Annotated in this window: 42 protein-coding genes; 24 read left to right on the top strand and 18 right to left on the bottom strand. The window is 60.1% G+C overall.

What is annotated here, in order from left to right; translation table 11 throughout:
• Positions 1-107: 107 nt before the first annotated feature.
• The 7 genes from ACYASU_RS18855 (at position 108) to ACYASU_RS18825 (ending at position 8,900) form a co-directional block, all read left to right on the top strand.
• Positions 108-1,709 carry an ABC transporter substrate-binding protein gene (locus ACYASU_RS18855; protein WP_463583691.1) on the top strand — a complete coding sequence of 534 codons (1,602 nt, stop codon included), beginning with the start codon at positions 108-110 and terminating at the stop codon, positions 1,707-1,709.
• Positions 1,710-1,866: 157 nt separating this feature from the next.
• Positions 1,867-3,246 carry an OprD family outer membrane porin gene (locus tag ACYASU_RS18850; protein ID WP_192170677.1) on the top strand — a complete coding sequence of 460 codons (1,380 nt, stop codon included), beginning with the start codon at positions 1,867-1,869 and terminating at the stop codon, positions 3,244-3,246.
• A 95-nt stretch (positions 3,247-3,341) separates the two neighbouring features.
• Positions 3,342-4,949: an ABC transporter substrate-binding protein gene (locus ACYASU_RS18845; protein ID WP_463583690.1), complete on the top strand. Its 1,608-nt coding sequence runs from the start codon at positions 3,342-3,344 to the stop codon at positions 4,947-4,949.
• A 64-nt stretch (positions 4,950-5,013) separates the two neighbouring features.
• Positions 5,014-6,024, top strand: a complete 1,011-nt coding sequence (locus tag ACYASU_RS18840; RefSeq protein ID WP_037012635.1) for an ABC transporter permease subunit — start codon at positions 5,014-5,016, stop codon at positions 6,022-6,024.
• Positions 6,025-6,035: 11 nt separating this feature from the next.
• Positions 6,036-6,947, top strand: a complete 912-nt coding sequence (locus tag ACYASU_RS18835; RefSeq protein ID WP_192170675.1) for an ABC transporter permease subunit — start codon at positions 6,036-6,038, stop codon at positions 6,945-6,947.
• A gap of 10 nt (positions 6,948-6,957) precedes the next feature.
• Positions 6,958-7,926, top strand: coding sequence for an ABC transporter ATP-binding protein (locus ACYASU_RS18830; RefSeq protein WP_065990186.1), 969 nt, complete (start codon positions 6,958-6,960; stop codon positions 7,924-7,926).
• On the top strand, positions 7,926-8,900 hold the full coding sequence (locus ACYASU_RS18825; protein ID WP_108120822.1) for a peptide ABC transporter ATP-binding protein: 975 nt from the start codon (positions 7,926-7,928) through the stop codon (positions 8,898-8,900). Before ACYASU_RS18830 ends, ACYASU_RS18825 begins: the two co-directional genes overlap by 1 nt.
• A 144-nt stretch (positions 8,901-9,044) precedes the next feature.
• Here the strand turns inward: ACYASU_RS18825 and ACYASU_RS18820 are convergent, their stop codons facing one another.
• Positions 9,045-11,597 carry a PepSY domain-containing protein gene (locus ACYASU_RS18820; RefSeq protein ID WP_463583814.1) on the bottom strand — a complete coding sequence of 851 codons (2,553 nt, stop codon included), beginning with the start codon at positions 11,595-11,597 and terminating at the stop codon, positions 9,045-9,047.
• Between the two features lie 445 nt (positions 11,598-12,042).
• Positions 12,043-14,292: a TonB-dependent receptor gene (locus ACYASU_RS18815; RefSeq protein WP_463583689.1), complete on the bottom strand. Its 2,250-nt coding sequence runs from the start codon at positions 14,290-14,292 to the stop codon at positions 12,043-12,045.
• Positions 14,293-14,487: 195 nt separating this feature from the next.
• Here ACYASU_RS18815 and ACYASU_RS18810 point away from each other — a divergent pair, with 195 nt between their 5' ends.
• From ACYASU_RS18810 to ACYASU_RS18790, 5 genes are all read left to right on the top strand, one after another.
• Positions 14,488-15,168 (top strand): Fe2+-dependent dioxygenase, encoded by a 681-nt coding sequence (locus ACYASU_RS18810; RefSeq protein WP_463583688.1) that lies wholly within the window; start codon positions 14,488-14,490, stop codon positions 15,166-15,168.
• Between the two features lie 3 nt (positions 15,169-15,171).
• Positions 15,172-15,966 carry a tetratricopeptide repeat protein gene (locus ACYASU_RS18805; RefSeq protein ID WP_463583687.1) on the top strand — a complete coding sequence of 265 codons (795 nt, stop codon included), beginning with the start codon at positions 15,172-15,174 and terminating at the stop codon, positions 15,964-15,966.
• A 229-nt stretch (positions 15,967-16,195) separates the two neighbouring features.
• On the top strand, positions 16,196-17,431 hold the full coding sequence (locus ACYASU_RS18800; RefSeq protein ID WP_463583686.1) for an alpha-xenorhabdolysin family binary toxin subunit A: 1,236 nt from the start codon (positions 16,196-16,198) through the stop codon (positions 17,429-17,431).
• Between the two features lie 21 nt (positions 17,432-17,452).
• Positions 17,453-18,439 carry an alpha-xenorhabdolysin family binary toxin subunit B gene (locus tag ACYASU_RS18795; RefSeq protein ID WP_463583685.1) on the top strand — a complete coding sequence of 329 codons (987 nt, stop codon included), beginning with the start codon at positions 17,453-17,455 and terminating at the stop codon, positions 18,437-18,439.
• 78 nt (positions 18,440-18,517) lie between these two features.
• On the top strand, positions 18,518-19,342 hold the full coding sequence (locus tag ACYASU_RS18790; protein ID WP_463583684.1) for a hypothetical protein: 825 nt from the start codon (positions 18,518-18,520) through the stop codon (positions 19,340-19,342).
• 57 nt (positions 19,343-19,399) lie between these two features.
• On the opposite strand, the gene ACYASU_RS18785 is transcribed toward ACYASU_RS18790, so the two are convergent.
• Positions 19,400-20,563 (bottom strand): type III PLP-dependent enzyme, encoded by a 1,164-nt coding sequence (locus ACYASU_RS18785; protein ID WP_463583683.1) that lies wholly within the window; start codon positions 20,561-20,563, stop codon positions 19,400-19,402.
• Between the two features lie 531 nt (positions 20,564-21,094).
• Between ACYASU_RS18785 and ACYASU_RS18780 the strand changes: the two genes are divergently transcribed.
• The 4 genes from ACYASU_RS18780 (at position 21,095) to ACYASU_RS18765 (ending at position 24,219) form a co-directional block, all read left to right on the top strand.
• Positions 21,095-21,583, top strand: a complete 489-nt coding sequence (locus tag ACYASU_RS18780; RefSeq protein WP_463583682.1) for a hypothetical protein — start codon at positions 21,095-21,097, stop codon at positions 21,581-21,583.
• Positions 21,584-21,586: 3 nt separating this feature from the next.
• Positions 21,587-22,918 (top strand): N-acetylmuramoyl-L-alanine amidase, encoded by a 1,332-nt coding sequence (locus tag ACYASU_RS18775; protein ID WP_463583681.1) that lies wholly within the window; start codon positions 21,587-21,589, stop codon positions 22,916-22,918.
• Positions 22,915-23,199 carry a hypothetical protein gene (locus tag ACYASU_RS18770; protein ID WP_463583680.1) on the top strand — a complete coding sequence of 95 codons (285 nt, stop codon included), beginning with the start codon at positions 22,915-22,917 and terminating at the stop codon, positions 23,197-23,199. Before ACYASU_RS18775 ends, ACYASU_RS18770 begins: the two co-directional genes overlap by 4 nt.
• Before the next feature lie 102 nt (positions 23,200-23,301).
• A complete protein-coding gene (locus tag ACYASU_RS18765; protein WP_463583679.1) occupies positions 23,302-24,219 on the top strand; it encodes a hypothetical protein in 918 nt (305 codons plus the stop codon).
• Positions 24,220-24,279: 60 nt separating this feature from the next.
• Here ACYASU_RS18765 and ACYASU_RS18760 read toward each other — a convergent pair whose 3' ends face one another.
• Genes ACYASU_RS18760 through ACYASU_RS18745 form a run of 4 tightly spaced genes read right to left on the bottom strand, consistent with a single transcriptional unit; the run spans position 24,280 to position 27,821 of the window.
• Positions 24,280-25,449 (bottom strand): osmoprotectant ABC transporter ATP-binding protein OsmV, encoded by a 1,170-nt coding sequence (locus tag ACYASU_RS18760; RefSeq protein ID WP_423571863.1) that lies wholly within the window; start codon positions 25,447-25,449, stop codon positions 24,280-24,282.
• Between the two features lie 11 nt (positions 25,450-25,460).
• On the bottom strand, positions 25,461-26,114 hold the full coding sequence (locus ACYASU_RS18755) for an ABC transporter permease (RefSeq protein WP_065990219.1): 654 nt from the start codon (positions 26,112-26,114) through the stop codon (positions 25,461-25,463).
• A complete protein-coding gene (locus ACYASU_RS18750; protein ID WP_463583678.1) occupies positions 26,111-27,079 on the bottom strand; it encodes a glycine betaine ABC transporter substrate-binding protein in 969 nt (322 codons plus the stop codon). The genes ACYASU_RS18755 and ACYASU_RS18750 overlap by 4 nt, the downstream gene beginning before the upstream one ends.
• Before the next feature lie 28 nt (positions 27,080-27,107).
• The gene (locus ACYASU_RS18745; RefSeq protein WP_074886589.1) at positions 27,108-27,821 is read right to left on the bottom strand and encodes an ABC transporter permease; all 714 of its coding nucleotides are present in this window, start codon (positions 27,819-27,821) and stop codon (positions 27,108-27,110) included.
• Positions 27,822-28,155: 334 nt separating this feature from the next.
• On the opposite strand from ACYASU_RS18745, the gene ACYASU_RS18740 reads away from it, so the two are divergent.
• On the top strand, positions 28,156-29,739 hold the full coding sequence (locus ACYASU_RS18740) for a peptide chain release factor 3 (protein WP_282372734.1): 1,584 nt from the start codon (positions 28,156-28,158) through the stop codon (positions 29,737-29,739).
• Between the two features lie 144 nt (positions 29,740-29,883).
• Here ACYASU_RS18740 and ggt read toward each other — a convergent pair whose 3' ends face one another.
• Positions 29,884-31,551 (bottom strand): gamma-glutamyltransferase, encoded by a 1,668-nt coding sequence (gene ggt / locus ACYASU_RS18735; RefSeq protein WP_463583677.1) that lies wholly within the window; start codon positions 31,549-31,551, stop codon positions 29,884-29,886.
• 122 nt (positions 31,552-31,673) lie between these two features.
• Positions 31,674-32,573 (bottom strand): DMT family transporter, encoded by a 900-nt coding sequence (locus tag ACYASU_RS18730; RefSeq protein WP_463583813.1) that lies wholly within the window; start codon positions 32,571-32,573, stop codon positions 31,674-31,676.
• Positions 32,574-32,754: 181 nt separating this feature from the next.
• Between ACYASU_RS18730 and ACYASU_RS18725 the strand changes: the two genes are divergently transcribed.
• Positions 32,755-33,633, top strand: a complete 879-nt coding sequence (locus ACYASU_RS18725; RefSeq protein WP_463583676.1) for a LysR family transcriptional regulator — start codon at positions 32,755-32,757, stop codon at positions 33,631-33,633.
• Positions 33,634-33,637: 4 nt separating this feature from the next.
• Here ACYASU_RS18725 and ACYASU_RS18720 read toward each other — a convergent pair whose 3' ends face one another.
• From ACYASU_RS18720 to ACYASU_RS18710, 3 genes are all read right to left on the bottom strand, one after another.
• The gene (locus ACYASU_RS18720; protein ID WP_463583675.1) at positions 33,638-34,534 is read right to left on the bottom strand and encodes a LysR substrate-binding domain-containing protein; all 897 of its coding nucleotides are present in this window, start codon (positions 34,532-34,534) and stop codon (positions 33,638-33,640) included.
• A gap of 125 nt (positions 34,535-34,659) precedes the next feature.
• The gene (gene mdaB / locus ACYASU_RS18715) at positions 34,660-35,244 is read right to left on the bottom strand and encodes an NADPH:quinone oxidoreductase MdaB (RefSeq protein ID WP_463583674.1); all 585 of its coding nucleotides are present in this window, start codon (positions 35,242-35,244) and stop codon (positions 34,660-34,662) included.
• Positions 35,245-35,457: 213 nt separating this feature from the next.
• A complete protein-coding gene (locus tag ACYASU_RS18710) occupies positions 35,458-36,222 on the bottom strand; it encodes a sulfite exporter TauE/SafE family protein (protein WP_463583673.1) in 765 nt (254 codons plus the stop codon).
• Between the two features lie 260 nt (positions 36,223-36,482).
• Between ACYASU_RS18710 and argH the strand changes: the two genes are divergently transcribed.
• The gene (argH, locus tag ACYASU_RS18705) at positions 36,483-37,910 is read left to right on the top strand and encodes an argininosuccinate lyase (RefSeq protein WP_463583672.1); all 1,428 of its coding nucleotides are present in this window, start codon (positions 36,483-36,485) and stop codon (positions 37,908-37,910) included.
• 199 nt (positions 37,911-38,109) lie between these two features.
• Here argH and mmsB read toward each other — a convergent pair whose 3' ends face one another.
• From mmsB to ACYASU_RS18690, 3 genes are all read right to left on the bottom strand, one after another.
• A complete protein-coding gene (gene mmsB / locus ACYASU_RS18700; protein WP_192170653.1) occupies positions 38,110-39,000 on the bottom strand; it encodes a 3-hydroxyisobutyrate dehydrogenase in 891 nt (296 codons plus the stop codon).
• 150 nt (positions 39,001-39,150) lie between these two features.
• Complete coding sequence (locus tag ACYASU_RS18695; protein ID WP_463583671.1) at positions 39,151-40,677, bottom strand: CoA-acylating methylmalonate-semialdehyde dehydrogenase; 1,527 nt, start codon at positions 40,675-40,677, stop codon at positions 39,151-39,153.
• Between the two features lie 57 nt (positions 40,678-40,734).
• Positions 40,735-42,063: an MFS transporter gene (locus ACYASU_RS18690; RefSeq protein ID WP_463583670.1), complete on the bottom strand. Its 1,329-nt coding sequence runs from the start codon at positions 42,061-42,063 to the stop codon at positions 40,735-40,737.
• A 186-nt stretch (positions 42,064-42,249) separates the two neighbouring features.
• Here ACYASU_RS18690 and ACYASU_RS18685 point away from each other — a divergent pair, with 186 nt between their 5' ends.
• The 5 genes from ACYASU_RS18685 (at position 42,250) to ACYASU_RS18665 (ending at position 48,150) form a co-directional block, all read left to right on the top strand.
• Positions 42,250-43,197: a LysR family transcriptional regulator gene (locus tag ACYASU_RS18685; protein WP_463583669.1), complete on the top strand. Its 948-nt coding sequence runs from the start codon at positions 42,250-42,252 to the stop codon at positions 43,195-43,197.
• 413 nt (positions 43,198-43,610) lie between these two features.
• A complete protein-coding gene (locus tag ACYASU_RS18680) occupies positions 43,611-44,462 on the top strand; it encodes a sugar phosphate isomerase/epimerase family protein (protein WP_463583668.1) in 852 nt (283 codons plus the stop codon).
• A gap of 13 nt (positions 44,463-44,475) precedes the next feature.
• The gene (locus ACYASU_RS18675; RefSeq protein ID WP_463583667.1) at positions 44,476-45,540 is read left to right on the top strand and encodes an isopenicillin N synthase family dioxygenase; all 1,065 of its coding nucleotides are present in this window, start codon (positions 44,476-44,478) and stop codon (positions 45,538-45,540) included.
• 74 nt (positions 45,541-45,614) lie between these two features.
• Positions 45,615-46,433 carry an ABC transporter substrate-binding protein gene (locus tag ACYASU_RS18670; RefSeq protein ID WP_463583666.1) on the top strand — a complete coding sequence of 273 codons (819 nt, stop codon included), beginning with the start codon at positions 45,615-45,617 and terminating at the stop codon, positions 46,431-46,433.
• Positions 46,434-46,599: 166 nt separating this feature from the next.
• Positions 46,600-48,150: an amino acid ABC transporter permease/ATP-binding protein gene (locus ACYASU_RS18665; protein WP_463583665.1), complete on the top strand. Its 1,551-nt coding sequence runs from the start codon at positions 46,600-46,602 to the stop codon at positions 48,148-48,150.
• 3 nt (positions 48,151-48,153) lie between these two features.
• On the opposite strand, the gene recD is transcribed toward ACYASU_RS18665, so the two are convergent.
• The 3 genes from recD to recC are packed head-to-tail and all read right to left on the bottom strand — an operon-like array spanning position 48,154 to position 57,418.
• On the bottom strand, positions 48,154-50,241 hold the full coding sequence (recD, locus tag ACYASU_RS18660) for an exodeoxyribonuclease V subunit alpha (protein ID WP_463583664.1): 2,088 nt from the start codon (positions 50,239-50,241) through the stop codon (positions 48,154-48,156).
• A complete protein-coding gene (recB, locus tag ACYASU_RS18655) occupies positions 50,238-53,936 on the bottom strand; it encodes an exodeoxyribonuclease V subunit beta (RefSeq protein ID WP_463583663.1) in 3,699 nt (1,232 codons plus the stop codon). The genes recD and recB overlap by 4 nt, the downstream gene beginning before the upstream one ends.
• Positions 53,933-57,418 (bottom strand): exodeoxyribonuclease V subunit gamma, encoded by a 3,486-nt coding sequence (recC, locus tag ACYASU_RS18650; RefSeq protein WP_463583662.1) that lies wholly within the window; start codon positions 57,416-57,418, stop codon positions 53,933-53,935. Before recC ends, recB begins: the two co-directional genes overlap by 4 nt.
• Positions 57,419-57,671: the final 253 nt, after the last annotated feature.

Below are 57,671 nucleotides of genomic sequence, written 5' to 3'. Positions count from 1 at the left end.
CTTGAACAGTGAGATGTATCCGGGCGTTGACTCTCCATTTGCGCAAACGATTGCCATGGATCGCGCAGGCATTCGCATTTAATGCGCTTCTTACGATAAGGAATATCATGCGTTCGAATATCGTTATGCCATCACTTATTGCCGCAGGGCTTCTGGCTATGACGCCTGGCGTTCAGGCCGCCAGCAAAAGCCTGGTCTTCTGTTCGGAAGGCAGCCCCGCCGGGTTTGATATCGGTCAGTACACCTCCGGCACTGACAACGATGCCGCCGAGCCGATCTACAACCGTCTTGCCGAGTTCGCCAGAGGCGAGACCACCGTCGTACCCGCTCTCGCAACGAGCTGGGACATCTCCCCTGACAACCTGACCTACACGTTTCATCTGCGCGAAGGCGTCAAATTCCACAGCAACAAGACCTTCACGCCCACGCGCGATTTCAATGCCGACGACGTCTTGTTCACGTTCAATCGCATGCTGCACAAAGACCATCCGTTCCGCGTTGCTTATCCGACGGAGTTTCCGTTCTTCACCAGCATGGGCCTGGACAAGAACATCAAGTCGGTGGAAAAGACCGATCCGATGACCGTCGTGTTCACACTCAACAAAGTCGACGCGGCGTTCATCCAGAACGTATCCATGAACTTCGCGTCAATCCTGTCTGCTGAATATGCAGACAAACTGATGGCGACGGGTGATGTGCACGATATTAACCAGGCGCCTATTGGCACTGGCCCGTTTGTGTTTCAGCGCTATCAAAAAGATTCGCAGATTCGCTACGTGAAAAACAATGCGTTCTGGGACCCGAGTCGGGTCAAGATTGATCAGTTGATCTTTGCGATCAATACAGATGCGTCGGTGCGCATTCAAAAACTCAAGAAGAATGAATGTCAGGTCACGCTGAATCCGCGCCCGGCAGACGTTGAGTCGATCGAAGCAGACAAAAACCTGCAGGTCATTAAAAAGCCCGGTTTCAACCTCGGCTACATCTCGTACAACGTACGCCACGCCCCGCTGGACAACTTGCAGGTCCGCCAGGCGCTGGACATGGCGGTGGATAAACAAGCGATCATCGCTGCGGTGTATCAGGGCGCCGGGCAACTGGCCCAGAACTCCATGCCACCGACGCAGTGGTCTTACGACGACACGGTCAAGGACGCGCCCTACAACCCGGAAAAAGCCCGCGAGTTGCTGCGCGCCGCCGGCGTCAAGGAAGGCACCGAACTGACCCTCTGGGCCATGCCGGTTCAGCGACCCTACAACCCCAACGCCAAGCTCATGGCCCAGATGCTTCAGGCCGACTGGGCCAAGGTGGGCATCAAGGCGACCATCGTCAGTTACGAGTGGGGCGAATACCTCAAGCGCAGCAAGAACGGCGAGCACGACATTTCGCTGATCGGCTGGACCGGTGACAACGGCGACCCCGACAACTGGATGGGCACGCTGTACAGCTGCGCGTCCATCGGCGGCAACAATTACTCGATGTGGTGCGACGAAAAATACGACGCGCTGGTCAAGGCCGCTGTCTCGAACACCAACAAGGATCAGCGCATTACGCTGTACAAACAGGCGCAGCATTACCTGAAAGAACAGGTCCCCATTACGCCGATTGCCCACTCGACGGTGATCCAGCCGCTGCGTAAGGAAGTGCAGGGTTTTCTGGTGAGCCCGTTCAACCGCAACAACTTCTCGGGCGTCAGCATCGCCGACTGATTCAAAAACATGCCTGGGGGCGCAACCACGCCCTTTGGCATTGCTTTATCCGCGTTTAGCCGGATAGGCAGGAAAATGGCCATGAGGCCGCACCACCGAGCGGGCTACACCATAAAAAGCCCGCCTCTAAAAAAGCAGCAATCGGGAGCTTCAAAACGTGAAAAAAGCCAGCACCGCTGTATTCGCCTTATCCGTCCTCGCCCTCAGCGTCGCGGCCCAGGCAGAGCCGACCAGTCAGGAATTCGTTCCGACCACACTGGCCACCAGCAACCTCCAGGGCGAAGCCAAGGGATTCCTGGAAGACTCGAAACTGACCGGTTCGACCAAGAACTGGTACGCCAACGAACTGTTGCGTCGTGGTGGCGAGTTCCGTCGCAGCGAGAACGGCGTCGTCGTCGACAGCGACCCGCGCCGGATCAACTGGGTTCAGGGCACCATCGTTGACTACAGCTCGGGCTTCACCCAGGGCACTGTCGGCTTCGCCACGCAAATGGCGGTCTACAACGCCGTTGCGCTGGACCGTGACAAAGACGACCTGATGGGCGGCGCCAACCGTACGCTGACCGAGAACAACGGCGACCCTGTTGGACAGTGGAGCAAGTTGGGCCTGGGCAACATCAAGGCGCGCGTTTCCAACACGACCCTGACCGCCGGCCGTCAGTCGATGAACACCCCGGTGCTGGCTTACATCGGCAACCGTGCGCTGCCTTCGAGCTTCGAAGGTGTGAGCATTCTGAGCGAAGAGTTCAACAACATCTCGATCCAGGCCGGCAGCTTCGACCGCGTGTCGCCACGTACCGAGCAGAGCCTGACCAAGTTCCGTTCCGAGTACACCAACAACACCGCCACCGCCGATCGCGTTGACATGGCGGGCGTGGATTACAAACCGTTCAAGAGCCTGACCACCAGCTTCTACGCCTCCAACGTCGAAGACTTCTGGCATCAGTACTACTTCGCTTTCACCCACGAACTGGGTGACCCTGATGTACTGGGCCTGAGCACCAACCTGAACTACTACAAGACCAAGGATTCCGGTCAGAAAAAGATGGGCGAGATCGACAACGACACGTACAGCCTGTCGTTGACCGCCACTCACAAGGCGCACAGCTTCAGCGTTGCGTACCAGGAAGTCGAAGGCGACACCTACTTCGACTACGTCCACGACACCAACGCCATCTTCCTGGCCAACTCCCTGCTCTCGGACTTCAACGGCCCGAACGAGAAGTCGGTTCAGCTGAGCTACCTGCTGAACATGGCCGACTACGGCGTGCCAGGCCTGAAGTTCAACATCTATCAGGCGCGCGGTTTCGACATCGACGGTACCCATTACAAAGGCACCGCTTACGATGTCCGCGGCATGGACGGCGAAACTCACTACGAATACGGTGTTGGCTCGTCGTACACCCTGCAGTCCGGCCCACTCAAGGCCTCGACCATGCGTGCGACCTACACCACTCACCGCGCGAGCGCCAACCAGGCTGACGGCAACATCAACGAGTTCCGTCTGGTGACCACGATTCCATTCAACATTATGTAATCAGCACGATCGATCGGGCCTCAAGGTGCGGTTTACCGAACTTCGTGGCCCGATACCGACTCACTTATGGCTTCATCACTTGCGGAGTGCGTTACTTGAAATCGACATTCAAACTCGCAACATTGCGCAGCGCGATCGCACTGGCGGTATTCAGCGTCGCGGTCGGCGTATCGGCCAAGCCTCTGGTGGTCTGCACCGAAGCCAGCCCGGAAGGTTTCGACACGGCGCTCTACACCACGGCCGTGACCGCCGATGCGTCGGCGGAAACCATTTACAACCGTCTGGTGGATTTCAAGCCAGGCACCACGGAAATCGTCCCGGCATTGGCCGACACGTGGGAGATCAGCGATGACGGCCTGACCTACACGTTTCACCTGCGCAAGGGCGTCAAGTTTCACACCACCGACTACTTCAAACCGACCCGCGACATGAACGCCGATGACGTGGTCTGGAGCTTCCAGCGTCAACTGGACCCCAACCATCCGTGGCACAAACAGTCGCAGGTCGGCTACCCGTACTTCGAGAGCATGGGTTTCAAAGAGCTGCTGAAGAACGTCGAGAAAGTGGACGACAGCACCGTCAAGTTCACCCTGACCCGCCGCGAAGCGCCGTTCCTGGCTGACGTCGCCATGGCCTTTGCTTCGGTGTACTCGGCGGAATACGCCGATCAGCTGCTCAAAGCGAACAAGACCGACAACCTCAACAGCCAGCCCATCGGCACCGGTCCGTTCATCTTCCAGCGCTATGCCAAGGATGCTCAGGTTCGCTTCAAGGCCAACCCGGATTATTTCCGTGGCAAGCCGCCAGCTGACACCCTGATCTTCGCCATCGCCACCGACAACAACGTGCGCCTGCAGAAGCTCAAGGCAAATGAGTGCCAGATCGCCCTGTATCCTAAGCCGGACGACATCCCGAGCATCAAGAAAGACACCAACCTCAAGGTTGATGAGCTGAACGCGATGACCACCGCGTACATCGCCATGAACACCACGCACAAATACATGAGCGACGTGCGCGTGCGTAAAGCGATCGAGATCGCGTTTGATAAAGAAGCCTACGTCAACGCGCTGTTCGGCAAAGGCAACGCCACCGTCGCCGTGAACCCGTATCCGGACACGCTGCTGGGCTACAACAAAGACCTGAAAAACCCTGCCCACGATCTGGACAAGGCTCGCGCCCTGCTCAAGGAAGCGGATGTTCCGGAAGGCACCGTGCTGACCCTGTTCACGCGCAACGGCGGCGGTCCGACCAACCCGAACCCAATGCTCGGCGCACAAATGATGCAGGCCGACCTGGCCAAAGTCGGCATTAAGTTAGATATACGCGTCATGGAATGGGGCGAAATGCTCAAACGTGCCAAAAACGGCGAACACGACATGGTGTCGGCCGGCTGGGCAGGTGACAATGGCGACCCTGATAACTTCCTGACCCCGAACCTCAGTTGCGAGGCCGCCAAAAACGGCGAAAACTACGCGCGCTGGTGTAATCAGAAGTTCCAGACGTTGATCGATCAGGCACGGGAAAAAACCGACCCGGCCGAACGCGCTTCGCTCTACGAGCAGGCTCAGGCGATCTTCAATCAGGACCTGCCGTGGATCAGCATGGCCCACACCAAAATGTTCACTGCAATGCGCAATAACGTGGAGGGTTACCACATCAGCCCTCTCACCACTAATAACTTCGCTACCACCCAAGTGAAGTAGAAGAAGAATCCGGCGGGCTCTGCTACCCAGAGACCCGCCGGTACCTGATGAGGTACACGAGAAGATGTTTAGTTTTATCGCTCGCCGAGTGGGGTTGCTCATACCCACCTTCTTCGGCATCACCTTGCTGACCTTCGCCCTGATTCGCCTGATTCCTGGCGACCCTGTCGAAGTCATGATGGGTGAACGCCGGGTCGATCCGGAAATGCACGCCCAAGCCATGGAACGTCTTGGCCTGAACAAACCCCTTTATGCGCAATACATCGATTACGTCGGCAAGCTCGCCCATGGCGACCTGGGCGAATCGCTGCGTACGCGCACGAGCGTGTGGTCCGAATTCACTTCGCTGTTCCCGGCAACACTGGAACTGTCGATTGCGGCGCTGATCTTCGCAGGCATTCTCGGTCTGCTGGCCGGTGTCATTGCGGCACTGAAGCGAGGGTCCCTGTTCGACCATGGGGTCATGGGTATCTCCCTGGCGGGGTACTCGATGCCGATCTTCTGGTGGGGCCTGATCCTCATCATGTTCTTCTCGGTATCGCTGGGCTGGACCCCGGTATCGGGCCGTATCGACCTTCTGTACGACATTCCCCCCAGAACCGGTTTCATGCTGATCGACACCCTGCTCAGCGACGAAGAAGGTTCATTCATGGACGCTCTGCGTCACCTGATTCTGCCGGCCATCGTGCTGGGCACCATTCCGCTGGCGGTCATCGCCCGGATGACGCGCTCCTCGATGCTCGAAGTCTTGCGTGAAGACTACGTGCGCACTGCGCGCGCCAAGGGTCTGTCGCCGGCTCGCGTGGTGTTCGTTCACGGCCTGCGCAACGCGCTGATCCCGGTGCTGACCGTATTCGGTCTGCAAGTGGGCACGCTGCTGGCCGGTGCGGTGCTGACCGAAACGATCTTCTCCTGGCCGGGCATCGGCAAGTGGCTGATCGAAGCCATCGGCGCCCGTGACTACCCTGTCGTGCAAAACGGCATCCTGCTAATCGCCTGCCTGGTGATTCTGGTCAACTTCGTGGTGGACATCCTCTACGGCTTTGCCAACCCACGCATTCGTCATCAGCGCTGAGATCCCTTTTTATGAGCACACCTACTCCCGTAGCAGCAGTCGATCAAAGCCTGCTCTACCCGTCCGTTTACAAAGAGTTCTGGCAGCACTTTTCCAAGAACAAAGGCGCCGTCGCCGGTCTGGTGTTCATGCTGGTGATCGTGTTCTGCGCCCTGTTCGCGCCGTGGGTTGCCCCCCATGACCCGAGCGAGCAATACCGCGATTTCCTGCTGACCCCGCCGGTCTGGCTGGAAGGCGGCCAATGGCAGTTCCTGCTGGGGACCGATGAACTGGGCCGCGACCTGCTGTCGCGTCTGATCCAGGGTTCGCGCCTGTCGCTGCTGATCGGTCTGTCGTCGGTGGTGATGTCGCTGATTCCGGGGATTCTCATGGGTCTGCTGGCCGGTTTCTTCCCGAAAATCCTCGGCCCGACCATCATGCGTCTGATGGACATCATGCTGGCGCTGCCATCGCTGCTGCTGGCTGTGGCCATCGTCGCGATCCTCGGCCCTGGCCTGATCAACACCGTCATCGCCATTGCCATCGTTTCGCTGCCGTCCTACGTACGTCTGACCCGTGCAGCCGTCATGGGCGAGCTGAACCGTGACTACGTGACCGCCGCGCGTCTGGCCGGCGCAACGCTGCCGCGCCTGATGTTCATCACCGTGCTGCCCAACTGCATGGCGCCGCTGATCGTTCAGGCCACTTTGAGTTTCTCCTCGGCGATCCTCGACGCTGCGGCGCTGGGCTTCCTGGGTCTGGGTGTACAACCGCCGACGCCAGAGTGGGGCACCATGCTCGCTTCGGCCCGCGACTACATCGAACGCGCCTGGTGGGTGGTAAGCCTCCCGGGTCTGACCATTTTGCTCAGCGTGCTGGCAATCAACCTGATGGGCGACGGTCTGCGCGATGCGCTGGACCCGAAACTCAAGAACGCCGCCTGAGGACGTCCGAATGTCTCTTTTAAACATCAAGAACCTCAACGTGCGCTTTGGCGATGCCACGGCCACCCCGGTGGTCGACGGCCTGGATCTGGCCGTCGACAAGGGCGAAGTACTGGCAATCGTGGGCGAATCGGGTTCGGGTAAATCCGTGACCATGATGGCGCTCATGGGCCTGATCGAGCACCCCGGCATCGTCACCGCCGACGCCCTGGTCTTCGACGGCAAGGACATGCTCACACTCAATGCCCGCCAGCGTCGCAAGATCGTCGGCAAAGACATGTCGATGGTCTTCCAGGACCCGATGACCGCGCTGAACCCGAGCTACACCGTGGGCTTCCAGATCAAGGAAGTGCTCAAGCAGCATTTGGGTCTGTCGGGGCGTGCGGCCCATCAGCGCGCACTGGAGCTGTTGCAGAAGGTGGAAATCCCGGGCGCCGCACAGCGTCTGGACGCCTACCCGCACCAACTGTCGGGCGGCATGAGCCAGCGTGTTGCGATCGCCATGGCCATCGCCGGCGAGCCGAAGCTGCTGATCGCCGACGAACCGACCACCGCGCTGGACGTGACCATTCAGGCGCAGATCATGGACCTGCTACTGGCCCTGCAAAAAGAGCAGGACATGGCGCTGGTGCTCATTACGCACGACCTCGCCGTGGTAGCTGAAACCGCTCAGCGGGTTTGCGTGATGTATGCCGGTCAAGCCGTGGAAGTGGGTCAGGTGCCGGGGCTGTTCGACGTCCCTGCGCACCCGTACAGCGAAGCACTGCTGGCGGCGATTCCCGAGCACAGCATGGGCGCCGCGCGCCTGTCGACGCTGCCCGGTATTGTCCCGGGTCGCTACGACCGTCCAAGTGGCTGCCTGCTCTCGCCGCGCTGCCCTTACGTCCAGGACAAATGCCGCCAGCAACGCCCGGGCCTAGACCCGAAAGCCCATAGCCTGGCGCGTTGCTTCTTTCCGCTGAATCAGGAGGTGGCGTGATGAGCGAAATCGTACTGACCGCTCGTGACCTTACTCGTCACTACGATGTGTCCCGTGGGCTGTTCAAGCCCCATGCAACCGTGCGCGCGCTCAACGGCGTGTCGTTCGAACTCGAAGCCGGCAAGACCCTGGCGGTGGTCGGCGAGTCCGGCTGCGGCAAGTCGACACTGGCCCGCGCGCTGACGCTGATCGAAGAGCCCTCTTCGGGTTCGCTGAAAATCGCCGGCCAGGAAGTCACCGGCGCGACCAAGGCGCAGCGCAAACAGCTGCGCAAAGACGTGCAGATGGTGTTCCAGAGCCCGTATGCATCGCTCAATCCGCGGCAGAAAGTCGGTGATCAACTGGGCGAGCCGCTGCTGATCAACACCAGTCTTTCCGCCGCCGAACGCCGCGAGAAAGTGCAGGCGATGATGGCTCAGGTCGGTCTGCGTCCCGAGCACTATCAGCGCTACCCGCACATGTTCTCCGGCGGTCAGCGTCAACGTATCGCGCTGGCGCGGGCGATGATGCTGCAGCCTAAAGTGCTGGTGGCGGACGAACCGACTTCCGCGCTCGACGTGTCGATTCAGGCCCAGGTGCTGAACCTGTTCATGGATCTGCAGCAAGAGTTCAACACCGGTTACGTGTTCATCTCCCACAACCTGGCGGTGGTGCGTCACGTCGCCGACACGGTGTTGGTGATGTACCTCGGTCGCCCGGCCGAGATGGGTCCCAAGGACGAGATCTATAACCGTCCACTGCACCCGTACACCCAGGCGCTGCTGTCTGCGACGCCGACGATCCACCCGGACCCGTCGAAGCCGAAGATCAAAATCGTCGGCGAGCTGCCCAACCCGCTGAACCCGCCGTCAGGCTGCGCGTTCCACAAGCGCTGCCCGTACGCGACCGAGCGTTGCGCCGTCGAAGTGCCGGAGCTGCGTTGGGTCGACAACCGTCAGGTTGCCTGCCATTACGCGGAACAGTTTGTGGCGTGATGGTTTAGTCATAAAAAAGGCCGTTGCGTGTGAGCGCAACGGCCTTTTTTTGTGGCTGGCGTAGGACCGGCTTTAGCCGGGAATTGCTTTTAGTAGGACCGGCTTTAGCCGGGAATGACTCGACAGGCTCACAAGCAGATCCGATCAATACACATCCCGCCGATACCGCCCCTGCTCGATCAACTCCCGCACCGCGTCCTCACCCAGCAGAGCGTTCAACGTTTCATCCACGCCAGCCGCCATGCCTTCCAAACTGCCGCAGATGTAAATCACAGCGCCCTCGGCCAGCCAGCGCCGCAGCTCATCAGCCGCCTCACGCAGCCGATGCTGCACATAGATTTTTTCAGCCTGATCCCGGGAAAACGCCAGGTCCATACGCGCCAGATCGCCACTCGCCAGCCAGCCGTTAAGTTCGTACGCGCAGTGGAAATCGTGCGCCCTGTTTCGCTCGCCAAACAGCAGCCAGTTGCGTTGCTCACCCGAAACGACGCGCGCCTTGAGCAAGCTGCGCAGGCCTGCCAGTCCGGTGCCGTTACCAATCAGAATCATCGGCGCAGGCTCGGCAGGCAGATGGAAACCGCTGTTACGACGCATCCGCACGCTGACAGCGCCGCCCACGGCGACATGCTCGGTCAACCAGCCCGAACACAGCCCAAGGCTGCCATCGGGGTGCAGTTCCTGACGCACGACCAGCTGCAACAGACCGTCCTCGGGAATCGAGGCGATCGAATACTCGCGCATGGCCAACGGCACCAGTGCATCGACCAACGCCTGGGCGTGCAAGCCCACTAGATGACTGCGGTTGATCGGCAGCTGTCGCGAGCACAAGGCCTGGCCGAGGGTTTCGCTCAAGCCGTCGACGGTGACCTGGGTGTCAGCAGCGATGCCCAACCCGGACAGGAACTGCTCGACCGCTGACGCCGGGTTACGCGGCAATATCTCAACCAGATCGCCGGCCTCCCAATCAGCCGCCGACTCACACGTCAGTCCCAGCAAGAACACTTTCGAACCCACGCTTCCGGGGTTCAGCCATTCCCGAGCCACCAGCGTCCAGTTCCGATACTCCGGCGCTTGCCAGACGGTCGTCGGCGTCGAGCCCGTCAGCTGGCCCAACTGCTGTTGCCAGTGTTGCAGCGCTGCACCGTCGCCGCTGTCCACTTCAACCGGCGCAAACAGCGTGCGTCCGCCGCGTTCGGCCAGCCAGCCGTGCAGCCGCTGAGCGAAACCGCAGAACTGTTGATACTGGCGATCGCCAAGCCCAAGCACCGCGTAGTTGAGATTGTCCAGCGCCAGCGGCCGGCCCAGCACCTTGCGCTCGAAGCCACGGGCGCTGTCCGGTGCCTCGCCGTCGCCGAAGGTGCTGACCACGAACAGTGCGTTGCGGCTCTGGTGCAGGTCCTGCTCGGTGATGTCGGCCAGCCGCTGCACCTTCACCGGCACCCCGGCGGTTTGCAGCTGGCCAGCCGTCTGCCAGGCGAGTTGCTCGGCGAACCCGCTCTGGCTGGCAAAGCCGATCAGCCACGCCGCGCCCTGCTCGCCCATCGTCGTCGACACTTCACCGCGCGCATTGCGGATCTCGCGCTTCTTGCGTCGGCGGTCGAGGTAGAGCAGCCAGCCGGTGATGAAAAACAGCGGCATCAACAACGCGGCCACGGTCACCACGATGCGCCCGACCAGGCCGAAGTAGCTGCCGGTGTGCAGGGCGTAGTTGCTGATTAACAGCTGCGCGCCGAGGCTTTTCTCTGTGTAACGCGACACCGCCTTGAGGGAGCCATCGGCCGGGTCGAGGCTGATCTGGTTCAAGGCACGAGGGTGCGGCGCTGTTTTGAGGAGGTAAAACACCGTCGCCATCTGGCCCGGTGCCTGGGGCATGCGCAGGTTGTAGGTCTTGAGGTCCGGGCCGGCAGCGCTCTGGATGGTCTGCCAGATGGCGTCATAATCCGGGGCCGAAGCCGTGAGTTCCTTGGGCGCCTCTTTCACGACCGGGCCAGGACGCGGGCCGCCGCCACGGCGCTGTTCGCCCGCCACGGGAGGATCGCCAATCAGCTTGGTCATGCCGTTGCTGAACCAGTCGTAAGACCACATCAGCCCGGTGATCGCCAGCAGCAAATAGATGATCAGGCACCAGGTGCCGAACACCGAATGCAGGTCCCAATTGAAACTGCGTCCCTTCTTCGCCCAGTCCATGGTGAGCCAGACGCGCCAGTTCAGCGGCTTGCGCGGCCAGCGCAGATACAGCCCGGACAGACAGAAGAACACGAGGATCAGTGTGCACGCCGCGGTGACTTGCTTGCCGTACTCCCCCGCGGCGAGGAACCGGTGCAGGTTGAGGATGAAGCCGAAGAAATCCTGGCCTACAGCGTCCTCGGTGAACGCGCCGGTGTAGGGGTTGAAGTTGTGCATCTCGCCGCGACGCTGTCCTGGCGGGGGTTTGAACCAGACCTGAGCGACCTTGTCGCCGTCGACGTCAATGCGGAACATCGCCGCCGTGTCGTTGCCCTGGGCTTCGACCTTGCTGACCATTTCCGCCAGTGACAGTTGACGACCCTGGGGCTGCACGAACAAAACATCGGGGTTGAGCACGTCGAGTATTTCGTCCTCGAAGGAATACAGCGCGCCGGTGATCCCCATCAGGGCGAGCACCAGACCGGCCGTGATTCCAAAGAACCAGTGCACTTGAAACAGGACTTTCTTCAACACCCTCGACACCTCACTCACCCGCTACGGCGCGCATTATGCGCACAAACGGCATACATTCTCATCTGTGGCTGATTCTTGATGCAAAACCTGGGGGACCGGGCTTGCCCTGCCACCCCGCGCTCACCCGGCCAACATAAATCCTGTAGGAGTGAGCTTGCTCGCGAAGAGGCCGGCACATCCGCTGGATACCCAGCGGTAGATAGTCCGCCTTTGCGAGCAAGCTCGCACACAGGTCCAGCGCGGTGATAGCCCGGACATTCCATCCCACGATCGCCCGGCCAACATAAATCCTGTAGGAGTGAGCTTGCTCGCGAAGAGGCCGGCACAGTCGCTGAAATCTTAAGCGACTGAACTCAGGTCTTCGCGAGCAAGCTCGCTCCCACGAGACAGTGGACTGACTCGATATTTCGGATCGTTCGCCGGACTTGTGGGAGTGACCGGATCAGAAGTGGAAGCTGGCACTCATCAACGCGGTACGCCCGGCTGCCATGTGGGCGTAGTGGGTGGTGAATACCTGGTCGTAATAACGCTTGTCGGTCAGGTTCTGCACGTTTAGTTGCAGGTCGACGTTCTTGGTCAGCTCGTACGTGGCCATGGCGTCGTAGCGCCAGTAGGAAGGCACTTCCACCGAGTTGGCTTCGTTGCCGAAACGGGAATCGACGAATGTCGCGCCGCCGCCCACGGTCAGCTTCGGCATCAGTTCGTAGGTCGACCAGAAATTGAAGCTGTTGCGCGGCGTGCTCGGCATGTGATTGCCCTCATCCGCCTTGCTGGTCGCACTGACGATCTCACTCTCCATGTAGGTGTAGCCGCCGTAGACTTTCCATTTGCCGGTGATGTTGCCGCTGTAGGTCAGCTCCAGACCATCGACACGCTGCTCGCCGTCCAGCACCTGGAACGTCGCGTTGTCAGGGTCAGTGACCCGCGCGTTGGTCTTCTCGGTGCGGAACAGCGCGGCGGTCAGCGACAGGTTATCGTCGAAGAAATCCCACTTGGTGCCCAGTTCATAATTGCGGTTCTTTTCCGGATCAAGGTTGGCGTTGTTCGCCGCAATTTCCAGACCGCCATTGCCGCTGGTCTCACCCGACGGGTTGCTGGACGTCGACCAAGCCGCGTAGACGCTGCCGTTCGGCAGTGGCTTGTAGGTCACGCCGACCTGGTAATTCCACAGTTGGCTGGTGTTCTCGCGTTTGAAGCTGCCCGCCACCGAGCCCCGGCCACCGGTGCTGTAACCACTGGAGCGCACGTCGTAATCGTCATAACGCAGGCCGAGGTTCAACGACCACTGCTCGTTGAATTTCAGCGTGTCGAACACATACGCAGCACTGGTTTTGGTGTCGGTATCGGTGTACGCCTGGCTGTCGGTGATGGTGCCGTTCCAGTCGTCTTTCGGTGATGGGTTGGACAGGCTGGTGCAGTCGCCGGACGCCAAGAGCGCTGCGTTACACGTCGAGCCGATGGTCCCGCCACTGGCACTGAGCACGTTGTAGCCACGGTTGTGGGTGTCCTGATACGAAAACTCGAGGCCGGTCACCAAGCTGTGCTGAATGAAACCGGTGTCGAATTTCGCTTGCAGGTCGGTCTGGTTGACGAAGCCGCTGGAGGTGGAATTGCGGCTCTTAGCCGAGCGCGAGACGAGGCCTCTGGCAACGTTGCCGCGGCTGTCGTCCGGGTTAGTGACGATGTAGTCCAGCGTCGAGCGCGACATGCGGAAGCTGTTGGAGATCGTGAGGTTGTCGTTGAGGTCGTGTTCGAGGCGGATCGTGCCGCTGTCGTTGACGCTCTTGCGGTAATCGCGGTCGGTCAGGCCGTAGAAGTTGTTTTCGTTGACGTGGGCCGGCTTGTCCACCACGTACTTGCTGCGGCCGGTGGTGTTGGTCAGCGGGATGCCGTAGTCGGGCATGTCGTCGGTGGACAGGTGGTAATAGTCGACCTTGACCCGCGTGTCGGTGCCCAGACCGAACGCGAACGAAGGCGCAACACCCCAACGGCTGTTGTCGACATCATTGCGGCCGGCGACGTTGGAATCATGCTTCATCAGGTTCAGGCGGAAGGCCGAGGTGTCGGTCATCTGCTTGTTGACGTCCAGGGTGTAGCGCTGGGTCTGGTCCGAACCGAAGGTGTAGCCGCCGTTGAAGGCATCGCCCAGATGAGCGCCCTTGGTGATGAGGTTCAGGCTGCCACCCGTGGAGCCTGCGCCGGTGAACGCCGAGCCCGGGCCTTTGCTGACCTCGACTGATTCGACGTTGAAAATCTCCCGGCTCTGCGCCGCTACGTCGCGCATGCCGTCGACGAATACGTCGCTCTCTGCGTTGAAGCCGCGAATGATCGGGCGATCCGCATTCGGGTTGCCGCCCTCGCCCGCACCAAAGGTAATGCCGGGGGTGGTGCGCAATGCGTCAGCCAGGCTCGTTGCTGCGGTATCGCGGATGACTTGCTGCGGGATCACCGTGACGCTCTTCGGCGTTTCGCGCAGGGGTGCGGTGTACTTTTTCGAGGCCGATTCTTCGGTCTTGTAAGCCGTGTCGGCGCGCTCGCCGTCAATATTGGTGGCCCCGAGATTCAGAGCATCCGATGCAGGTTCCGCAGCCTGCGCCATATGGGCGGCTGACATCGCCGCAAGGGCGACGCCCACGGCGCTGACAATGGAACGCTGCGAATGGGCGGTAACCGGTTGTGCTTGGCGCGACATTTTCCTTCCCCAAGGAAACAATAAGGCGGCGGAATATAGTTGAGACTGCTTCGCATTCGCAGAAAACTTACATTCTTTACACTTTCCCATTACTCAATTTTCACATCTGCCCATTCACGCGCGCGGGTGACGTTTTACACGATCAATAAGAATCACTATCATCCGCCGCTTCATTCTTCTCGCAGGTCGCGATTCATGCTCCTACATATCCCCGGTCTGTTTTCACCCGAGGAGGTGCGTCGCATCCGACACGCGCTGGAGGAAACCCAATGGGCGGACGGCAAGATCACCGCCGGGCACCAGTCGGCGAAAGCCAAGCACAACCTGCAGTTGCCGGAGGGCCATCCACTTGCCGTGGAGATTGGCGCGGCGATGCTTGAACGCCTCTGGCAGAACCCGCTGTTCATGTCCGCCGCCCTGCCCCACAAAGTCTTCCCGCCATTGGTGAATTGCTACACCGGCGGCGGCAGTTTCGATTTCCACATCGACAACGCCGTGCGTCAGGCCAAGGGCAGCACTGAGCGTGTGCGCACGGATTTGTCATCGACGCTGTTCTTCAGCGATCCCGATGATTACGACGGCGGCGAGCTGGTGATTCAGGACACCTTCGGCACCCGTCAGGTCAAGCTGCCGGCGGGTGACCTGCTGCTTTATCCGGCCAGCAGTCTGCACAAAGTCAATGCTGTGACGCGGGGCTCGCGGTACGCCTCGTTCTTCTGGACCCAGAGCCTGGTGCGGGACGATGGCCACCGCACGCTGCTGTTCGAAATGGACGCAGCCATTCAGCAATTGAGCCGCGACGTGCCCGATCATCCTTCACTGCTGCAACTCACCGGCACCTATCACAACCTGCTGCGGCAGTGGGTCGAGGTCTGAGTCATGACCTGGAATCTGCGACGTGAAGAGGTGCTCGACGGCGACCAACTGCGCGCCATGCTTGAAGACAGCCCGGCCAGTGCCGCACGGGCGATTCTGATCGCGGCGCAGGCCAACATCGTCGACGCCCAGGCGCTGCTCGGGCAGATATTGCTCGACGGCACCGGCATAGAACGCGACCCGGCGCTGGCGTTGGTCTGGTTCCAGATTGCGGCCCGTCGCGGCCACGCGATGGCGCAGAACATGGCTGGCCGCTGCCACGAGCATGGGTGGGGCTGCGAGCCGGACGCGGCAAAGGCTGCCGAGCATTATCGTCTCGCCGCCGAGGCCGGTCTGGACTGGGGCTTTTATAACTACGGCAACCTGCTCGCCACCGGGCGCGGGGTGAACAAAGATCAGGCCCGCGCGCTGGCCTGCTATCGCAAGGCGGCAGAGCTGGGCCACGCGAAGTCGATGAATCTGCTGGGGCGTTATCTGGAAGAGGGTCTGTGCTGCGAGCAGGATCTCGCTGCAGCCCATGAGTGGTATCAACGGTCGGCGCAGGCAGGTGATTTCCGTGGGCAGTTCAGTCATGCCGCAGTGCTGGCGGACCAGGGGCGCATCGAGGAAGCCGTCGGCTGGCTGAAAACTGCCATGCAGAATGGCAATCTCAACTTCCTGCGGGTCAGCAGAGCCTCCCTGCTTTCATCACCCTATGCAGAGGTTCGCGCGTTGGCCGGAGATTACTTCCTTAAGGCTTCAACGATGGGAACAGCAGTGGATCAAGAGGCATTATCCGAGTACTTAACGCACTTTTGACCCGCGTAACTTTTGTTACACATCAAACTCGTCGCTTCCATCAACCCGCCACTGACAAGATTTAAAGCACTTAGCGTCAGGGCCAGTAACATCTATATAAATCTTATCCGCCCGCCAACTTTGACAATGCGCAGACTTAACGCCTAATCTCGAATTGCAGCTAATTCAGGCCGCGTTGCAACATAAAGACACCAGGACGGTGTCATTACTTTAAAGAAAGGAGTCATTTATGAATTACCTATTGAACGACACGCCTGCCTCACTCGACAATTTGGCAGATGCCGCAGCACAAGCCCCCAAACTTCTTATTGATGCCTCCTTGGGCCAAGTCGATGGCGCCCTACGCGAGAAGGGGCTTTATTTAACCAAGGAGGAAATTATTGACCTCCATCGGTATGAACAAAAAGCGCTCTCGCTGCCCATCCTGTCTGAAGGCGTTAGTGCTTATCTGGGGTATGAGGAAGGCAGCGCTCCAGGGCGCGGTCTCGAAGTGAGCGACTTCACCAAGACCTTCCGGCTTATCAACACCCACGCAAGAAAATGGGATGGTTTACGCACGCGTATTAAACTCATCAGCAGTGAGCTGACCGTCTTTGCGAACAACTTGATCAATGCCGACGAAACATTGGCCGACGTACTGAGCACCACTACCGCAGGCAAGTCCCTGCGGGAGCAGGGAATCAGGACGGTGAAAGATCTGAACAAACTCAAACTGGATGATCCCTCCCGCTTTCCAGGCTTCGAGCTGAACGCTGACGATACGGCGGCGGCTGGCGATGTGGGCTACTTTCTGAAGCAGGTACTTAACAAGGTTGAAGAACAGCGCGTTCGAACCGAGCAGTTGAAGCGTGACCTTGAACAGTTCTCCCTTGAACTGGCCACTGACGTGCGCCCTGCCATTACCCGAAAGCTGACCGCGATCGATAAGAACAGCTTCCAGCGGGATGTCTTGGTTCTTCAGGAAGAGATAGAGCAGCTCGCTAAAGAAATCGATGAAAAAACGGCCAGTTACAAAAAACTAGTGAATGACTCGCTGTCTTCGGCAAGCAGCATGAACCTCGTCGGCCTGGGGATGGCGATTTATCAGGGCGTGGAGGCAGAGAAAGTTCGCAAGGAAAGAAACCAGCGCAAGAAGGAACGGGACGAAAAGAATGCCGTGATGCATAGAAAAAGTACTGTTCTGGCGCGGCTCAACGAAATCAAGGCAGACTTTCAGGAGCTTGAGCAATTAACCATTCAGGCCGATGCTGCTGCCAAAAACGTGGTCCTGGCCTGGTTGTCGCTTCATTACTTTATTAATGCGTCCAGCAAGGAGGCGGAATTCATCAACGACGGGTTAAGCATTGCACGGCTGGTCTTCCACTTCAAAGACGTCGTTACCCCATGGCACGACATCCGTACGAAAGCAGATGAGCTCAACCGTGTCTTTGTTCAAGCCGAACAAGAAATCTTAAATAAAAAATAAGCCATTCAGGATAAATATGCCATGAACGTTTCAACTCTTAATACCGCAGTCATCTACGAAACACTCGACACTGTGCAAATCCGACGCAGCCTCGAAGAAATGCTTAAACATGATGCAGAAGCCGACTATGCGTTCCAGCAAACCAACTACCTGCCGTCTGTGCGTGACAAAGCCAAAGGGCTGTATGCAGCAACGATAGACACCCGGCAGGCAGTAGACAAAGTGTCGCTGATACTAAGAAATGATACGGCGACAGCGCTGAAGAAATTGAATGAACTAAGAGCGGCAGCACCCGAGATGGAAGCAGAAGACGAGCGCGAGGACAACCTGTACTTTCGCCATACCACCCTGACCAGCTTTCGGAAAAACCTCCAGGCTGCGATGGACACCCTGCAAGAGCCATTCAGTGTTCTCACGGGCGTGAAGTTCGATCCTTCTTCCACCACGACGTACAAAACCCAGCTCGATGCGGCGCTGGTCGAGCTGAACACATCGCTGGCTACCTCCGAAGAGAAAATGAAAGCGTTGGAAAATTCACGTACGATTCTCTCTGAGGCAATGGCTGTTTTCGAAAAAAAGAATCTTGCTGACGTTGCAAAGGAAACCCTGCTAACAGCAGAAAATATTTCTGCGCTCGGCGTTGCCGCGCCTGAAGTGGAGCTCATCAAGTTCGCCATTGATCACATGAAAAAAACCATGGAGAACATCAGCGAATCCTTGAATTACTACAGCATGTACGAGCAGCGTGAGCGCCTGATCACTGACATCAAAAAGCTGACGACTCAGATTAAAAGCAAAAATGCCGAAGTGGAAAATACGACCGCAAAGTCCCAGCTGATTGCCAGCGTGCACCGTGTTTACGAGCAGTTCTTCATGGCGCGTGCCGAGTACGTAAAATTCGAGCGATCGATCAACGCGTTTAACCGACATGTCGGAACGGGAGATCCAACCGCGTACGAGGACCGGTTCGTCGCGGCGGCACCCTATTTGATCGACTATTTAAAATAAGTCAGTGTTCTGAATCAACACGCAGGGCAGTGGGCGCAGTGCAGCGTTCACTGTCCTTACTCGACAAGGATGTCGATCATGTATTCCAAATCTTTTCCCCTGGCCCACTACGACACACTCAACCGCTACCGACTCACGTTGCAAAATGCGGAAGAGATGACCAAAGGCATAAAAGCCGACCTGGGCTTGAAGTCCGACCCTGTATTCATCAGGCTTCACCAACCAAGCCTGGATCACACCTTGATTCAGGCAAGAGGGCAGCTCACCAACTGGACCGATCTGTTGAACTGGCCTTACAGAATTTTTTATCAGCAGTCCGACCTGGTCGCTGACATCAAGCGGTTAAATAGCGATCTCAATGCCGTGGTAGCCGCCATGCGACCGAATGAGCGGAGAGGATCTCTCTCGACGTTCGATTTCTCCCAGCCGCCTTTTGCGCTTGCCGGACAGTTGAAGTTATTCACGCCGACTCTTGGACTTCCGTTCGCCCAGCAGGTAAAGCAGTCCGTGGAGCAGTTATGGCGGGAATACGACCGTGCTGCTTTTAACCTTGATGATCTTGATCTGCGCGTCTCGCTGGTACTTCCGCCCCTCATGAGATTCATGGAAGCCGCGATCAAAGCGTACGCCGCCGCCAATAACCTGGATGCGGAAGGCAATGACAGAAGGATCGTCGCTGTCAGGCTGATGATCAACACTATGGACGCTGACAGCGTCAAGCTGGCCTATGCGATACGGCAGCTAAGCGCTGGCTACGCCGAGTTGGCCTTCTTGTTGTCTGAATCCGCACGTCAGTTCACGAATATCTTTACGTCGACCACACTCCAGCAGTTTCAGGAAAAGCTGAAAGCAGCCGTCGTGTGCCTTGAGACGGCCGAAGCGAAGCTCAGACCAACACATTAGAAACGCCTGCACAATAAAAAACCCGCGTCATACGCGGGTTTTTCAGTAACGTTCAGCTTAGATATAAAACGACTTCAGCGGCGGGAAGCCGTTGAACTCTACAGCGCTGTAGCTGGTGGTGTACGCACCCGTCGACAGCCAGTACAGGCGATCACCGATGGCCAGGTTCAGCGGCAAGCCATACTTGTAGTTCTCGTACATGATGTCGGCGCTGTCGCAGGTCGGGCCGGCAATAACGACTTCTTCCACTTCGCCTTTTTTCTCGGTCCAGATCGGAAACTTGATGGCTTCGTCCATGGTTTCGATCAGACCGGAGAACTTGCCCACGTCCGTGTACACCCAACGCTCGACGGCGGTGCGGGATTTACGCGACACCAGTACCACTTCGCTGACCAGAATGCCGGCGTTGGCGATCAACGAACGGCCCGGTTCCAGAATGATTTCCGGCAGGTCGTCACCGAAGTCTTCTTTCAGGTAGCGAATGATTTCTTCAGCGTAGGTTTCCAGGCTGTTGGTGCGAGTGATGTAGTTGGCCGGGAAGCCGCCGCCCATGTTGATCAGCTTGAGAACGATGCCGTCTTCTTCTTTCAGACGCTCGAAGATCACTTTCACTTTGGCGATCGCGGCGTCCCAGACGCTGATGTCACGCTGCTGCGAGCCGACGTGGAACGAGATGCCGTAAGGCACCAGGCCCAGTTCGCGGGCGAGGATCAACAAGTCCATCGCCATGTCGGTCTGGCAACCGAACTTGCGTGACAGCGGCCAGTCGGCGGTGGTCGAGCCTTCGGTGAGGATACGAACATAGACTTTCGAGCCCGGCGCGGCCTTGGCGATGTTGCGCAGATCGGCTTCGGAGTCGGTGGAGAACAGGCGCACGCCCTTCTCGTAGAAGTAGCGAATGTCTTTGGATTTCTTGATGGTGTTGCCGTAGCTGATGCGATCCGGGCTGACGCCGCGGTCCATCACTTTATCCAGCTCGTAGATCGACGCGATGTCGAAACTCGAGCCCTTGTCCTTCAGCAGGTCGATGATTTCGACCGCCGGGTTGGCTTTCACGGCGTAATACACTTTGGCAAATTCGAAGCCTGCACGCAGGTCGTCGTAGGCCTTGCTGATCATCGCGGTGTCGATGACCACGAACGGGGTTTCTTGCTTGTCGGCAAACGCCTTCATTTTATCGAAGGTGCTTTTCTCGAAATAATCTTCGACCTGGATCGACATGCGGGGACTCCTGTTGGCAAACGATAAAAAACAATGGGTGTGAGCGCGCGGCTCGTGAACGTCCTCCGTATCCCCACTTTGGTTCGCCTACTTCCCAAGGCCGATCGCCAAAAGCAAAAAGGCCACGGGAACGCTCTGTCCCTTGGCCTTGCTGTCTCGTCGTCAGTACTTGAGCCGGATGGATCGTTTCCAGCATGGACGTTCGGCGCGAACTGTAGGACCTGAGGGGCCGGAGATCAACTAAAAATGTCGCGTTTCTGCCCGTTTTTGCCCGACGGGAATCCACGCGCGTTCAATCAACCCGTAGTAACCGACCGATGTGACAGGGTGATGTTCCCCGAGGAAGACATACGCCGTTGGGACAAGAGCCAGCTCTCTGTCAGACATCGGCTACCTGATCATCAGAAGTCCGCTACGCACCACTTCTCTCCGCCCCACGTATCCCACTGATCCCGATCACTAGGGTTGGCGTTCATTCACCTCGCACGAACTGTACGAGGAGGCGAATCAACCCGACAAAGGATCAGCGTCATGCAAGAGAACGCCCTTTCCCCGCTGTACAACAACGACATCACCGCCGAGTACCTGCGTGATCAGAATCGACCGCACTTTTCAGACGAGTCGCTTGCCACGTTCAGCCCGGAGGCCTTGGCTCGGGTAAAAGAGAACGAAGCGTTCAAGCAGGCCCACCCCGCTACGGGCATTTTCCGGGTGGCAGCGGAAGGCAGCCAGACCCGCGATGGCGGTGTCATCGTGAAAGGCACACTGGGTATGAATTTCACGCTCGCTGACGGCCGTGAGGTAGCGGGCGCACGAGTCGGTGATTACGCCGTTTACCCCGATGGCACTGAGGCGCAGATCCTTACCGGTGCAGGAGAAGCGAACAGTCAAATTGCGCTGGTTGGCAGTCGCTTGAGCAACGGCGACGAGATCATCAATACGCCCCAGGGACACCTTCTGTTGCTGCAACGCCAGGATGTCGCGTGGCCGGACGATTTCCTTCCTGCTGCGGAGTGTTGATGCATGGGATTCTTCGGCATCCACAATCGGGAACAAGGCCTCGATGGAGACGCGACCACCACCGGCGCAATCTGCCACGCCAGCCTTGCCCAAAGCTCTCTGGAAAATCGCCGCATGGCATTGCGCCTTGGCGACAAGACCAGCCCTTGCGGCGTGTGTGGGCAGACCGGTGAAATCGTCGAAGGGGACAGTCGCTTCGTGTGGCTAGGCATCCCGACCGCCGTGCATGACGCGCTTGTGTTGTGCGCGTGTCCGCCGGGCACGAATCGATTGATTGCTTCGCGGTCAGGCCGCGCGGGAGCCGCTCGCGTTGCGCCTACTCCTGCGACGCCACGCCACGTGACGCCCACGTCGAGTACCCCGCCTTCTCTTTATCCATACACCACTCGGGCGTCGGGAAAAGTCTTCGTCCGTACCTTCGTCATCCGCGACAGCGAAACGGGACGACCGCTGGTGAACCGGGCGTTTGTGGCGAGGGTGGATGGTCAGCAGAAGACCGGTATCACCGACAGCTATGGACTGGCCCGCGTTGAGGGTTCTTCAGCGGAGTCCGTCGTGTCTCTCCACGTCATGTTCCGCTCGCCAGTGCGAGAGTTGAGTGAGCTTGCGGGAATGACCACGCGCGAAGTGACGACCACAACGCGCGTGGAGACGTTGATCCACGGGGATACGCCCAAGCCCATGGTGATCACCGTGAATGATCGGGCCGCGACGCGAGAGGCGATTATTCGGAAAGTGCGGGAGCTGGGGCATGGGTTTGTTGAACGTTCGGAGTGGCATGCGACTTCGCCAAAAAAGCCGTTGGTTCGTGACTGGGACTACACAATGATTGCGCTGCATCATGCGGGGAGGAGTTATTCGTGTGGTATTGGGAGTGAGCAAATGCTGGACACCCAGGAGATGCAAAAACAAGACATTTTTGATGACTTTACCTATCACTTTGCAATTGATTGCTCCGGCGCTATTTATGAGGGAAGAGACATACGATTTAAAGGCGAGCACCTAATCTTGTATAACTCAAATGCCATCGGCATCGTGTTGCTGAACAACTTAACGACAGAAGAGGAAGGAGATGACTGGATTACGCAGGGTCGAAACACCTTGAACCCCCTCGGATTCAGCACCACCAACGAGATTCCCACTCCACAAAAAAACGCAACCATTAGCTTGATCACTGCTCTGAAAAGCATATTCCAAATAAACTTTTTCGGCGGTCATAGGGAGTTTCCACACCAAGACATCAAAGAGGCAAAAATATGTCCAGGAAATGTCGGCATGGCCTTTGTCAAAAGCGTTCGTGCGACGACCCGATTACAGAAGCCCGAGAAATCATGAAGAAATCTGCCTTCCTTGTGCTTCCGGCTTTTACGGCTTCGCTGGTGTTTGGCTACTACAGAGAGACAGGCGAAGCCGAAATGTACACGCACATTTTTATAAAGAAATATCCAACCCTGCAGATCGGGTTCGAAAATATATTCGCTAATCTACGTGACGCTAAGAGCCTATCGGAGCTGACTCACGAAGAACGCCATCAGGTAATGGACTACTGCAAATACCGGCTCGGCATCGAAACCAGACTCCAGACACAAAGCGAGCTGGATGAGTGTATGGACTAGATCTCACTGAAAGACATCGCCGCCTGCCGGAAAAGGCCACAAACACACCAATCTTGAACAATGCACATAGCGCGAACACACCCACGGTACATTGACTTGAATATGAAAAAACTTTACTCGCTAGGCCTGACCGCACTAATTATTTTTCTAACTGGCAATGCCATGACAATGAATTACATCACTTACAAGCAGAACGTGGACTTGGAACCCATCGTCCTTGCCGCCGTTGCATCGTTGGCATCAATCATCATAGCGTTACCCCTATTCCTGTTTACCCCCACTCCGCCAACCACCACATTCTCTTCAAGACAACTGATCAAGAACTATTTTTGGATCACCCTGTTTACGTTCACCTGCTGGGCAAGTGGCTACACAGCTTTGCTAAACCTTAACCCAGCCGTGTTTGCCAGCATCGCCTTCTCGGTGAGCTCGATCATCATCGCTCTGACGAATATAAGAAAGTCAGGCAGATTGGGCCTATTTGGCTTTCTGCTTACACTGGGCACAGGATGGGTGCTGTGTACTTCTTACAGCTCAGTCATGCAAGGCAGTGGCATACATGATGATTACGAGCTGGAAACAGGTGTGACGTTTTCAGTAACGTGCGGCATTTCGCTTTATTTAATTACACTGTTAACCCAGCGACTTAACAATCTAGGCCAACCCTTCCACAACCTATATGCGCGCAGATCACTGTTCGCTTTCCTGGTCTGCGCAACGATTGGATTGCTGGATGGTGCCCTCGTGACCATCGTGTCTGAGGCGCCTCAGTTGACGGCCCTCACCGTGATCTTCCTGGTCCTGATGCAATCAGCACTGGTGCTGTCCATAAGAACAATCGGCCGACATGTCGTAACGGTGGGTATTGCTGGAACAGCCGTTTACACGCTGATCGTTCAGGTAGCGGTTTTTCAACAGTCCGTTGACTCGCTCATGGTCATCACGATTGTTGGGAACGCTGTGGGCTTGATCCTCATGTCATTCACGCAGACCAATTACAACCCTGACTGTCGGCGATAACGACTCAGCGTCGTCACCGTCAACAGTAGCCCGGGCACCAAAGCACCCGGGCCGTTCACCTCAACTCAGCGCAGCCTGCTCCACCAACTCAGCCGGCGAAACAATGCTGGTCTTCATCCCGCGCGACTGGCCGGAACTCAGGTAAGCCGCAATAGATTCCTGCGTCACCTCACCCAGGAACACATTTTCGGCATCCAGCACCGGCAGCCACGAGCGGTTGAACTCGTACATGCGCGACAGCAGGATGCGCAGGTGTTCGTCGTAAGCGGCGGTGGCGTTGAACGGGCGCAGGTATTGCTCGCACGTGCCGGCCTGACGGTGCAGGTCGCGGCGGCGGACGTAGCCCATCGCCTTGTTTTCGGCATCGGTGACGACCACGTAGCGGCGGTCGTTCTCGTCCATGATTTCCAGCGCATCGGCGACCGGGGTTTCCGGGCTCACGGACGGCGCGTTGTCCGCCGCGTCTTCGGCCTTGACCAGCAGCAGGCGCTTGAGCGTGCTGTCCTGGCCGACGAAGTTGCTGACGAAATCATCCGCCGGGTGCGCCAGCAGGGTGTCCGGGTGATCGATCTGCAGCAGCTTGCCGGCGCGGAAGATGGCGATCTTGTCGCCCAGCTTGATGGCTTCGTCGATGTCGTGGCTGACCATGATCACGGTCTTGTTCAGCGCGCGTTGCATCTCGAAAAACTCGTTCTGGATCATCTCGCGGTTGATCGGGTCGACCGCACCGAAGGGCTCGTCCATCAGCAGCAGCGGCGCGTCGGCGGCCAGCGCACGAATCACACCGATCCGCTGTTGCTGACCACCCGACAACTCGCGCGGATAGCGATGCAGGTACTGCTTGGGTTCCAGCTTGATCATGCTCATCAGTTCGCGAGCACGGTCGTGGCATTTCTGTTTGTCCCAACCCAGAAGCTTAGGCACGACCACGATGTTTTCCTCGATGGTCATGTTGGGGAACAGGCCGATCTGCTGAATCACGTAACCGATGTTGCGGCGCAGGGTGACTTCGTCGAGACCGGTGGTGTCCTCGCCATTGATCAGTACTTTGCCGGAGGTCGGCATGATCAGCCGGTTGATCATTTTCAGTGTTGTACTTTTGCCGCAACCCGACGGACCCAGGAACACGCAGATCTCGCCTTCATTGACGGTCAGGCTCACTGAATCGACGGCCTTCACTTCCTTGCCGTTGCTCTGGAAAGTCTTGGTCAGGTTCTGCAGCTCAATCATTTGTTTGGCGATCATTTCAGGAGTCCTTTGGGAGTCAGCGAGCGTTGCAGCCATTGCAGAAGCAGGTCGGCGAAGATGGCCAGAATGCTGACCAGTACGGCGCCGACGATCAGCATCGACATATCGCTTCGGCTGATGGAAGCGAGGATGAGTACGCCCAGACCGCCCGCGCCAATGGTTGCGGCGATGGTCATGACACCGATGTTCATGACCACGGCGGTGCGGACGCCGGCAAGGATCACCGGCACGGCGATCGGCAGTTCGACCATGCGCAGGCGCTGGCCGAAGGTCATGCCGATGCCCTTGGCTGCTTCACGAATGCCGGGCTCGACGCCGGTCAGCGCCAGGTAGGTGTTGCGCATGATCGGCAGCAGCGAGTAGAGAAACACCGCCGTGATGGCCGGCATCGGGCCGAGGCCCTGACCGAACTTCGAATAGAACGGCAGCAGCAAGCCGAACAGGGCAATCGACGGGATGGTCAGCAGCACGGTGGCGCTGGCCTGCAACGGCCCGGCGAGGGTTGGGAAGCGCGTCATTAACACGCCGAGCGGCACGCCGACGACAATCGCCAGCGTCACCGCGATGCCAACGAGGGTGATGTGCTGCAGGGTCAGGTGCATGACCTGATTCCAGTCCAGATGGGAGAAAGCGCTGAGGAAACTCATGGTTTCTCCTCCTGTTTTGCCGCCGACGCCGGCGGGACCGGCACGCTGTCGGCGGAAGGGTTGATCGGATGCTCGCGCAGGAATTCTGCCGCCACAAGGGTAGGACTTTCGTGGTCGACGTCGATGCGCGCGTTCAGCGTACGCATGGTCTGGTTATCCAGCAGCGCGGCGAGTGGCTTGAGCAAATCGGCCAGTTCCGGGTGCTTGTCCAGGTACTCTTTGCGGATGACTGGTGCGGCGGTGTAGTCCGGGAAGTAGTGCTTGTCGTCCGCCAGCACCTTGAGTTTGAACGCGTTCAGACGGCCATCGGTGGTGTAGACGAGGCCTGCAAAAACCTGCCCGTTGCGCAGCGCGGTGTAGACCAGGCCGGCGTCCATCTGACGAGTGTTTTCACGCCCCAGGTTCATGCCGTAATGCTTGACCATGCCCACCAGACCGTCGGAACGGTTGGCGAACTCGGTGTCCAGCGCGACGATGTGACCCTTGTCGGCCTCGGCCTTGAGCACCGTGGTCAGGTCAGACATGGTGTTGACCTGCGGATACTGCTGGGCAATTTTGTCCGGCAGAGCCAAGGCGTAGGTGTTGTTGAACTTGGACGGCGACAGCCAGACCAGCCCCTTTTTCGCGTCCAGTTCCTTGACGCGCTGATAGGTCTGCTCGCTGTCGAGCTTCTCGTCGACATGGTTATAGGCCACCAGCGACACACCGGTGTATTCCCACAGCAGATCCAGCTGGCCGCTTTCCTGAGCACTGCGCGCCAGGTTACTGCCAAGGCCGCCGGTGATCTGGACGTCATAGCCCTTGTCGCGCAGGTATTGCGCCGTCAGTTCGGCCAGCATGGTCTGCTCGGTGAACACCCGCGCGCCGATCCGCAGCACCGGCGTTTCAGCGGCTGCATCCGCGGCCTGGGCGAAACCGGACAGCAACAGCCCGAGGCCCATGATTAATGTGCATAACTTCTTCATAGCAATTCCTTTCTCAGCGGGGCTCGAGTTATCGAGCCAGGCCGCGTTCCAGCCAGAGACGGCTTGCCAGGGTCACGGCGCCATCAAGCAGCAGCGCCAGCAACGCGGTACACGCAGCGCCCAGCACCAGTTGCGGCTGATTGTTCAGGGCGATGCCGGGGAAAATCAGGCTGCCCAGGCTGTTCGCGCCGATGAGGAAGGCCAGTGGCGCGGTCCCGACGTTGATCGCCAGCGCCACACGCACACCGCCGATGATGATCGGCACGGCGTTGGGCAGCTCGACACGCCACAACACCTGACGCGGTGTCATGCCGATGCCGCGAGCGGCTTCTTTGAGGGACCCCTGAACGTTTTTCAGGCCTTCGTAGGTGTTGCGCACGATGGGCAACAACGAAGCGAGGAACAAAGCGAAGATTGCCGGACCGCTGCCGATGCCCAGAATACCCAGAGCAATGGCCAGCACGGCGAGAGGAGGAACGGTGTTACCGATGTTGAAGATCTGCATGAAGCGTTCGGCGCGGCCAACCATGTTCGGTCGGCTAAGGACAATGCCGGTCGGGATGCCGACCACCAGTGCCGCGAGCATCGAAGCCAACACAAGCCAGACATGGGCTTGCAGATAAAACAGCAGATCATCCTGATATTGCCTGATGGTACTGATGCCGATCCATTGGACCAGCAGGGCCAGGAGTGCGATGACAATCACACCTCCCAACAGCCCCTTGCCATAGCGATTTGCCACGGGCGGACTCCTTATTTCAGTCGGCGAACGTCTGGCGTGGAACTGGCCCTTTCAGGCAGCACGCGAACGTTCGCGAAGAGCAGCGGGTGGGTCGCCGGAAAGGTTGATACCTCGGCGAAAACACAAGCCATGAGCGCAGCTTCGTCAAGCTAACTTGCTGATTTTGCAACCCTTGGCGTCTTGCGATACCAGGGAATGGACGTCTCCTTAACCGCAAAGGTTCCCACGTGCGATGGTATCTGGCCACCCCTTATTGACTGAACGGTTCGGTTATTGCTTTGGTTTGGGCTATAATCGCCGCCCTTTTTTTGAATCACCTCTCGGGCGATTTCCCATGACCAGACAGGCCGCCGAAGTCGCGAAACGCCGCACTTTCGCCATCATTTCCCACCCCGATGCGGGTAAGACCACCATCACTGAAAAGCTCTTGCTGATGGGCAAGGCCATTTCCGTCGCCGGTACGGTGAAGTCGCGTAAATCCGACCGTCACGCCACCTCCGACTGGATGGAAATGGAGAAGCAGCGCGGCATTTCCATCACCACCTCGGTCATGCAGTTCCCGTATCGCGATCACATGATCAACCTGCTCGACACCCCGGGCCACGAGGACTTCTCCGAAGACACCTATCGCACGTTGACCGCCGTCGACTCGGCGCTGATGGTGCTCGATGGCGGTAAAGGGGTTGAGCCCCGCACCATCGCACTGATGGACGTCTGCCGCCTGCGCGACACGCCGATCGTGAGCTTCATCAACAAGCTTGACCGCGACATTCGCGACCCGATCGAGCTGCTCGACGAGATCGAAGCGGTCCTGAAGATCAAGGCCGCGCCCATCACCTGGCCGATCGGTTGCTACCGCGATTTCAAAGGCGTCTATCACCTCGCCGACGACTACATCATCGTCTACACCGCCGGTCACGGTCACGAGCGCACCGAGGTGAAAATCATCGAGAAGCTCGACTCGGACGAAGCGCGCGCCCACTTGGGTGATGAGTACGATCGCTTTGTCGATCAGCTGGAACTGGTGCAAGGCGCCTGCCATGAATTCAACCAGCAGGAATTCCTCGACGGCCAGTTGACCCCGGTGTTCTTCGGCACGGCGCTGGGCAACTTCGGTGTCGACCACGTTCTGGACGCCGTCGTGAATTGGGCACCGAAGCCACTGGCCCGGGTTGCCAACGAGCGCACGGTCGAGCCGGTCGAGGAAAAATTTGCCGGCTTCGTGTTCAAGATTCAAGCGAACATGGACCCGAAACACCGCGACCGCATCGCGTTCATGCGCATCTGCTCGGGCAAGTACGACAAGGGCATGAAGATGCGCCATGTGCGCACCGGCAAGGACGTGCGCATCGGTGACGCGCTGACGTTCTTCTCCAGCGAGCGTGAGCAGTTGGAAGAAGCCTACGCCGGCGACATCATCGGCCTGCACAACCACGGCACGATTCAGATCGGCGATACGTTCACTGAAGGCGAGGCGCTGGGCTTCACCGGCATTCCGCACTTCGCCCCGGAGCTGTTCCGCCGCGTGCGCCTGAAGGATCCGCTGAAATCCAAGCAACTGCGTCAGGGTCTGCAGCAACTGGCCGAGGAAGGCGCCACCCAGGTGTTCTTCCCGCAGCGCAGCAACGACATCATCCTCGGCGCCGTCGGTGTGCTGCAGTTCGACGTGGTCGCCAGCCGCTTGAAGGAAGAATACAAAGTCGAGTGCGCCTACGAGCCGATCACCGTGTGGTCAGCCCGCTGGATCGATTGCAGCGACAAGAAGAAGCTCGAGGAATTCGAGAACAAGGCCGTGGAAAACCTGGCCGTGGACGGCGGCGGTCACCTGACCTACCTCGCGCCGACGCGGGTCAACCTGGCCTTGATGGAAGAGCGCTGGCCTGACGTGAAATTCCGTGCGACGCGGGAGCATCACTAAGCACTGGTGATGGTGAATTTGCAGTGCTCGTTCCCACGCTCTGCGTGGGAACGTCGCTGCTGACGCTCCGCGTCACCTGACTGCGGACGCGGAGCGTCCAGGGATGCATTCCCACGCGGAGCGTGGGAACGATCAGTTGTCCCCCTACTTCACCACCATCCCCACGCCCCGCCCACGGGGATCGGACGCGGTTTCGACTTTCGTGCCGTCGATCTTGATCGCCTGCACATTGCCCATCGACCAGCCCTGGTCCTTCAGCGTGTAACCCATCGCCGTCAGCTCGTCGGCAACCGGTATGGCCAGCGGTGCAAATTTCTCGGTGTAGATCGTGTCTTTCGGCAGCAACTGGTGATGAACCCGCTGCGCGGCAACCGCGTCTTTCAGCGGCATGTGGAAGTCATAGATATTGTTCAGCACCTGAAACACCGTGGTGAAAATCCGTGAGCCGCCCGGCGTGCCCAGCACCAGCGTGACCGCACCATCGCGGGTGACCAGGCTCGGGCTCATCGACGACAACATGCGCTTGCCCGGCTGGATGGCGTTGGCATCCCCGCCCACTACACCGAACGCATTGGCAACGCCCGGCTTGGAACTGAAATCATCCATCTCGTCGTTCAGCAAAAAGCCTGCGCCCTTCACCACCACGCCGCTGCCGTAATCCCAGTTCAGGGTGTAGGTGTTGCTGACCGCGTTGCCCTTGGCATCGACGATGGAGAAGTGCGTGGTCTGGTGGGATTCAAGCCCGGCTTTTACGTTTTCCGTGGGCGAAATCGCCGTCGGGTTGACCTCATGGGCACGCTTGGCCAGATAGGCGTTATCGGTCAGCTGATTCACCGGCGCCACGGAAAAGTCTGGATCGCCCAGGTAGTTGGCGCGATCGGCGAACACGCGTTTTTCGATTTCAGCGAGCAGGTGGATGTAGCGCGCCGAGTTAAGCGGCACGTCCTTGAAGTCATCGGCAAGCAGCTGCTTCATTCCGATCAATTGCGCCAGCGCGATGCCGCCGGAACTGGGCAGCGGCGCGGTATAAAGGGTGTTGCCGTTGAAGTTCACGTGCAGCGGCTTGCGCCAGACCGCCTTGTAATCCTGCAGGTCCTCTTTGGTGATCAGGCCGTTGTCGTGCTGCATCTGCGCCACCAGCAGATCGGCCGTCTGGCCCTGATAAAACTCGTTGGCGCCTTTGTTGGCGATGCGTTCCAGGGTCTTGGCCAGCTCCGGCTGACGGAAGGTCTCCCCGGTCTTCATGTCGCCGAAGTAATCCGCAAAATTGGTTTTGCCGTTGAGCTGTTTGATGGCTTCGGCGCCGTACATGTACTGCTTGTCGGCGACCTTGAAGCCGTTTTTGGCGTAACCAATGGCCGGCGTCAGCAGCTCGGCCCACGGCAGCTTGCCGAATTTCTGATGCGCTTCCCACAGCCCCATTACCGTGCCGGGCACGCCCGAGGCACGTGCGCCCACCAGACTCATGCCCGGGATGACCTCGCCCTTGTCGTCCAGGTACATGTTGCGCGTAGCGGCTTTCGGCGCGGCTTCGCGGTAGTCGAGAAAATACGGCCGACCGTTCATGAACAGGGTCATGAAGCCACCGCCGCCGATGTTGCCCGCTTCGGGGTAAGTGACCGCCAGGGTGAAGGCCGTGGCGACAGCGGCATCGACGGCGTTGCCGCCCTTTTTCAGAATCTGCGCAGCGACCTGAGCACCGTATTGGTCTGGGGCCGCAACGGCGCCGCCTTCCAGTACCACGGCATACACCGGCGAACTCGCGGCGAAGATCACCGACAGGGCAAGGGTTTTCAGGGTCACTGCACGCATGGGGCTTCCTTGATGGCAAATGCGACAGCTTGGAACTGATGGGCTGTCTGGAGGCTGAAGAGACTAACGGTCCGGCTGCACATTAATGATGAAACTTGGCGCAAACGCAAACGGCCAAGCGCCTAAACCGGGGCACGTTCAGGTTCATCCCGAACGGGAAACACCACCGCCCTCTCCCGCCGCAGATTGAGCGCCAACACGCTCGCGAGCACCACAATCGACCCGACGATCACCCGCTGTGAGGGCAACTCGCCCAGCATCACCGACGCGATGGCGATGGCCATCGGTGGCGTCAGGTACAAACTCATTGAGGCGCGGCTGACCTCCATGTGCTTCAAGACGTACGCCCAGGCCAGGTACGCCAGCGCGCTGGGGAACAGCCCCAATACGCCCACCGCCACATTGACCCGCATCGGCGCGTTGAAGATTTCGCCGATCAGCCCCGGCAGGTAAACCAGCAGGAACACCGTGCCGGCCCAGACCGTGTAACAGACCATGGTCAGGCCGTCGTACCGGTGGCTGTGACGCTTCTGCAATGAGAAATAAACGCTCCAGGAAAACGCCGCCACCAGGATCAGCAGCCCGCGCGCATCCATGTGGCCAATGCCGCGATCACCAGTGACGACAATTGCGGCGCCCACCAGCCCGAGCGCCACACAGCCCCAACGCCAGGCGCTGACCCGCTCCTTGAACACGAAATGCGCCAGCAGCGCGGTGAACAGAGGTGTCGACTGAACCAGCACGCTCGACGCCCCGGCAGTCACGCCGGCCTGGCCGAAGTTGAGGGCGATGTGATGCAGGCTGACGGCGAAGAAACCCAGCACCGCGAGCAACGGCAGATCTTTCAGGCGCGGTAACGCGATGCGTTGCGATGAGGCGATTAACAGCATGAACACCGACGCGATCAGAAAGCGCAGCAGCGCCAGATGCCCCGGCTCATAGGCCTGCAAACCGATGCGAATGCCGGTCGGCGAGAAGCCCCAGCAGGCGACCACAAAGAAAGTGGCCAGAGCGACTTTCATCCCCTGCCAGGGCACCGCAGCGTTAGCCGTAACATCGGAATCAGGAACTGGCTCAGCTACCACGCTCATCTCGATACTCCTGCCGACAAGCCCGGCGCTTGCCCATGGCTGCGAGTATCGAAACAACTTATGCTCACCACAACCGAACAATAATGATGCAACCCCTCACTATTGGTGATGAATGGAGCTGGCTCAGATTCGCATGTTCAAGACCGTCGTCGACACCGGCAGCATTGCCCGCGCTGCGGAGGTGTTGCATTGCGTGCCGTCGAACATCACCGCGCGGATCAAGGCGCTTGAAGCAGAGCTCGGCACCGAGCTGTTCTACCGTCAGGGCCGCGGTTTGCGCATCAGCGCGGCGGGGGAAATCTTCCTCACCTACGCCGGCAAGATGCTCAGCCTGGCCGACGAAGCCAAACGCGCGGTGCACCCGGACGCCGCGCCATCCGGGCCGTTGCGCATCGGCGCCATCGAATCTTCGGCCACGGCGCGGCTGCCGCGACTGCTGGCGCGCTTTCATGCGCGTTATCCGCAGGTGTCGCTGGAGCTGACCACTGGCACCGGCACGCAACTGCTCGACGCGACGCTCAATCAGAAGCTCGATGGCGCCATTGTCGCCATCGATGTCAAACGCCCACGGCTCAAGCGCACGTCGATGTACCGGGAGGATCTGGTGCTGATTGCGGCCGAGTCGTTGGGGCCGATTCGCAGCGCGGCGGATCTGCAGGGCAAATCGATTTTCATGTGGCCCGAAGGCTGCCCTTATCGCGCGGCGCTGGAGCGATGGTTGCAGAACGACGGCCAGACTCAGCCCATCGTCAGCATCGCCAATTACGGCACCATCGTCGGTTGCGTCAGCGCCGGGGCCGGGGTGGCGCTGGTGCCCAAGGGGGTTTTCGAGCAGTACCGGAAAGGCTCGGGCTGGGTCGGTTATGAATTCCCTGAACTGACATCCATCGACAACCTGTTTTACTGGCACGAGAGCGCCGAGCATCACCCGGCGCGGGAGGCGTTTGTGGAGATGTTGCGGGCGGAGTTCAGCGGGGTGGGCGAGGCGTGACGCGTCAGGCGGCGTACACCGCCAGTTTCTCATGGATGAAATCCAGAAAGCACTGAATCCGCAACGCCAGCTGCGAGTTGCGGTAGTAAACGGCGTGGATCGGCTGTCGATAGCCGCTGTTGGCCTGGGGCAGGATGACGTTAAGGCGGCCCTGGCGGATGTCTTCGTGGGTCATGAAGTGCGACAGGCACACGATGCCCTCACCCGCCAACGCCAACTGGCGCAACGTCTCGCCGCTGGAGGCCGAAACCGTCGGCTGAATGAACAGCCGGTCCCCGTCGGCGTGGCGCAACGGCCAGTGGTTGAGGGTTTCGGTCTGGGTGAAGCCGAGCAGCGAATGCTCGCTCAGCGCTGCAACGGTTTTCGGCGTGCCGTGCTTTTCGAGGTATTCAGGGCTGGCGAGGATGTTCAGCGGACTGCTGCCGAGGGGCCGGGCATGCAGGGTGGAATCAGCCAGCACGCCAATACGGATCGCCACATCGGTGCTCTGTTCCAGCAGATCAATGATCAGATCGTTGCTGTTCAGCTCCAGCTGGATGTCCGGGTACAGCGCGCGAAACTCGGCGACGTACGGGACAATGGAATGCAGCATGAAGGGCGACGCCGCGTTTATCCGCAAACGGCCAGAGGGCGTCTGCTGGCGCACCGACATGCGCTCTTCCAGCTCTTCCATCTGATCCAGAATCTGCCTGGCCCGCTCAAGGAAATACTTGCCCTCCTCGGTCAGGTCCATGCGCCGCGTGGTGCGATTGATCAACGTCGTGCCCAGCTTGCCTTCGAGTCGCGACAGCGTGCGGCTGATTGCCGAAGGCGTCTGCCCGACCTGCTCGGCCGCAGCGGAAATCGAGCCGCTTTCGATCACCGTCACAAACACCTGCAACTCATCCGACCTGGCTTTCACTGTTGTCTCCCGCTCACAAGAGACCGGATATTAGCGCGCTTGGGGGCGAGCTATAAGCTGCAAGCCGTAAGTGAGCCGTGAGCCGTGAGCTTGAAGCTTGAAGCTTGTAGCTCGCTTCTCGCGTCTCAGATCCCGAACACCGAGGCCAGATGCGCCTCGTACCGCTCCACGTCTGCTTCCACATTCGGCATCTTCATCACGTCCACCGCCAGGAAGGTCGGCAGGCCGGTCATGCCCAAGAATTGGTTGGCCTTGTGGAAGGGGAAGTACACGGCATCCACGCCCTTGGCTTCGAAGAAGTCGGCCGGGTCGTCGAACGCTTGCTGCGGCGCATTCCAGGTGGCCGAAATCATGTATTGCTTGCCGTGCAGCAAGCCGCCGCTGCCATAACGCTGGGAGGCATCGGAACGGGTGCGACCGTCGTTGGCGTACAGGCTGCAGTGACCTTCGGTGAACACTTCGTCGATGTACTTTTTCACCGTCCACGGCGCCCCCATCCACCAGCCCGGCATCTGCCAGATAATCACGTCAGCCCAGAGAAACTTCTGCACTTCTTCGGCCACGTCGTAGCCGCCGTCGATGAAGGTCTGTCGTACTTCAAAACCGGCACGGTCCAGCAGCACCAAGCCGGCTTCATGCAGCGTGGTGTTGTAGCGGCCGTCGGAGTGCGCGAATTGTTTGCCGCCGTTGAGAAACAATACTTTTTTCATATCAAGCCTCGTCCGTCGTCAATGCAGCCCGCGGCTCTGCGGTACTGGATTGAGGGTCTTCAATTGGAATGGACGGCAGAATATCTGGCGGACGAGACGGGAATAAGCCACAGACGGGCAAAATACATTTGCGCCTGAATCACGAGTCAGGCGGCTATTGATGAATTTATGTTGATAGAACGGCAGCGTGAATCCGAGCCGAACGCCGCGTAATCAGCCTGCGATCATCAGGTGCGCGCCCAGCAGGGCCATGCCGATAAAGAACAGCCGCTTGAACACCAGAGCGCTGATGCGTTGACGCAGCCACTGCCCGAACATCATCCCGAACAACGCGGGAATCAGCGCCAGCAACGAGGCGCCCATTTCAGCGCTGCCCACTGCGCCGTTCCAGAACAGACCCACACCCAATGCCAGGGTCGAGACAGTGAACGACAGCCCCAGCGCCTGCACCAGTTCATTACGATCCAGCCCCAGGCCCTGAATGTAGGGCACCGCCGGAATGACGAAAACGCCGGTGGCCGAGGTGACCAGGCCGGTAATAAATCCGCACAACGGCCCGAGCCAGCGCTCGGCAGCGGGCGGCACGTTGAGCGTCGGCAGAAACAAGCCGCACAGCGCGTAGACAAACAGCGCGCCGCCCAGCGCCCTCGCCATGCCGTGCCCGTTGCCGAGGCCCAGTGCGTATGAGCCGAGCAGCGTGCCGATGACGATCATCAACAGCAGCGGCCACAACCGCGTACAGAGTCCTCGCAAATGCCCGCCGGTTGCCAACTGCCAGAAGTTGGTCAGCGTCGAGGGAATCAGCAGCAGCGCGGCCGCCTGGGTCGGCAGCATCATCGCGCCGAGCAAGCCCATCGCAACCGTCGGCAACCCCATGCCGATGACGCCCTTGACCGTCCCCGCCAGCAGGAACGTCAGCATCACCAGCACTGACAAGGTCCAGCCAAGGTGTTGATAAAGCGATAGGAAACCAGTCATGGGCGCATCCTGCGAAAAGGTCGACGAGGGGAAACATCGGGCGTTGCAATCGGCGCCACTTCAACACATTCGGGCACCTGAGGTAACAGAAAAATAGTCGGCACCACGTATCTGAATAGCGATTTGCTGACGCAGCTTTCCATTTCTGCCAACCCGACTTGCCATTTGTAACGTTTCACCGGCAGCCGGTTTTTCCTAGGATCCCCTGACGTCGCCGACGCCTGGCTCGCCAGCAATCACGTGTTTGAGGGGGAATGCATATGTCCGATGCAACTGAGCGTCTGTGGGGCGCGCGCTTCAAGTCAGCGCCGGCTGAAGCGATGGCCAACCTGTCACGCTCGCCCGCCGTCTATTTCCGCATGACGCCCTATGACGTTGCGGGTTCGAAAGCCCACGCCCACGAGCTTGAGCGCGCCGGCTTGCTGGATGCCGACGAAACGCGGCGCATCATCGACGCGCTGCAATCGATCGACGAGGACTTCGCCGCTGGCACGATTCAGCCCATCCCCGCCGACGAGGACGTGCACACCTTCATCGAGCGCCTGCTCACCGAACGCCTTGGCGCACTGGGCGGCAAGCTTCGCGCCGGGCGCTCGCGCAACGATCAGACGGCCAATGACATGCGGCTGTTTTTGCGTGACCGCATTCGCGTGCTGTCCCTGTCGATTCTCGATCTCCAGCAGGCACTGGTCAGCCAGGCCGAAGCGCATATCGAGACTATCGCGCCCGGTTTCACTCACTTGCAGCAAGCCCAGCCGATTGTCTTCGGCCACCATTTGATGGCCCACGCCCAGGCAATTCATCGTGACATCCAGCGCCTGCAGGATTGGGATGAGCGCTTCAATCTGTCGCCCCTCGGCGCCGCCGCCATGGCCGGTTCCGCCATCGCCCGCGACCCGCAACGTTCGGCGGCGGAAATGGGCTACGCCGGGCCGTGCGAGAACTCCATCGACGCCGTCGCCAGCCGCGATCACGTGGCCGAGTTTCTGTTCTGCGCGAGCATGCTGGGTATCAATATTTCGCGCATGGCCGAGGAGTTCTGCATCTGGACATCGCGGCAGTTTCGCTGGATCGAGCTGGACGATGCCTACGCCACGGGCAGCTCGATCATGCCGCAGAAAAAGAACCCGGACATCGCCGAACTGGCCCGGGGCAAATCCGGCCGTTTGATCGGTTCGCTGACGGCGATTCTGTCGGTGCTCAAGGCGCAGCCGCTGTCGTATAACCGGGATTTGAGCGAAGACAAACACGCCATTTTCGACGCGCTGGATACGCTGAATCTGGTGTTACCCGCCTTCGCCGGCATGGTTCGAACCATGAAGGTGCGCAAGGACGAATTGCTGCGGCAGGCACCTTTGGGGTTCACCCTGGCGACGGAAATCGCCGACTGGCTGGCCGTTCGCGGTGTGCCGTTCAAGGAAGCCCACGAGATCACCGGGCAACTGGTGCAGCTGTGTGAGGCGCAGGACATCGGGCTGCCAGAGCTGACGCCAAAGATGCTCGCCGACACCGATCCGCGCCTGACGCCGGAGGTGTTGGAGAGCCTGACGCTTGAAGCTGCACTGGCGGCGCGCAGCGGCTGGGGCGGAACGTCGCCGGTGCGAGTGGCCGAACAGATCGCGCGGTTTAAACAGCACTTGGTGGCGCAAGAGCAGTGGGCCAAGGATTACAGCGGCCCGCGGGGTTAGTTCTCGGTGGGACTGCGTGCATTTAGTGGGACCCGCGTGCACATTGTAGGACCGGCTTTAGCCGGGAAGGCGTCGGATGTCACGCCGCGATATTGCGTTGTTGGTGCTGGCCTCTTCCCGGCTAAAGCCGGTCCCACTGACTGACCGCGTGCACATTGTGGGACCGGCTTTAGCCGGGAAGAGGCCGGGGCGTGCACCATCAGTTTTCCTTCTTGATGTAACCCTGAACCACCGCCGAGAAATCCTTGCCGCCATCACCGCGCAAACTCATCGCCTGATACAGCTGCTGCGCCAGCGCGCCCATGATCACGGGTTGGCGTGCGGCTTTGGCGGCTTCGGTTGCCAGGCCCAGGTCCTTGAGCATCAGCTCCGCGCCAAACCCTCCGGTGTAACCCCGCGACGCCGGCGCGGTTTCCACGACGCCGGGCCACGGGTTGTACATTTCCGAGCTCCAGCAGCGTCCGGTCGAGCTGTTGATGATGGTCGCCAGCACGCCGGTGTCGATGCCCAGGCTATTACCCAGCGCCATGGCTTCTGCCACACCGATCATGGAAATGCCCAAGAGCATGTTGTTGCAGATCTTGGCGATCTGCCCGGTGCCGACATCGCCGCAGTGGACGATGTTGCGGCCCATCTGCGCGAGGATCGGCTTGAGCACCGTGAAGTGCTCAAGACTCGCGCCGACCATGAACGTCAACGTCCCGGCCTGCGCGCCGCCCGTGCCGCCGGACACCGGCGCATCGCCGACCACCACACCCTGTTTCGCCGCTGCGGCCGCCACATCGCGGATGGTTTGTGGGTCGATGGTGCTGCAGTCCACCGCCGGCACCCCTGCGCTGATGCCAGCCAATACGCCGTCTTCATTCAGATAAACCGCGCGAACGTGAGCGGCTGCCGGGAGCATGGTGATGACGAGGTCGGCACCCTGAGCCGCATGTTTGGGCGACTCACTGATGCGGCTGCCCAATTCGGCCAGCTCGGCCAGCACCTGTTGATTCAGGTCGAACAAATGCAGCTGATGCCCGGCACGGATCAGGTTCCGCGCCATCGGCGCCCCCATATTGCCCAGACCGATGAATGCGATTTTCATGGTTGTTCTCCTTGTTCAGTTCCAGATCCACAGGCGACGCAAGCCCTTGTGGGAGCGAGCTTGCTCGCGAAGCGATCGTTCAGATGGCACAGCGCTGAATGACGCAACGTGATCGCGAGCAGGCCAAGGCCCGCTTAAAGCGCGTCGCACTCAACGCAAATTGATCGTCGTGTTCACCCCGTCATTCACGCTGTCGTCATCGAACCAGCGGCTGGTGACGGTCTTGGTCTGAGTGTAGAACTGCACCACCTGCTTGCCGTACGGCCCCAGATCGCCCAGCTTCGAACCGCGCGAACCGGTGAAGCTGAAGAACGGCACCGGCACGGGAATCGGGATATTGATGCCGACCTGACCCACATCGATTTCACTCTGGAATTTGCGCGCCGCCGCACCGCTCTGGGTGAACAGCCCGACGCCGTTGCCGAACGGGTTGGCATTGACCAGCGCAATGGCCTGATCCAGCGTGTCGACTTCCAGCACCACGAGCACCGGCCCGAAGATTTCCTGAGTGTAGATCTGCATCTCGGTGGTCACGCCCGTGAACAGCGTCGGCCCGACGAAGTTGCCCTCCTCAAAACCCGCCACCATGATGCCCCGCCCGTCCAGCTCAAGGGTGGCCCCTTCCTGAACGCCGCTCTCGATCAGATCAAGAATCCGCTGTTTCGCGCGCCTGGAAATCACCGGCCCGACATCGGTGCCCGGCTCGCTGCCCGCATTCACTTTGAGCTTCTGCGCCAGCGCCTTCAGATCGGGAATCCACTGCTTCGCCGCGCCAACCATCACCACTGCCGACGTCGCCATGCAGCGCTGACCCGCCGCACCAAAACCGGCGCCGACCAGTGCGTTGAGGGTCTGCTCGCGATTGGCATCGGGCAGCACAACGGCATGGTTCTTCGCGCCCATCATCGACTGCACGCGCTTGCCGTGTTTGCCCGCCAGCTCGTAAACGTGAGTGCCCACTGCCGTCGAGCCGACGAAGGACACCGCCTTGATGTCCTTGTGGGTGCAGATCCCGTCGACCACCTCTTTGCCACCGTGCACGACGTTGAGCACGCCCGCCGGCACGCCCGCCTCGACGGCCAGTTCAACCAGCAGCATGGTCGACATCGGGTCCTGCTCGGACGGCTTGAGCACGAAGGTATTGCCGCAGGCGATGGCCATGGGGAACATCCACAGCGGAATCATCGCCGGGAAGTTGAACGGCGTGATGCCTGCGCAGACGCCGATGGGCTGACGCAGCGTGTAGGTGTCCACGCCGCCGGCGACGTTTTCAGCGAATTCGCCCATCTGCAGCGTGCCGATGGAGCACGCGTGCTCAACCACTTCCAGGCCGCGGAAGATATCGCCCTCGGCGTCCGCAATCGTCTTGCCCTGTTCGGCGCTGAGCACCACGGCAATGCGTTTGGAGTGTTCCCGGATTAACGCCTGCAGCTTGAGCATGATGCGCATACGGGCGCCAATCGGCGTGTGCCGCCAGGTGGTGAATGCCTTCTGCGCAGCGGCGACGGCGGCATCGACCTCAGCGGCCGTGGCGAACGGCACGTGGGCCAGCACTTCCTGGGTGGCGGGGTTGACCACGTCGAGCCACTCGGTGGTTTGCGACTCAACCCATTCGCCGCCGATCAGCAGCTTCACGCGGGCCACGGTGGTGTTCTTTTTGTTCAGTGACACGTTCATTGCCATTGCTCCATTCAAGGCAGCGCGCCTGCTTGAGCGCGCTGAAAAAAGTCGATTTCAGGCCGCACGATGGCGAGGCGGATCGCGCTTCATCAGCGCGGTGCAGACCAGTGCCACCAGCGCCATGCCGATCAGGTAGACGATCACGTAGTGCGGACTGCCGCCGCCCATGGCCAGTAACTGCGTGGCGATCATTGGCGCAAATCCGCCGCCCAACACACCCGCCAACTGCACCGAGACAGAGATGCCGCTGTAGCGAATTTCCGCCGGGAACTGGCGAGCAAATAACAGGGATTCCGGCGCGTACAGGATCGGGAAGACCACGCCCACCGCCAGCACCATCGCCCACCACACCATCTGCGGTTCGCGGGTGCCAAGCATGGCGAAGAACGGATAGACGAAGGCGCAGAGCAGCAAAAGCCCGGCGAAATACAGACGTTTCTGACCGACCTTGTCGGACAGATGCCCACACAACGGCATCGTCACAAGAGAAAGCGCAGCGCCAGCTGTGATCGCGCTCAGCACGTCGGCACGAGGGATGAGTAACTGGTTGGCGGCGTACGCCAGGGCGAAGGTCACCGACATGTAAAACCAGGCGTTCTCGGCCGTGCGCGCGCCGATGATGGTCAGGGTTTCTCTAGGGTGCTCGCGGAACACTTTGAACAGCGGCACCTTGACGGCGATGTTGTCTTTTTTCAGCTTCTCGAAATCGGGCGACTCCGGGACTTTCAAGCGAATCAACCAGCCCACGCCCAGCAGCACAACGCTGGCCAGAAACGGAATCCGCCAGCCCCAACTGAGCATGTCGGCCTCCGGCAATTTGGCAACCATGCCCATCGCCAGCGAGGCCAGCACCAGCCCGGCGCCAACGCCGGTTTGCGGCAGGCTGCCGTAGAAACCTTTACGGCCCTCGGGCGCATGTTCGACGGCCATCAGCACCGCCCCGCCCCATTCGCCGCCGACCGCCATGCCCTGGAGAAACCGCATCGCCACCAGCAGGACCGCAGCCCAGTAGCCAATCTGTTCGTAGGTGGGAATCAGGCCGATGATGATGGTCGGAATGCCCATCAGCATCAGGGTGAACAGGAGCATGGACTTGCGCCCGATCTTGTCACCGAAATGGCCGAACACGATGCCGCCCAATGGCCGGCCGAGAAAGCCCACGGCGTAGGTGGCGAACGCCGCCAGCACACCGATGATCGGGTCCAGTGCAGGGAAGAAGATCTTGTTGAAGATCAGTGCGGCAGCCGTGCCGTAGAGGAAAAAGTCGTACCACTCGATGGTCGTGCCAGCCATGCTCGCCGCACCGGCAAGCCGGTAGGATCGGGCGTTTTTCACGGGGCTGGCATCGAGTGCGCCAGCGTCCGCCGTAATAGCGTTCTTCATAAACTCCTCCGCTTATTTATTGTTGTGCAGGGTGTTATGGCGTGTGGGATGGGGCGGTTTGTCGGGGCGTTACCTCGTTGGTTTCAGCTGCTGCAACAGGCGTTGACGGGCAGGTTGGATCCGGCCGCGCTTCGGAGTATAGATGTGCAAACTTCTAATAAGAACGCACATAAAAGCAGGTTCAACATGCAAAAAAACATCACGTCCCTGAGCGCGCTGAACTGGGATGACCTGAAGTTTTTTCTCGAAGTGGCGCGCACGCGCAAGGCCAGTTCCGCGGCCAAACGCCTCGCGGTGGACTACACAACGGTGTCGCGACGGATCAGCTCGCTGGAGACTTCACTGGGCACGTTGCTGTTCGAAAAATCCCGCAACAACGGCTTCATCCTCACCGCCGAAGGCCAGCGATTATTGGGCGCGGCCGAGTCCATCGAGAGCACGCTGCACATCGCCTGCGAGCAGGTTTCCGGCTCCGGCGTCGCACTGTCAGGGCACGTGCGCATGGGCTGCACCGAAGGCTTCGGCAGCTTCTTCATCACCCCGCAACTCAGTCACTTCACCGACACGTACCCTGCCATTTCGGTGGACATCCTGCCGCTTCCGCACTTCATCAGCCTGTCCAAGCGCGAGGCCGATATCGTCATCGCGCTGGAGCGTCCGGAGCACGGGCCTTACGTGTGCTGCAAGCTGTGCGACTACAGCCTGAGGCTCTACGCCACTCAGGAGTATCTCGACAACCACGCGCCGATCCGCAAGACCGAAGACCTCGCCGACCATCCGTTCATAAGCTATGTCGACGACCTGGCCTTCAGCTCGGAATTGCTCTACCTCAGCAACCTCCTCCCCGGCGCCCACGCCACCCTGCGCAGCACCAGCGTCATCGCCCAATACGTCGCCGCGTTGCAGGGACGAGCGCTGGCGATCCTGCCGTGCTTTCTGGCGGCACAGGATGCTCGACTGCTGCCGGTGCTGGAGAGCGAGGTGGATATCACGCGGCAGTTCTGGATGTACTGCCGGGAGGACCTGCGCAAGTTGAAGCGGATCACGTTGCTGTGGGATTACATCCGTGAGGCTACCGAGCGCAATCAGGGGTTTCTGCTGGGCAAGACGGAACGGATGACGTTTGTGGATTGAACGAAAAGTCGGCTGCAGATTGGGGTAGCGCCCAACTTGCCTGCGGATGAAACGCGATCCTGTGGGAGTGAGCTTGCTCGCGAATGCAGCAGTTCAGGCGCTGAAGATGCGGTGGACCTATTCGCGAGCAAGCTCGCTCCCATGAACGTCGCATGCCTGAAGTCTGCGCCTACCTAGCCCCTCCCGACCATAGTTCAGAAATCTCTGAACTATGCATTTGAGCTTTCCTATTCTTCCCGTTCATCGGCCGAATCTAAGATCGGCCGCAATAAAGGAGCCCGTCCAGTAGAGACACGGCCCGAAGATTGCCTTTTCTGATGTGACTGCCGCTGTACCCGCCTCGGCCTGTGCCGTGGCGAAGCCCTGTCTCGGGTCACACGTCAGCCGCTTGCTGCAATCTTTGAGGACGCTCGATGAAACTGGAAATCTTCCGCACGCTCTGGGGCTACCGCGCCAGCAAGGCCCAGGCGCTGGATGAGCTGCTGGAAGCCGGGTTCGACGGCATGGAAGCACGCCTGCCACTGACGCCTGTCGAGCGTGCGGAATTCGGTGCCTTCCTGCGCGCCAATCACGTGCCTTACATCGCCACCGTTTTCACCGCCTACGACGTCCTCCCGGAACAATCAGCGACCACCGCGGAACACCTCACCGATCTGGAACAGAAGCTCGCCTGGTCAACCGAACTGGCGCCGCGCTTCGTCAACGTGCTGGCCGGCAACGACCGTTGGCAATTGCCGCAGCAGGTGGAATTCTTCGGTCGGGCACTGGAGGTGGCGCGCAAGCACGGGCAGACCGTCACTTTCGAAACCCATCGCGCCCGCTCGCTGTTCAATCCGTGGGTCACCCTTGAGCTGATCCGCCAACTGCCCGATCTACGCTTCACCAGCGACATCAGCCACTGGATCGTCACCTGCGAGCGTTTGCTCGACGACCCGGAAGACGACCTCAGCGCGTTCATCGAGCGCGTTCATCACATTCAGGCTCGGGTCGGCTACGACCAGGGTCCGCAAGTCCCTCATCCGGCTGCCCCCGAGTACGCCCGAGAGCTGGCTTTCCATCAGCAGCACTGGGAAGCCGTGTGGACATCCCAGCAGGCCCGCGGTTATCAGGTCAGCACGATGACGCCTGAATTCGGCGCCGACGGCTATCTGCATCATCTGCCCTTCACCAATGTGCCGGTGGCCGATCTCTGGTCGCTGAACGTGGGGATGGGCCAGACCGAACGCGAACATTTCCAGCGCTTCACCCACACCACAAGCCGATAAGGAGCGTTTCGTCATGCCAGATCCGTCGCACACGGCAGTCCCGAAGGTCGCCAATTTCAGCAGCATCCCGGTGGTCGATATCGCGGGGTTGCTCAGCCCCGACATCGCACTGCGTCAGGCCGTCGCCGACGAACTGGGCAAGGCGGCGCGGGAAGTGGGCTTTCTGTACGTCAGGAATCACGGCATTGCACCGTCGTTGATCGACGGTCTGCGTCAGGCGGCCAAGGACCTGTTCGCCCAATCCCTCGATTACAAAATGCAGCACTACATCGGCACTTCACGCAGCCACAAAGGCTTCGTACCCGAGGGCGAAGAGGTGTACGCCAAGGGCAAGCCGGATCACAAAGAGGCGTTCGATATCGGTTTTGAAGTGGGCGATGACGACCCGCTGGTGATCGCCAAAACCCCGCTGATCGGCGCTAACGAGTGGCCGGACTTGCCCGGCTTTCGCCCTGCGGTTGAAGCGTATTACGCGGCGGTATTTGCCTTGGGCCGCCGCCTGTTCGACGGCTTTGCGCTGGCGCTGGGCCTGGAGGAAGGCTACTTCGAGGCGATGGTCACCCGTCCGCCGTCGAAGCTGCGACTGATTCATTACCCGTTCGACGGCGCCGCCCAAGATGCGCCCGGAATTGGTGCGCACACCGATTACGAGTGCTTCACCATGCTGCTGGCCGACAAGCCCGGGCTGGAAGTGATGAACGACCTCGGGCAGTGGATCGACGCGCCCCCGGTGGAGGGCGCGTTTGTGGTGAACATCGGCGACATGCTGGAGGTCATGACCGCTGGTACGTTCGTTGCTACGGCTCATCGGGTACGCACGGTCAGCGAGGAGCGCTATTCGTTTCCGCTGTTCTTCGCCTGCGACTTCCACACCCAGATCAAGCCCCTTCCGCAGTTCGACAAGGGCACTGCCGACTACGAAGAAATCACCATCGGCGAGCACATGTTCGGTCAGGCGTTGCAGACCTACCAATACCTGCGGCGCAAGGTCGAGAACGGCGAACTCAAGTTGTACGAAAAGGCGCGCAAGCCGTTCAGCTTCGGCCATTTGAAGAACCAGACACAGGACTCGTCGTGATGGGTTGCGTCGTCCTGCCTTACCCGAATTTTCAGCACACCCAATCCTACCTTCCTGACGTGGAGTCACCGACGATGCGCAACACTCTGAACACTGCTGTCCGCTTGACCGTGCTTGCCTCTGCCGTGCTCGGCGCATCCCTGGTTGCTGCAACCGCTGCGCAGGCTGCCACCACGGTGACGCCGGGACAGTTCAAGGTCGGCATGGAGATCACCTACCCCCCATTCGAATCCTACGACGAGAAGAAGAACGTCGTCGGTGCCGACCCTGATCTGTCGCGCCTGCTCGCCAAACACATGGACCTCAAAGCGGAGTTTGTTGACACCAAGTTCTCCAGCCTGATCCTCAGCCTCAACGCCGGGCACTACGACGCGATCATTTCGGGCATGTACATCACGCCGGAGCGCCAGACCCAGGCACAGACCATTCCCTACGCCGTAACCGGCGCGGCGATCATGGTGCTCAAGGACAGTCAGCTCAAACCCAAGGTGCCGGAAGACTTGTGTGGGCTGAAAATCGGCCTGGAAAAAGGCACCACGTGGGTCACCCAGTTCAACAAGCTCTCCACCGAATACTGCGTGCCGAAGGGCAAAGGCCCGGTCGCCGTCAGCGAATTCCCGTCGGCACCGGAAGTGACCCAGGCGCTGCTGTCAGGGAACGTGCAGGCGCAGGTAGAAATCGACGGCGCCGCCGGCATGATCGCCGAACGCACCAAGGGCCGCGTGGTGGTCAGCACCGAGCATTCGATCTATCAGCAAACGCTCGGCATCTACGTGAAGAAGGGCAATGACGAGCTGTATCAGGCGCTGCTCAAGGCCTTCGACGAGACCAAAAAATCCGGCGAATACGCGGCGCTGTTGAAGAAATACAACCTGGAAGAGCCGGCCAACTGACGGCTGGATGCTTTACCCCTTGTAGGAGTGAGCTTGCTCGCGATTGGCCGTGACAGACGATGAAGTTGTGTCGGATGTACCGAAGTCATCGCGAGCAAGCTCAGTCCTACAGGGATCGCGTTTGACAAGAGAATCCCGCCGGGCCCCGCCCTGCTGAGGTGTGTGTATGCAATTCGAATGGTCCTACTTTTTTTCTCTGTTCTCGGTCGCTGACTTCTGGGAATCCTGCATCACCGTGATCGAACTCAGCGCCCTGGGCTGGTTCATCGGCATGCTGCTGGGTTTCCTGCTGGCCTCGGCCAAGCTGTCGACGGCGCGCTGGATCAGCGTGCCGGCGTCGATTTATATCTGGTTCTTCCGCAGTGTCCCGCTGCTGGTGCTGGTGGTGTTTACCTACAACCTGCCGCAGATGTTTCCGGTCACCCGCGACGTGCTGTCCAACCCCTTCTATTCCGGCCTTCTCGCGTTGGTGGTCACGGAGGCGGCGTACATGGCGGAGATTCACCGGGGCGGCCTGATCTCCGTTGCCAAGGGCCAGAAGGAAGCGGGCCGCGCCCTGGGTGTTGGTCTGATCGGCATGCAGCGTCTGATCGTCATCCCCCAGGCATTCCGTATCTCCTTGCCGACGCTGGTGAATGAATACATCACCGTGGTGAAACTGACCTCGCTGGTGTCCGTCATTTCCCTGACCGAACTGCTGACCGTGGGCCAACGCCTCTACGCGCAAAACTTTCTGGTCATGGAAACGCTGTCGGCCGTCGCGGTGTATTACGTGATGATCGTCACGGTGTTCGGCTGGCTGTTTCACTGGCTGGAGCAGCACCTGGAGCTGAGCAATCGCAAGCCGCAGACCCTCGACGACACGGCCCTGACTAACCTGCGCGCCAGCCTCGTCGCGCAGCCTGCAGTGATGCGCGAGCAGGCCACAGGTCCGGGGGCTGCGCCGGCGCTGCAACTGGTCAACATCCACAAAAGCTACGGGCAGCATGAGGTGCTCAAGGGCATCAATCTGGAGGTGGAGGCCGGGCAGGTCATCTCCATCATCGGCCCGTCGGGCTCGGGCAAGACGTCGCTGATTCGCACGGTCAACAGCCTGGAGACCATCGACAAGGGCGAGATCATCCTGTTTGGCGAAGGCTATATTCACGCTGGCGACAACCCCAACGCGCCGCAGATCCGCCGGGGCGTGCAGCGCATCGGTATGGTGTTTCAGAACTTCAACCTGTTCCCCCACCGCACCATTCTCGACAACGTGACCCTCGCGCCGCGCTATCACGGCCGCGACCGGGACGTCAGCGAGCAACGCGCCTACGCATTGCTCGACAAGGTCGGGCTGCTGGCCCATGCGCACAAATACCCCCATCAGTTATCCGGCGGTCAGCAACAGCGCGTGGCGATTGCCCGGGCACTGGCGATGGACCCGCAGATCATGCTCTTCGACGAACCGACGTCTGCGCTGGACCCGGAGTTGGTGGGCGACGTGCTCAAGGTCATCGCCGACCTGGCGAAGGAAGGCATGACGATGCTCATCGTCACCCATGAGATGGACTTCGCCCTGTCGATTTCCGACCGGGTGATTTTCATGGAAAACGGCATCGTGCAGGTCGACGCCGCGCCGCAGACGATTCTTGCCGATCAGTGCGGCGAGCGCGTGCGCAGGTTCATGGGGCTGGATCACGCCGTGACGCAACAAACGCCTGCGCTCAAAGAAGCTTGAGCCTCACAGCCCCAACATCAACCCGCTCAGGCGCTTGACCTTGCGCCGCAGCGCTTCTTCAAACACGCCCTGACGCGGCTCGATCAGGCTGAACCAGTGCTTGGCCCGGGTGATGCCGGTGTAGATCAGCTCCTTGGTCAGCACCGGGTTCAGCGCCTCCGGCAAAATCAGCGCCGTGTGCGCGAACTCCGAGCCCTGGGATTTGTGCACCGTCATCGCGTACACCGTTTCCACGTCATTGAGCCGGCTTGGCAGCACAAAGCGCACGCCACCGCTGCCGTCGTTACGCGGGAACGCAACACGCAGCGCCTGACGGTTTTCCTCGACCGGCCCCTCGGGCAGACGCAGGGCAATGCCGATGTCGCCGTTCATCAAACCCAGCCCGTAATCGTTGCGCGTCATCAACACGGGGCGCCCCTCGTACCACTGATGATCGCTCTCGATCAGTCCGGCGCTGAACAGCGTTTCAGTGATCCGTCGATTCAACCCTTCCACGCCCCACGGCCCTTTGCGCACGGCACACAGCAGCTGGAACTCATCGAACGCATTCAGCACCTGCCGCGCCCACTCGACACTGCGCGGGTCTTCGATCTGCGTCAGGTCTTGCGGCCGCTGCGCGTGCATCACGCCCAGATAATGGCGATAGCCTTGCGGGCCATCGCCGTGACCCTCGAGCAGCAGTCGCGACAGCGCGCGGTCCTGCTCACCCTTGAGCACCAGGGAAAACAGGTCCGGGTACTGGCGAGCCGCGAGCAATGCGCGCGCTTCCTGGTCCTGCTGCTGATTGACCAGCTTCGCCAACTGACCGATGCCGCTACCCGCCACGAAACGCCGAGAGTGGCGCAGCATCACCACCTGTTGCGCCAGGGCGTGATGCTGATCGTCGCCCTGCTGCAAACCGCTTCGGGAAAGATCTTCGCCACTGACCGATTCCAGCCACGCCTGGGTCTGCGGGCTGTACATCCCCGCCTCCGCGTCGCGGCACAAATCGCCCAGCACGGCGCCAGCCTCCACTGACGCCAATTGATCCTTGTCGCCCAGCAACACCATCCGCGCATGGGGCGGCAGCGCGTCCAGCAGGTTGGCCATCATTTCCAGGTCGATCATCGAGGCTTCATCGACCACCAGGACATCCAGCGGCAACGGGTTGCCCGCGTGATGCCGGAAATGCCGCGTGCCCGGACGGCTGCCCAGCAAGCGGTGAACCGTCGTGACTTCGCTGGGGATCTTCTGCCGCACGTCTTCCGGCACTTGCAGCGACTGCACCTGATGACTGATCGACTCGGTCAGGCGTGCCGCGGCCTTGCCGGTCGGTGCCGCCAGGCGAATGCGCAACGGCTTGCCGCGCTCAACGGCTGGCGATTGCAGCAGTGCCAGCAAACGCACGACCGTGGTCGTCTTGCCCGTGCCGGGGCCGCCGGTGATGATGCTGAACGCGCCTCGGGTTGCCAGGGCGCACGCCAACTTTTGCCAGTCGATCAAGGCGTCAGGCGCATGGTTGGCCGGGCCGAACAGCGCATCCAGACGCTGGGGCAAATCGCTGAACCCCGTTTCCACCTGAGCCAGCCGGCGACGCAACGCCGCATCGATCCGCCGTTCATACGTCCAGTAACGGCGCAGGTACAGGCGCCGATCGGACAAAACCAACGGCCTCTGTGCCGCTGCTTCGCTGAGGTCCCCTGCGTGGGCCACCAGCGCGCTGGCTTCCAGCGCCTTGCACCACGTCGCGCCGTCGAGGGATTTGAGCAGCGAGGACGGCAGCAGCATCGGCGTCGACAACACATCGCCCTCCGGCGGCAGCGACAGGGCGAAGTCCGGCTCTTTCAGGGTTTCATAGAGGTCCAGACAAACGTGCCCGTGGCCCAACTGGTGGCTGGTCAGCGTGGCCGCCAACAGCACCAGCGAATCGGCGGCAGGATCGAGCTCAGCCAGAAACGCCACGAAGGCTTTGTCCAGCGCGCGCAACCAGCCGCGTTCGACCCAGCGCTGCAGCAACAGCAGCAGGTCATCCACCCGGCTGAGGGGCTTCAGCTCGGCGAGGCTGTCGGCGTCCAGCGCCGAGGGCATCAAGTGAGCGAAGGTCCGGTTCATACGAGGTCTCCTGACAGCACGTCGGCCGTGATCGGCGCTCGGCCCTGAAACAGCAGATCGAGACTTTCGATCAACTCACGGGGCGGTCGGGTGAACCACGCACCCTGACTCGCCCCACGACTGCCACGCACGAACAGGTACACCGCGCCGCCCATGTGCCGGTCGTAATCGTAATCGGCGAGCCGCGCCTTGAGCTGACGATGCAACGCCAGCAGATAGAGCACGTATTGCAGGTCGTAACGGTTGTCCAGAATCGAGTTTTCCATCGCCTGCTCGGTGTAGGCATCGTCGTCGACGCCCAGCCAGTTGGATTTGTAATCGGCAACGAAGTAACGGCCTTCGTGCTCGAACGTCAGGTCGATGAAGCCCTTGAACATGCCGTTCAGCGAAACCGTTTCTGCCGCCGCCCTCGGCGCACCGTTGTGGGTGTATCGGCGAACCAGCGCGTCCATCTGCGCCACATCGACTTTCGAGCAGGCGAACCAGAACTCCATTTCGACGCGGTACTGGTTAGGCTGATCCAGCTCATACAAGGCCATGGGCTGCACCTCTGTGCCCAGACGCAGCGGCAGGGTCAGCAGATGCTGCAGCCAGTCGGTCAGCGTGTTGATCCAGCCTTTCCAGTCGCGCCTATTGCAGCGTTGGGCGACAACTTTCTCCAGCGCAAGCGGATCGGCAGCCGCCTCGGCAAAGCCCTTTTCGCCCGCCCATTCCAACAGCCCGTGCAGGAAGGTGCCGGGGTTGGGGCCACGCGGGAATCGGTGGATATCGCCGCCGCTGACCATGACCTCGCGCGGCGCATCCGGATCGAGACGCTCATCGTCGAACAGCTTCTGCGCTTGCGGACTGTCCGGCGACTGATCGCCGCTGTCAGTGATGGTGTCGCCAATGCGCAGCGCGCTGTAGGACGCAATCCACCAGTTCTCCCGAGCGCTGCGCCGGGGCACGCGCGGCTTGCTCAATGCGACCTCGTTGCGAGGCGCGCTGAAGGATTCGGTGGTCGGCAGTGGAACGGGTTCAACTTTCACGGCCGGGTGGTCCTCTGCCAGCGATCGCAGCCATTGGCCCAATGCCACTGACTCAGCAAGCTTCTGCCCGCCGCCGAGCAAATAACCCAGGGCCGAACGATGGAGTATCGAGGCGCTGTTGCTGCCGCGTTTGAGATCGGCAACGCCCAGCCAGCACGCGTGTTGAGCGCGGGTCAGGGCCACGTAAAGCAGACGCAGGTCTTCCGCCAGACGCTCGTCATCCGCTTGTTCGATCAGCGCCGGCGTGGGTTTGAGACTGATCTGCGCGTGGCCTTCGGCGTCGTGGAAGTGCAGCGGCAGACGGCTGCCATCCACCGGCTTCGTCGAGCAGATGAAGGGCAGAAACACCAGCGGGTATTCCAGGCCTTTGGATTTGTGAATGGTCACGACCTTGACCAGTTGCTCATCGCTTTCGAGGCGCAGGATCTGCTCTTCCCCCGCTTGGCCGGACAGGGCCAGATGCTCGCTCAGATGACGAATCAAGGCCTGCTCGCCATCCAGCTCGGCGGCGGCCTGCTGCATCAGTTCGCTGAGGTGCAGCAGGTTGGTCAGCACTCGCTCGCCATCGGTGCGCTGTACCAGCGCCTGCGGCAGTTTGAAGTCGTGCAGCAGCCGACGCAGCATGGGCAGCACGCCTTGGGTGCGCCAGATGCGTCGGTAATCGCGGAACTGCATGACGCGGTTTTCCCACGCCAGCTCGTCCTGATTCAACAACTCGAGTTCGGCCAGCGGCAACGCCAGGGTGATGCAGGCCAAGGCCGCGCGCAGGGTTCGCTCAGCGTCAGGCTCGGCGCAGGCCTTGAGCCAGGCGAGCAAGTCATGGGCCTCCTGCGCGGCGAACACCGAGTCCTTGTCCGAGAGATACACACTGCGCACGCCCCGCGCCGACAACTCGCCACGCACCGCCTGGGCTTCCTTGCCATCACGCACCAGAATTGCGATGTCGGCGGGCAGCAGTTGTCTCAATGGCTCTCCAGCTTTGGCAAAGCCCGCTTGCCCTTGTTGCCCGGCGTTGAGCAAACGCACGATCTCACTGGCGCAACTCGCCGCAAGTTGCGCTCGATACACCGTGCCCGACACTGGCTGATCGGTTTCCAGCTGCCAGACGTTGAGCGCCGCAAGCACCTGACCGTCGACTTGCAACGTCTCTTTACGGCCCTGGGAGCCGACTGCCAGAAACGGCACGGGATTGTCCTCGGGCGTGCGGAACAGGAACGCCCCGCGACCGGCCTCGCTCGTCTCCGCGCGCGTGAACACGTGGTTCACCGCATCGACCATCGCGTGGCTGGAGCGGAAGTTGGTGCCCAGCGTGTGCAAGCGTCCAGTGGTGGCCTGACGGGCGCGCAGGTAGGTATAGATGTCCGCGCCGCGAAAGGCGTAGATCGCCTGCTTCGGGTCGCCGATGAGAAACAGGCCGGTGCTCTCGTCGTTGGCCTCAAGCCGGTAGATGCTGTCGAAAATGCGGTACTGGACGGGATCGGTGTCTTGAAACTCATCGATCAACGCAACGGGAAACTGCTCGCGGATCAGGGTCGCCAGGCGCTCGCCACCGCTGCCGCGCAACGCAGCGTCCAGCCGCAGCAGCATGTCGTCGAAACCCATTTCAGCGCGGCGACGCTTCTCTTCTTCAAAGCGGGCGCCGACCCATTGCGCGGCGTGTTCGAGCACCGCTGCATCGGGCGTTGGCAGCGTGTCCAGCGCCACCTTGAGCTCGACCATCGCCTCGAACGCGGGGTGCGACGGGGGATTGTTCTTCCACGCTTCGGCAATGCCGTCGGGCGTTAGCCGGGTGAAACCGGTGCCGAGGTCGAGTTGCTCTTGCTCGTCGTCATTGGCCCAGGCAATCAGCTTGTCGAACCACGGGCGGAAGTAGCGCTCCTGCATCTTGCGGCCATCGACCACTTTGCACGCAACGCCGTCGATGCAGATCGCATGCAGATCCGCGGCCCAGTTGGCCCATGGCGCCTTGAGCTGGCGGAGGGTTTCGCGGCGCTCCTGAATCGACTGCTCGATGATCTGCGTCGGGGTTTGCGTCACGCTCGCCCGCTCGCTGCCGAACAACGCGCGCACCCTTGGCAGTAGCGCCGCGGGTCCGCCCCAGTTCTCGCGCACCCATAGCAGCGCGTCGCCGGTCATGGGGTAACAGAACTTGCGCCAGTAATCGCGCAGCACTTCGCTCAGCAAATCGGTGTGATCGGTTTCCAGGCTCTGGGTGAACAGGCTGCCGCTGTCGAAGGCGTGCTCGCGCAGCATGCGCTGGCACCAGCTGTGAATGGTCGAGACCGCCGCCTCGTCCATCCACTGCGCTGCGATGTCGAGACGGCTGGCGCAGCCGGGCCATTGCTCAGTGGCGAACTCGTCCCGCAAGCCAGCGATCAACGCGTCCGGCGCTTCGATTTCTTCACGAAAGAACCGCGCGGCTTCGGCCAGTCGCGTGCGAATACGGTCGCGCAGTTCCTTGGTCGCTGCGTCGGTAAATGTCACCACCAGAATCTGCGGCGGTAACAGCTCTCGGCCGAAGCCAGAAATCTCGCTGCCGTGACCCAATACCAGACGCAGGTACAGCGCCGAGATGGTGAACGTCTTGCCGGTGCCGGCGCTGGCTTCAATCAGCTGGCTGCCTCTCAGCGGGAAGCGCAGCGCCAGAGGTTGTTGTGCGTCACTCATGCGCCGGCCTCCTCACGAGAAAGTGCCTGCCAAGGCGCTTCAAAAATCGGTTTGTACAGCGCCTCGCACCAACCCACGAATTCCTCGCTGCCCAGCAACGCATCAAAGTCCGGGAACTGGCGCGCCAGGGCAGTGCTCTCGGCACGCTCGCCCTTGCTGTTCTGACCATCGCCTTCATAGGCCTTGCGCGCGGCGGCTTCGGCTTTGATTTCATCGTTCTGGCCTAGCCAGGCAAACGCCGTCTTCACCGCAATCGGAAGCGGTCGCTGCATGCCTTGATGCCAGGCCAGCAGCAGGTCATTCAGCGTGCGCGTGGCAGTGTCCTTGTCCAGCGGCGGCAGCAAGAGCGTCTCGTCACTGGCCACCAGCGCGGTGGTCAACGGCAGATCGCACGCGCAGGCCACCAGATGGTTCACCCAAGGCTTGGTCAGGCGATGCCACTTGCGTGTCTTCTTGCTGGCGATGGCATTGGGGATAGCTGTGATCGCGAGTAACTCGTTCTGAGGATTCTGATAAAGCCCGTCGACCCAGCCATCAAGCTCGACGCCCTGATGCTGATAACTGACCGGCAACGCGCTGTGCAGCCGCACCGGCCAGCGAATCAGCAATTCGTGATAGCGGGCGACGAGGTCGGGTAGCGGTTCGATCAGTTCATCCTGCAGCAACGTGCCAAACCCAGCCATCGGCAGCAAGCCGCTGCCCTGCAAGCGCGTTGCCTGAGCATGGAGCGATTCCTGAATGTCCTCGGGATCTGTGAGCGCCGCTTGCAACAGACTGTCGCTGAGGCCATAGCGCTCGAGCGCGTCGAGTACGAACGGCTCCTCGTCCGCCAATGGCGCTTCGGCGACTTCAAAGAATATCTTCAAGCGCTGACTGAAGAAGTGCTTCACCGGATTGCGCAGAAAATCCTGCAACTGCATCAGGCTAAGCGGCTCTTCCTGCTGGTGCTTTTGCAGCGCTTTTATTTCGCCTGCTTCGGTGAGGGCTTCGTGCAGCACTTGCCACTCGCGGGCAAAGCTGAAGAACTCCGGGTTCTCCTGGAAGTATTTGGCGCTGAAAGGCTGCAGCGGATGTTCGACGGTAAGTTTGTGCAGCAACTGCTGGCCCGGATCACGCTTTTTATCGTCCTCGGGCTCGATGGCATCGGCCAGCCGCCAACCGCTGGACAGATGATCGCGCAGCTGCCCGATGAGCACCGAAGCCGGCCGCTCGGAGTTGTCGCGAATACTGCGCCCCACCCAGCTGATGTACAGCTGATCACGGGCGGACAACACCGCTTCCAACAGCAGATAACGATCATCCTCACGCCTGGAACGGTCGCCGGGACGGTAATCGCTGCCCATCAGATCGAAATCCAGCGGCGGCTGCGCGCGTGGGTAATCGCCATCGTTCATACCCAGCAGGCAGACGATTTTGAATGGAATGGCGCGCATCGGCATCAGCGTGCAGAAGTTGACCGATCCGGCCAGAAAGCGTTGGGACAACCGCCCTTGATCAAGCCCGGCCAGCCAGGCTTCACGCACGACCGTCAACGGCAAGTCTTCTTCCAGGCCAACGGTCTCGCAGGTCTGCAGCCAGGTTTCACGCAGGGTTTCCAGCTGACTGAGCAGGTAGTCGTCGTGCTCACTGTCGGCCATGAAGAACAGCTGCATGATCGCCTGAAGACGCGCGCCCCACATCGCGGGCGTCGCGGGTTGGGAGAGTTCGTTGTGCGCGACCTGAAGCGCGTCGATCAGGGACACCAACGGGCCAATAAGAGCCGCATCGAGCCCGCCGATTTCGTCATACGGCTGAATGCCGTCATAAGCCGCACCCGCCCCAACGGCGTACCCCAGCAACATGCGACGCAGACCGAAATGCCAGCTGTTCTGCTCAAGCTGTTCCGGTAGCCCCAGTCCTTCACGCTGCTTCGCATTGAGCCCCCATCGCACACCTGCTCCCTCAATCCAGCGGTGCAGGGTTGGCAGGTCTCGCTCATCAATGCCGAACCGCGCTCGTAACGCGGGGACGTCCAGCAGATCAAGGATTTCACTGACCGGGAATCGACTGTCCGGAATCTTCAGCAAATGCTCGACGGCGATCAGCAACGGATCACGGCCACGCTGGCCCTGATCGGCGAGGGTAAAGGGGATAAAGCGGCGATCGTCGCGATCCAGTTGGCCAAACACTGCGCGAATGTGAGGGGCGTAGCTGTCAATGTCTGGGACCATGACGATGACGTCCCGCGGACGAAGGTCCGGATCCTTGCTGAAGCGCGCGAGCAGTTGGTCGTGGAGCACCTCCACTTCGCGCTGGGCGCTGTGGGCGACATGAAAGCGAATGGAGCGGTCGGTCTTGATATCCACGGGCGGCCAGACTTCGCGGGTCTCGCTCAAGGGGCGCAGCTCGAGGATATCGTCCTGGAGTTGATTCAGGAGCGTCTTGGGCTCGCTCTCGCTGAACAGGTCGATGCGCCCGTCGCGAAAGATCGAGCGATAGCTGTTCGGGTCGTCATGACTGTCGAGCAGATTGATGTAGTCACGACCCTGCTTGCCCCACGCAGCCAGCAACGGGTGAGCGTGCTGGTGCAGCGCATCAGGGTTCAGCACCACCGGCATGCCGGGTTTTCGCGATTGGCGTTTGTATTCGTGGCGCAGGAGATCCTTGTCAGCCACGATGTCTGCCCAGTGATGGCGGCAAGGATTGTGAACGCAGAGCAGGACCTGACTGAAACGGGCTAGCCCGGCAAGCGCTTCTAATGCCTGGGCGGGCAATGAGGAAATACCGAAAACGATCACCCGCGCCGGCAAACCGGCCGGTGCCTCGACCAGGCTATTGATGCGTTCGATGTAACGTTGATGCACGCCCGCCCGGCTCTGAGCCATCCCCTCTGCCCCGACATCATGGAGCAGCGCACGCCACAGTTCGGCCTGCCAGCAGTTCTCTGCTTTGAGCGGCTTTGCCTCTCCCCGCCCGGTCCTGAGTTGATGCTTGCCCGCGGCCCAATCCTCCAGCCAGTCGGCGCGATACACCTGATATTGATCGAACAGGTCAGCGAGTCGTTCTGACAACTGGTAGCGCTTGCGCAGGTCGGTGTCGGCGGTCAGGAATCGCTGCAGCGGCTCGAAGTGTGGCTGATTGATCAAGCCGGGGAGCAGTCGCATCAATCGCCAGGTCAGGGGCGCTTTATCGAGCAACGAGGTTTCCGGAATCTCGGCCTTGCCCAACACCGCACGGTAAAGCTGCCACATGAAACTGCCAGGGAGCTGCACATCGATCGCAGCGGCAATGCCGCAACCACCTTGATCATCGTCCTGTGCATCTTCTGCCAAAGCGAGCTTCAGCCACTGCGCAATGCCGTTGCTTTGAACCAGCGCTACTTCGTTCTCAAGCGGAGTCAGGGGATAACGCCGCATCCAGGACACCACAAGGCCACGCAGTTCATCCAGGCGATTCCCATGGACCACCATAAATCCGGGGTTGAGATTGGATGTCACCGGCATAGCTGCGTCCCTTGGTCTTTCAAAAGAGGGAGAAGACTAACAGAGGGGGAGGATTCGTTATCGGTCGATCTTGTCAGGGCGACTGACAACTGCGCTCATCCGCTGTTTAGGTATGAGGATGACTGCCCGATTTTTTGCGCGAAAAAACAAAACCCCATCTGCTTTCGCAAATGGGGTTTCGGAATTTAATCTTGACGATGACCTACTCTCACATGGGGAAACCCCACACTACCATCGGCGATGCATCGTTTCA

It is taken from the genome of Pseudomonas sp. HP_12 (genome assembly GCF_055283955.1).
This window is presented reverse-complemented; position numbering and strand designations above follow the sequence as displayed.

Coding starts and splice junctions, on each gene's coding strand:
- recD (WP_463583664.1), bottom strand. CDS start 50,241: ATGAACCGGACCTTCGCTCACTTGATGCCCTCGGCGCTGGACGCCGAC.
- ACYASU_RS18725 (WP_463583676.1), top strand. CDS start 32,755: ATGGAGCTGGCTCAGATTCGCATGTTCAAGACCGTCGTCGACACCGGC.
- ACYASU_RS18805 (WP_463583687.1), top strand. CDS start 15,172: ATGACCTGGAATCTGCGACGTGAAGAGGTGCTCGACGGCGACCAACTG.
- ACYASU_RS18770 (WP_463583680.1), top strand. CDS start 22,915: ATGAAGAAATCTGCCTTCCTTGTGCTTCCGGCTTTTACGGCTTCGCTG.
- ACYASU_RS18760 (WP_423571863.1), bottom strand. CDS start 25,449: ATGATTGAGCTGCAGAACCTGACCAAGACTTTCCAGAGCAACGGCAAG.
- recB (WP_463583663.1), bottom strand. CDS start 53,936: ATGAGTGACGCACAACAACCTCTGGCGCTGCGCTTCCCGCTGAGAGGC.
- ACYASU_RS18790 (WP_463583684.1), top strand. CDS start 18,518: ATGTATTCCAAATCTTTTCCCCTGGCCCACTACGACACACTCAACCGC.
- ACYASU_RS18855 (WP_463583691.1), top strand. CDS start 108: ATGCGTTCGAATATCGTTATGCCATCACTTATTGCCGCAGGGCTTCTG.
- ggt (WP_463583677.1), bottom strand. CDS start 31,551: ATGCGTGCAGTGACCCTGAAAACCCTTGCCCTGTCGGTGATCTTCGCC.
- ACYASU_RS18835 (WP_192170675.1), top strand. CDS start 6,036: ATGAGCACACCTACTCCCGTAGCAGCAGTCGATCAAAGCCTGCTCTAC.
- ACYASU_RS18740 (WP_282372734.1), top strand. CDS start 28,156: ATGACCAGACAGGCCGCCGAAGTCGCGAAACGCCGCACTTTCGCCATC.
- ACYASU_RS18840 (WP_037012635.1), top strand. CDS start 5,014: ATGTTTAGTTTTATCGCTCGCCGAGTGGGGTTGCTCATACCCACCTTC.
- ACYASU_RS18775 (WP_463583681.1), top strand. CDS start 21,587: ATGGGATTCTTCGGCATCCACAATCGGGAACAAGGCCTCGATGGAGAC.
- ACYASU_RS18785 (WP_463583683.1), bottom strand. CDS start 20,563: ATGTCGATCCAGGTCGAAGATTATTTCGAGAAAAGCACCTTCGATAAA.
- ACYASU_RS18695 (WP_463583671.1), bottom strand. CDS start 40,677: ATGAACGTGTCACTGAACAAAAAGAACACCACCGTGGCCCGCGTGAAG.
- recC (WP_463583662.1), bottom strand. CDS start 57,418: ATGCCGGTGACATCCAATCTCAACCCCGGATTTATGGTGGTCCATGGG.
- ACYASU_RS18685 (WP_463583669.1), top strand. CDS start 42,250: ATGCAAAAAAACATCACGTCCCTGAGCGCGCTGAACTGGGATGACCTG.
- ACYASU_RS18810 (WP_463583688.1), top strand. CDS start 14,488: ATGCTCCTACATATCCCCGGTCTGTTTTCACCCGAGGAGGTGCGTCGC.
- ACYASU_RS18795 (WP_463583685.1), top strand. CDS start 17,453: ATGAACGTTTCAACTCTTAATACCGCAGTCATCTACGAAACACTCGAC.
- mdaB (WP_463583674.1), bottom strand. CDS start 35,244: ATGAAAAAAGTATTGTTTCTCAACGGCGGCAAACAATTCGCGCACTCC.
- ACYASU_RS18665 (WP_463583665.1), top strand. CDS start 46,600: ATGCAATTCGAATGGTCCTACTTTTTTTCTCTGTTCTCGGTCGCTGAC.
- ACYASU_RS18815 (WP_463583689.1), bottom strand. CDS start 14,292: ATGTCGCGCCAAGCACAACCGGTTACCGCCCATTCGCAGCGTTCCATT.
- ACYASU_RS18800 (WP_463583686.1), top strand. CDS start 16,196: ATGAATTACCTATTGAACGACACGCCTGCCTCACTCGACAATTTGGCA.
- ACYASU_RS18750 (WP_463583678.1), bottom strand. CDS start 27,079: ATGAAGAAGTTATGCACATTAATCATGGGCCTCGGGCTGTTGCTGTCC.
- argH (WP_463583672.1), top strand. CDS start 36,483: ATGTCCGATGCAACTGAGCGTCTGTGGGGCGCGCGCTTCAAGTCAGCG.
- ACYASU_RS18710 (WP_463583673.1), bottom strand. CDS start 36,222: ATGACTGGTTTCCTATCGCTTTATCAACACCTTGGCTGGACCTTGTCA.
- ACYASU_RS18680 (WP_463583668.1), top strand. CDS start 43,611: ATGAAACTGGAAATCTTCCGCACGCTCTGGGGCTACCGCGCCAGCAAG.
- ACYASU_RS18825 (WP_108120822.1), top strand. CDS start 7,926: ATGAGCGAAATCGTACTGACCGCTCGTGACCTTACTCGTCACTACGAT.
- ACYASU_RS18755 (WP_065990219.1), bottom strand. CDS start 26,114: ATGAGTTTCCTCAGCGCTTTCTCCCATCTGGACTGGAATCAGGTCATG.
- ACYASU_RS18675 (WP_463583667.1), top strand. CDS start 44,476: ATGCCAGATCCGTCGCACACGGCAGTCCCGAAGGTCGCCAATTTCAGC.
- ACYASU_RS18830 (WP_065990186.1), top strand. CDS start 6,958: ATGTCTCTTTTAAACATCAAGAACCTCAACGTGCGCTTTGGCGATGCC.
- ACYASU_RS18730 (WP_463583813.1), bottom strand. CDS start 32,573: ATGAAAGTCGCTCTGGCCACTTTCTTTGTGGTCGCCTGCTGGGGCTTC.
- ACYASU_RS18780 (WP_463583682.1), top strand. CDS start 21,095: ATGCAAGAGAACGCCCTTTCCCCGCTGTACAACAACGACATCACCGCC.
- ACYASU_RS18690 (WP_463583670.1), bottom strand. CDS start 42,063: ATGAAGAACGCTATTACGGCGGACGCTGGCGCACTCGATGCCAGCCCC.
- ACYASU_RS18670 (WP_463583666.1), top strand. CDS start 45,615: ATGCGCAACACTCTGAACACTGCTGTCCGCTTGACCGTGCTTGCCTCT.
- mmsB (WP_192170653.1), bottom strand. CDS start 39,000: ATGAAAATCGCATTCATCGGTCTGGGCAATATGGGGGCGCCGATGGCG.
- ACYASU_RS18765 (WP_463583679.1), top strand. CDS start 23,302: ATGAAAAAACTTTACTCGCTAGGCCTGACCGCACTAATTATTTTTCTA.